The sequence below is a fragment of the Chryseobacterium daeguense DSM 19388 genome (assembly GCF_000430825.1).
GTDB classification, from domain to species: Bacteria; Bacteroidota; Bacteroidia; order Flavobacteriales; family Weeksellaceae; genus Chryseobacterium; species Chryseobacterium daeguense.
On sequence record NZ_AUMT01000018.1, the window covers coordinates 1 to 57,671 of the forward strand.

The 57,671-nt window shown below is 38.2% G+C and carries 57 protein-coding genes and 1 tRNA gene; 47 read left to right on the top strand and 11 right to left on the bottom strand.

Annotation, left to right across the window (positions count from 1 at the left end):
- The 3 genes from H560_RS0117665 to H560_RS0117675 all read left to right on the top strand — a co-directional run.
- The coding region (locus tag H560_RS0117665) for a protein-disulfide reductase DsbD family protein (RefSeq protein ID WP_027381220.1) at positions 1-1,419 on the top strand (1,419 nt) is incomplete at its 5' end.
- A 328-nt stretch (positions 1,420-1,747) separates the two neighbouring features.
- On the top strand, positions 1,748-4,666 hold the full coding sequence (locus tag H560_RS21935; protein WP_051289378.1) for a SusC/RagA family TonB-linked outer membrane protein: 2,919 nt from the start codon (positions 1,748-1,750) through the stop codon (positions 4,664-4,666).
- Between the two features lie 10 nt (positions 4,667-4,676).
- A complete protein-coding gene (locus H560_RS0117675; RefSeq protein ID WP_027381221.1) occupies positions 4,677-6,215 on the top strand; it encodes a RagB/SusD family nutrient uptake outer membrane protein in 1,539 nt (512 codons plus the stop codon).
- An 80-nt stretch (positions 6,216-6,295) separates the two neighbouring features.
- Here H560_RS0117675 and H560_RS0117680 read toward each other — a convergent pair whose 3' ends face one another.
- Positions 6,296-7,711 (bottom strand): aldehyde dehydrogenase family protein, encoded by a 1,416-nt coding sequence (locus tag H560_RS0117680; protein WP_027381222.1) that lies wholly within the window; start codon positions 7,709-7,711, stop codon positions 6,296-6,298.
- A 280-nt stretch (positions 7,712-7,991) separates the two neighbouring features.
- Between H560_RS0117680 and H560_RS0117685 the strand changes: the two genes are divergently transcribed.
- Entirely contained in the window at positions 7,992-8,213 is a 222-nt protein-coding gene (locus H560_RS0117685; RefSeq protein WP_027381223.1) for a hypothetical protein, read from the top strand.
- Between the two features lie 78 nt (positions 8,214-8,291).
- Here H560_RS0117685 and H560_RS22560 read toward each other — a convergent pair whose 3' ends face one another.
- The gene (locus H560_RS22560; protein ID WP_051289379.1) at positions 8,292-8,741 is read right to left on the bottom strand and encodes a PA2169 family four-helix-bundle protein; all 450 of its coding nucleotides are present in this window, start codon (positions 8,739-8,741) and stop codon (positions 8,292-8,294) included.
- Between the two features lie 187 nt (positions 8,742-8,928).
- Between H560_RS22560 and H560_RS0117695 the strand changes: the two genes are divergently transcribed.
- The 8 genes from H560_RS0117695 to H560_RS23465 all read left to right on the top strand — a co-directional run bounded on the left by H560_RS0117695 (position 8,929) and on the right by H560_RS23465 (position 14,699).
- Entirely contained in the window at positions 8,929-9,603 is a 675-nt protein-coding gene (locus H560_RS0117695; RefSeq protein WP_027381224.1) for a MarR family winged helix-turn-helix transcriptional regulator, read from the top strand.
- A 2-nt stretch (positions 9,604-9,605) separates the two neighbouring features.
- Positions 9,606-11,075: a phytoene desaturase family protein gene (locus tag H560_RS0117700; RefSeq protein WP_027381225.1), complete on the top strand. Its 1,470-nt coding sequence runs from the start codon at positions 9,606-9,608 to the stop codon at positions 11,073-11,075.
- 1 nt (position 11,076) lies between these two features.
- Positions 11,077-11,913, top strand: a complete 837-nt coding sequence (locus tag H560_RS0117705; protein WP_027381226.1) for a phytoene/squalene synthase family protein — start codon at positions 11,077-11,079, stop codon at positions 11,911-11,913.
- A gap of 22 nt (positions 11,914-11,935) precedes the next feature.
- Positions 11,936-12,391 (top strand): sterol desaturase family protein, encoded by a 456-nt coding sequence (locus H560_RS0117710; RefSeq protein ID WP_027381227.1) that lies wholly within the window; start codon positions 11,936-11,938, stop codon positions 12,389-12,391.
- 3 nt (positions 12,392-12,394) lie between these two features.
- Positions 12,395-13,108 (top strand): lycopene cyclase domain-containing protein, encoded by a 714-nt coding sequence (locus H560_RS0117715; RefSeq protein ID WP_027381228.1) that lies wholly within the window; start codon positions 12,395-12,397, stop codon positions 13,106-13,108.
- A 230-nt stretch (positions 13,109-13,338) separates the two neighbouring features.
- Complete coding sequence (locus tag H560_RS0117720; RefSeq protein WP_027381229.1) at positions 13,339-13,566, top strand: hypothetical protein; 228 nt, start codon at positions 13,339-13,341, stop codon at positions 13,564-13,566.
- Positions 13,567-13,707: 141 nt separating this feature from the next.
- A complete protein-coding gene (locus H560_RS21945; RefSeq protein WP_228372501.1) occupies positions 13,708-14,508 on the top strand; it encodes an SDR family NAD(P)-dependent oxidoreductase in 801 nt (266 codons plus the stop codon).
- Between the two features lie 5 nt (positions 14,509-14,513).
- Positions 14,514-14,699: a hypothetical protein gene (locus tag H560_RS23465; RefSeq protein WP_228372502.1), complete on the top strand. Its 186-nt coding sequence runs from the start codon at positions 14,514-14,516 to the stop codon at positions 14,697-14,699.
- 64 nt (positions 14,700-14,763) lie between these two features.
- Here H560_RS23465 and H560_RS0117730 read toward each other — a convergent pair whose 3' ends face one another.
- A complete protein-coding gene (locus tag H560_RS0117730; protein WP_027381230.1) occupies positions 14,764-15,822 on the bottom strand; it encodes a 3-oxoacyl-ACP synthase III family protein in 1,059 nt (352 codons plus the stop codon).
- A gap of 314 nt (positions 15,823-16,136) precedes the next feature.
- On the opposite strand from H560_RS0117730, the gene H560_RS0117735 reads away from it, so the two are divergent.
- From H560_RS0117735 to H560_RS23040, 8 genes are all read left to right on the top strand, one after another.
- A tRNA-Ser gene (locus tag H560_RS0117735) sits at positions 16,137-16,221 on the top strand.
- 273 nt (positions 16,222-16,494) lie between these two features.
- Positions 16,495-16,704, top strand: coding sequence for a hypothetical protein (locus H560_RS23470; protein WP_034753162.1), 210 nt, complete (start codon positions 16,495-16,497; stop codon positions 16,702-16,704).
- 32 nt (positions 16,705-16,736) lie between these two features.
- On the top strand, positions 16,737-17,765 hold the full coding sequence (locus H560_RS21955) for a site-specific integrase (protein ID WP_228372503.1): 1,029 nt from the start codon (positions 16,737-16,739) through the stop codon (positions 17,763-17,765).
- Positions 17,766-18,471: 706 nt separating this feature from the next.
- Positions 18,472-18,900 carry a MarR family winged helix-turn-helix transcriptional regulator gene (locus H560_RS0117745; RefSeq protein WP_027381231.1) on the top strand — a complete coding sequence of 143 codons (429 nt, stop codon included), beginning with the start codon at positions 18,472-18,474 and terminating at the stop codon, positions 18,898-18,900.
- A gap of 2 nt (positions 18,901-18,902) precedes the next feature.
- Complete coding sequence (locus H560_RS0117750; protein WP_027381232.1) at positions 18,903-20,867, top strand: S9 family peptidase; 1,965 nt, start codon at positions 18,903-18,905, stop codon at positions 20,865-20,867.
- Positions 20,868-21,450: 583 nt separating this feature from the next.
- A complete protein-coding gene (locus H560_RS0117755; protein WP_027381233.1) occupies positions 21,451-23,070 on the top strand; it encodes a hypothetical protein in 1,620 nt (539 codons plus the stop codon).
- 7 nt (positions 23,071-23,077) lie between these two features.
- Positions 23,078-23,518 carry a hypothetical protein gene (locus H560_RS0117760; RefSeq protein WP_027381234.1) on the top strand — a complete coding sequence of 147 codons (441 nt, stop codon included), beginning with the start codon at positions 23,078-23,080 and terminating at the stop codon, positions 23,516-23,518.
- Between the two features lie 111 nt (positions 23,519-23,629).
- Complete coding sequence (locus H560_RS23040; protein ID WP_155845040.1) at positions 23,630-24,199, top strand: hypothetical protein; 570 nt, start codon at positions 23,630-23,632, stop codon at positions 24,197-24,199.
- Here the strand turns inward: H560_RS23040 and H560_RS0117770 are convergent.
- On the bottom strand, positions 24,080-24,616 hold the full coding sequence (locus tag H560_RS0117770) for a hypothetical protein (RefSeq protein ID WP_027381235.1): 537 nt from the start codon (positions 24,614-24,616) through the stop codon (positions 24,080-24,082). The two genes, H560_RS23040 and H560_RS0117770, sit on opposite strands and share 120 nt — an antisense overlap.
- Before the next feature lie 39 nt (positions 24,617-24,655).
- Positions 24,656-25,153 carry a hypothetical protein gene (locus H560_RS0117775; protein WP_155845041.1) on the bottom strand — a complete coding sequence of 166 codons (498 nt, stop codon included), beginning with the start codon at positions 25,151-25,153 and terminating at the stop codon, positions 24,656-24,658.
- Between the two features lie 381 nt (positions 25,154-25,534).
- Between H560_RS0117775 and H560_RS0117780 the strand changes: the two genes are divergently transcribed.
- From H560_RS0117780 to H560_RS0117830, 11 genes are all read left to right on the top strand, one after another.
- On the top strand, positions 25,535-25,750 hold the full coding sequence (locus tag H560_RS0117780) for a RebB family R body protein (protein WP_027381237.1): 216 nt from the start codon (positions 25,535-25,537) through the stop codon (positions 25,748-25,750).
- A gap of 17 nt (positions 25,751-25,767) precedes the next feature.
- Positions 25,768-26,301 carry a hypothetical protein gene (locus H560_RS0117785; RefSeq protein ID WP_027381238.1) on the top strand — a complete coding sequence of 178 codons (534 nt, stop codon included), beginning with the start codon at positions 25,768-25,770 and terminating at the stop codon, positions 26,299-26,301.
- 44 nt (positions 26,302-26,345) lie between these two features.
- Positions 26,346-26,534 carry a hypothetical protein gene (locus H560_RS0117790; RefSeq protein ID WP_027381239.1) on the top strand — a complete coding sequence of 63 codons (189 nt, stop codon included), beginning with the start codon at positions 26,346-26,348 and terminating at the stop codon, positions 26,532-26,534.
- Positions 26,531-27,343 carry a hypothetical protein gene (locus H560_RS0117795; protein WP_027381240.1) on the top strand — a complete coding sequence of 271 codons (813 nt, stop codon included), beginning with the start codon at positions 26,531-26,533 and terminating at the stop codon, positions 27,341-27,343. Before H560_RS0117790 ends, H560_RS0117795 begins: the two co-directional genes overlap by 4 nt.
- Positions 27,344-27,399: 56 nt before the next feature.
- Positions 27,400-27,864 carry a hypothetical protein gene (locus H560_RS0117800; RefSeq protein ID WP_027381241.1) on the top strand — a complete coding sequence of 155 codons (465 nt, stop codon included), beginning with the start codon at positions 27,400-27,402 and terminating at the stop codon, positions 27,862-27,864.
- 25 nt (positions 27,865-27,889) lie between these two features.
- Positions 27,890-28,132 (top strand): RebB family R body protein, encoded by a 243-nt coding sequence (locus H560_RS0117805; protein ID WP_027381242.1) that lies wholly within the window; start codon positions 27,890-27,892, stop codon positions 28,130-28,132.
- 444 nt (positions 28,133-28,576) lie between these two features.
- Entirely contained in the window at positions 28,577-28,846 is a 270-nt protein-coding gene (locus tag H560_RS0117810) for a RebB family R body protein (protein ID WP_027381243.1), read from the top strand.
- 80 nt (positions 28,847-28,926) lie between these two features.
- Positions 28,927-29,190 (top strand): RebB family R body protein, encoded by a 264-nt coding sequence (locus tag H560_RS0117815; RefSeq protein ID WP_027381244.1) that lies wholly within the window; start codon positions 28,927-28,929, stop codon positions 29,188-29,190.
- Positions 29,191-29,271: 81 nt separating this feature from the next.
- The gene (locus H560_RS0117820; protein WP_027381245.1) at positions 29,272-29,541 is read left to right on the top strand and encodes a RebB family R body protein; all 270 of its coding nucleotides are present in this window, start codon (positions 29,272-29,274) and stop codon (positions 29,539-29,541) included.
- 122 nt (positions 29,542-29,663) lie between these two features.
- Positions 29,664-29,930, top strand: a complete 267-nt coding sequence (locus tag H560_RS0117825) for a RebB family R body protein (protein ID WP_027381246.1) — start codon at positions 29,664-29,666, stop codon at positions 29,928-29,930.
- 90 nt (positions 29,931-30,020) lie between these two features.
- Positions 30,021-30,605 (top strand): hypothetical protein, encoded by a 585-nt coding sequence (locus H560_RS0117830; RefSeq protein ID WP_027381247.1) that lies wholly within the window; start codon positions 30,021-30,023, stop codon positions 30,603-30,605.
- 1 nt (position 30,606) lies between these two features.
- On the opposite strand, the gene H560_RS0117835 is transcribed toward H560_RS0117830, so the two are convergent.
- The 6 genes from H560_RS0117835 to H560_RS0117860 all read right to left on the bottom strand — a co-directional run bounded on the left by H560_RS0117835 (position 30,607) and on the right by H560_RS0117860 (position 34,816).
- On the bottom strand, positions 30,607-31,287 hold the full coding sequence (locus H560_RS0117835) for a response regulator transcription factor (protein ID WP_027381248.1): 681 nt from the start codon (positions 31,285-31,287) through the stop codon (positions 30,607-30,609).
- 5 nt (positions 31,288-31,292) lie between these two features.
- On the bottom strand, positions 31,293-31,907 hold the full coding sequence (locus H560_RS22565; RefSeq protein WP_162143866.1) for a sensor histidine kinase: 615 nt from the start codon (positions 31,905-31,907) through the stop codon (positions 31,293-31,295).
- 110 nt (positions 31,908-32,017) lie between these two features.
- Positions 32,018-32,659, bottom strand: coding sequence for a hypothetical protein (locus H560_RS0117845; protein ID WP_027381250.1), 642 nt, complete (start codon positions 32,657-32,659; stop codon positions 32,018-32,020).
- Positions 32,646-33,350, bottom strand: a complete 705-nt coding sequence (locus H560_RS0117850; protein WP_027381251.1) for a hypothetical protein — start codon at positions 33,348-33,350, stop codon at positions 32,646-32,648. Before H560_RS0117850 ends, H560_RS0117845 begins: the two co-directional genes overlap by 14 nt.
- A gap of 279 nt (positions 33,351-33,629) precedes the next feature.
- Positions 33,630-33,965, bottom strand: a complete 336-nt coding sequence (locus H560_RS0117855; RefSeq protein WP_034753165.1) for a nuclear transport factor 2 family protein — start codon at positions 33,963-33,965, stop codon at positions 33,630-33,632.
- Positions 33,966-34,195: 230 nt separating this feature from the next.
- Entirely contained in the window at positions 34,196-34,816 is a 621-nt protein-coding gene (locus H560_RS0117860; protein WP_027381253.1) for an RNA polymerase sigma factor, read from the bottom strand.
- A gap of 238 nt (positions 34,817-35,054) precedes the next feature.
- Between H560_RS0117860 and H560_RS0117865 the strand changes: the two genes are divergently transcribed.
- The 16 genes from H560_RS0117865 (at position 35,055) to H560_RS0117945 (ending at position 57,581) form a co-directional block, all read left to right on the top strand.
- Entirely contained in the window at positions 35,055-36,002 is a 948-nt protein-coding gene (locus tag H560_RS0117865) for a FecR family protein (RefSeq protein WP_034753189.1), read from the top strand.
- A gap of 54 nt (positions 36,003-36,056) precedes the next feature.
- The gene (locus tag H560_RS0117870; protein WP_027381255.1) at positions 36,057-39,338 is read left to right on the top strand and encodes a TonB-dependent receptor; all 3,282 of its coding nucleotides are present in this window, start codon (positions 36,057-36,059) and stop codon (positions 39,336-39,338) included.
- 59 nt (positions 39,339-39,397) lie between these two features.
- Positions 39,398-39,529, top strand: coding sequence for a hypothetical protein (locus H560_RS23650; protein ID WP_262486298.1), 132 nt, complete (start codon positions 39,398-39,400; stop codon positions 39,527-39,529).
- Positions 39,530-39,637: 108 nt separating this feature from the next.
- Positions 39,638-40,948 carry a hypothetical protein gene (locus tag H560_RS21965; RefSeq protein ID WP_034753167.1) on the top strand — a complete coding sequence of 437 codons (1,311 nt, stop codon included), beginning with the start codon at positions 39,638-39,640 and terminating at the stop codon, positions 40,946-40,948.
- 77 nt (positions 40,949-41,025) lie between these two features.
- On the top strand, positions 41,026-41,943 hold the full coding sequence (locus tag H560_RS0117885) for a T9SS-dependent choice-of-anchor J family protein (protein ID WP_027381257.1): 918 nt from the start codon (positions 41,026-41,028) through the stop codon (positions 41,941-41,943).
- A gap of 160 nt (positions 41,944-42,103) precedes the next feature.
- Positions 42,104-42,844, top strand: a complete 741-nt coding sequence (locus tag H560_RS0117890) for a hypothetical protein (protein ID WP_034753171.1) — start codon at positions 42,104-42,106, stop codon at positions 42,842-42,844.
- An 11-nt stretch (positions 42,845-42,855) separates the two neighbouring features.
- Positions 42,856-44,217, top strand: coding sequence for a S41 family peptidase (locus tag H560_RS0117895; RefSeq protein ID WP_027381259.1), 1,362 nt, complete (start codon positions 42,856-42,858; stop codon positions 44,215-44,217).
- 7 nt (positions 44,218-44,224) lie between these two features.
- Positions 44,225-44,497, top strand: coding sequence for a hypothetical protein (locus tag H560_RS0117900; RefSeq protein ID WP_027381260.1), 273 nt, complete (start codon positions 44,225-44,227; stop codon positions 44,495-44,497).
- A gap of 489 nt (positions 44,498-44,986) precedes the next feature.
- Complete coding sequence (locus H560_RS0117910; RefSeq protein ID WP_027381261.1) at positions 44,987-45,703, top strand: NUDIX hydrolase; 717 nt, start codon at positions 44,987-44,989, stop codon at positions 45,701-45,703.
- A gap of 18 nt (positions 45,704-45,721) precedes the next feature.
- Complete coding sequence (locus H560_RS0117915) at positions 45,722-47,206, top strand: xylulokinase (protein ID WP_027381262.1); 1,485 nt, start codon at positions 45,722-45,724, stop codon at positions 47,204-47,206.
- Positions 47,207-47,315: 109 nt separating this feature from the next.
- The gene (gene xylA, locus H560_RS0117920) at positions 47,316-48,644 is read left to right on the top strand and encodes a xylose isomerase (protein ID WP_027381263.1); all 1,329 of its coding nucleotides are present in this window, start codon (positions 47,316-47,318) and stop codon (positions 48,642-48,644) included.
- A 95-nt stretch (positions 48,645-48,739) separates the two neighbouring features.
- Complete coding sequence (locus H560_RS0117925) at positions 48,740-51,631, top strand: SusC/RagA family TonB-linked outer membrane protein (RefSeq protein WP_027381264.1); 2,892 nt, start codon at positions 48,740-48,742, stop codon at positions 51,629-51,631.
- Between the two features lie 12 nt (positions 51,632-51,643).
- Positions 51,644-53,599 (top strand): RagB/SusD family nutrient uptake outer membrane protein, encoded by a 1,956-nt coding sequence (locus tag H560_RS0117930; protein WP_027381265.1) that lies wholly within the window; start codon positions 51,644-51,646, stop codon positions 53,597-53,599.
- Between the two features lie 84 nt (positions 53,600-53,683).
- Positions 53,684-54,853: a mannonate dehydratase gene (gene uxuA, locus H560_RS0117935; RefSeq protein WP_027381266.1), complete on the top strand. Its 1,170-nt coding sequence runs from the start codon at positions 53,684-53,686 to the stop codon at positions 54,851-54,853.
- A 110-nt stretch (positions 54,854-54,963) separates the two neighbouring features.
- Entirely contained in the window at positions 54,964-55,779 is an 816-nt protein-coding gene (locus H560_RS0117940) for an SDR family oxidoreductase (protein WP_027381267.1), read from the top strand.
- Positions 55,780-55,862: 83 nt separating this feature from the next.
- Complete coding sequence (locus H560_RS0117945) at positions 55,863-57,581, top strand: glycoside hydrolase family 43 protein (protein ID WP_034753175.1); 1,719 nt, start codon at positions 55,863-55,865, stop codon at positions 57,579-57,581.
- Positions 57,582-57,671: the final 90 nt, after the last annotated feature.

A 57,671-nucleotide genomic window follows, 5' to 3' on the forward strand; every position in this document is an offset into this window, starting at 1 on the left:
GCAGCAGCCAAAGTGGATGAAAATTATTGGACTTATTTATTCCTTGGATTCATCGGAGGATTAATTGCATTGCTTACCCCGTGCGTTTTCCCGATGATTCCCCTTACCGTTTCCTTCTTTACAAAAGGGAATAAAAACAAGGCAAAAGGAAAAAGAGATGCGCTCATTTATGGATTTTTTATCCTTTTAATTTTTGTGCTGCTGAGTATTCCTTTCCATATTATTGATGGAATTGCAGGGAATATTTTTAATGAAATTTCCACCAGCGTATGGCTGAATATTGTGTTTTTCATCATATTCATTTTCTTTGCGGGAAGCTTCTTCGGGTATTATGATATCACTTTGCCAAGCTCAATTGCCAACAAATCTTCCAAGGCAGAAGAAGCCGGAGGAATCATCGGGATTTTCTTTATGGCACTGACTTTAGTGATCGTTTCATTCTCCTGTACAGGTCCTATTTTAGGGAGTTTGCTGGGAAGTGCGGTGACAGGTTCGGCAAACGTTCCGATGCTTCTGACATTTGCTCTGGCAGGTTTTGGACTGGCATGGGCGATTATTTTTGGACTTTTGGCCTTATTCCCGCAGGCATTGCAGAGCCTTCCGAAATCCGGAGGCTGGATGAATACGGTGAAAGTGGTATTAGGTTTTGTTGAACTGGCTTTAGCATTGAAATTCTTATCAAAGGCAGATTTGGTTTCTAAAACTTTCTTCTTAAAAAGGGAGCTTTTCATTGCTGTATGGATCATTATAGCCCTTGGGCTGGCCTTATATTTATTTGGATTAATACGATTTCCGCATGATGATAAAAAACCGAAAATTTCCGTTACAAGAAAAATATTGGGAGTTTTAGGATTTGGATTTGTGATTTATTTAATTCAGGGGTTAATTCCTTCCGATCGTCCCAAACTACAGCTATTAAGCGGAATTTTACCTCCGTTGAATATAAGCTATTTCCATGACGAAAAAGACGGAATCCTGGGAATGCACCCTGAACACGATTTCTTTACAGCCATTGAACTGGCCAAAAAAGAAGACAAGCCTATTTTAATTGATTTCACGGGCTACGGCTGTGAAAACTGCAGAAAAATGGAGGAGTTTGTCTGGAGCGAAGGCGATATTTTACCGATTCTTCAGAATGATGTTGTTCTGGCTTCACTTTACGTAGATGACAAGGAAGAGCTTCCTGAAGATCAGCAGACTAAAATTGATCTTGGAGACGGACAGGTAAAGAAAGTAAAAACCATTGGCGACAGATGGAGCTTATTCCAGCAGGTGAATTTTAACAACAATTCCCAGCCGCATTATGTTTTGATTACCCCGGACGGAAAAGTGATCAACACACCGGTGTCAGGCTACATGCCGAAAGAGGATTTTAAAAAGTTCCTGGAATGCGGGGTACAGCATTATAAAAAGAATTGATAATTCCAATAATATTTAAATAGATAGTTAGTTAATCAGCTATAATTACTCTTTATTTTGTGTTTTTGCCTCTCAGATGAGAGGCATTTTTCATTTATTAAACTTATTTACAAATAAAATAATATTTGTTTCTAAACTCTATCAAAAACCATTATCTCTCTCAAATGAGAATAATAACAGGTTACTACAGGATAGCTGAATTTGTCTATAAGTATACTTTTATAAAACCAACAAAAAAAGAAATTTTAACGATATTCTTGATTTTTGTTTATAAAATATAAAAATATTGAAAAGTAATAATAATCTTTTTTAATAATCACTATCGATAATGAAAAATAAAATATTAACTCTCGGTCTTTTAGTCAGCGCCACCGGATTAATCTTTGCACAGGAAGAACCGAAGAATTCTGCATCTAAGGACAGCATACAGCCAAAGACTGGTGCTAAAACCAAAGATATTGAGGAAGTGGTAATTATTGCCTACGGAACACAGAAAAGAGGAGAAGTTACCGGATCTGTCGGCAGGGTAACCGCAGAAAGCTTTAAAAACCGGCCTATTGCAAGGGTAGATCAGGCTTTAACCGGTCAGATTGCAGGGGTGAAAACACGCTCAACAACAGGAAAACCCGGCGAACCGCTGGAAATCAGGGTTCGTGGTACGGCATCCATTTCCGCAAGCAATTCTCCGGTGTATGTAGTGGATGGAATGGTAGTGGATGATATGGCAAATATTTCGCCTGATGATATACAATCTATCGAAGTACTGAAAGATGCGGCATCTACCGCAATGTATGGGTCAAGAGGTTCGAACGGGGTAGTGATTGTAACCACCAAAAAAGGAACTTCAGGTAAACCGTCTTTCACTTTTTCACAGTATTACGGGGTGCAGACCATTGAAAAGAAGCTGGACATTATGAACAGCTCAGAGTGGATAGATTACGCAACAGAAGCGATCAATAAAAAGTGGGTAGCATTGGCTCCGGGCAACTCGGCATCGGATAGCTATGCAGTGCGGGCCAATTATTTCGGATTGGCTAACACCACAGATTACAACCTTGCCAATATTAATTATATGATCGATCCTCGCTGGGGAACCAATCAGGTTGCTAATATCGACTGGCAGGATGCTTTTTACCGTCCCGCGGCTATTCAGAGTTATCAGTTGGCTGTACGCGGCGGAAGCAAGAATGTAAAATATATGATTTCGGGAGCCTATTTTGATCAGGAAGGTCTGGCGATCAATACTGGTTTTAACAGGTTTAATCTAAGCGCTGTAATTGATGTTAATCTTTCGGATAAATGGAAAGCCGGAATTTCATTAAGACCAAGCTATTCGAAAAGTTATGGCGCTACGGTAGACGGAAAAGACAATCTGGCCCATAAAATGCTTTCTATGGTTCCTGTAGCGGAACTAAACGCAGGCCTTTACACCAATTTCTGGAAAAATACAAGATACAGATGGGCAGGATCTACACAAAGCCCGATCGGGCTGCTTGAAAATACCGTCAATGATACCAACGAATTCAGATTACTGTCAAGTTTATATGTTTCTTACGATATTCTTCCTGATTTGAATATAAAGCTTTCCGGAGGAGCAACCAATAATTTTAATATTAATAACGGGTATATTCCTACTTTCGATTTGATCACCAATATCCCGGGGCAGGTAAGCATCGCAAGCCGAAGAACGGTAAACTACAACAGGTACCTGGGTGAAGCTTTGCTAAGCTATAAAAAATCTTTCGGAGAACATGATATTAATGCTATTGCCGGGTACAGTGCAGAAAATTACAGAACAACCACCCAGTACAACAGAAATAAAGGTTTTCCACATGATGATTTGGAAACCTTCAATTTTACACAATCGGCATCAGTGCTTAATTCTGAATATACTGCCTCAGAATGGATGCTTCTTTCATATTTTGGACGTGTAAATTATGATTATAAAGAAAAATATATGTTATCTGCAAGTATTCGTAGAGACGGTTCTTCCAGATTCGGATGGAACAATCTTTGGGGAACTTTTGCAGCATTCGGGGCTGGCTGGAAGATAGACGAGGAAAACTTCCTGAAAGATGTAAATTGGCTGAATAATCTTAAATTAAGATACAGCTGGGGTGAAAACGGTAACAACTCCATCGGCGACTACAGAGCATTCGGGACACTTTCGGGCGGGAATTATTCATTTGGCGGCAGCTTGTCGAACGGTTTGATTCCAAACACAATTCCCAACCCGAATTTAACCTGGGAAAAGACCCAGTCATCTGATTTTGGATTTGAATTAGGATTATTCAACAGGATAGATTTTACAGCAGATTATTATATCAAAAAAACGAATGACCTGCTTCTGGAACAGCCGATTCCTTCCGTAACAGGATATACTACCATGTGGAAAAACGTAGGTTCTGTTCAGAATAAAGGATTGGAATTAGAATTAAATACAAAAAATTTAACGGGAGCATTCCGCTGGAATACTTCGGCCAATATTGCATTTAACAACAATAAAGTATTACAGCTGGGAAAAGATAATGCACCGATTTACACAGGTTTCAGCAACAGTACGAATATTATAAAAGTGGGCGAGGAGCTGAATTCATTTTATCTTTATGAAGCGATAGGCGTACTTTCTTCAGCAGATATCAATAATGCAGGTGTTGCTAAAACTACCGGAGCAATTGCCGGTGATGTGAAATACAGAGACGTGAACGGGGACGGTGTTATCAATGAAAATGACCGACACATCATTGGAGGTCCTACACCTGATTATTATTGGGGATTCACCAATACATTCTCCTATAAGAATTTTGATCTATCTGTATTTTTTCAGGGTCAAAAAGGAGGCTACAGCTATGCTTTATTAGGTCGTGCAATCGATCGCACCGGGATGGGTACTACCGTCAATGTGATGGGAAATTGGGCCAACCGCTGGCGTTCTGATGAAGATCCGGGAGACGGAAAAACGCCGAGACTGGATGGAACCACCGGAAGTCTTCTGGACACGAGATGGCTATATGATGCCACCTATATTCAGCTGAAAAATATTACACTGGGGTATAATTTTGATCCTGAACTTGCCAGCAAGCTGAAAATGTCTAATCTGAGAATCTATGTAAGTTTGGAAAATGTATGGAGAAAGGATCACTATTACGGAGGCTACAATCCTGAATCCGTACAGTCAGACGGAACCGATTACGGAGCTTACCCTAATGCAAAGGTCTATATGATGGGCTTAAACTTTAATTTCTAAATTTTTACAAATGAAAACAATCAATAAAAAATATACATCTATTTTATCATTAAATCGTAAATCTTTTACAAAAGCTTTACTTTGCGGAACATTAATGTTCGGGATGATCAGCTGTGAAGACGACCTGATGCTGGAACCGGAAAATAATATTACGCAGACGTCTTTTTATACTACAGAGCTGCAGATTCAGCAGGCTTTGTCCGGAGTTTATTCTGGGATGATAAATGCATCATCCAGAGGTGGTTTTGATGTTAATTTTTATCTACTGGCTTCGGAAGTACGCTCCAATAATTTCAATGCGATTTCGCAAAACGGAAACAGGGATTATTATGCCATCAACCGTTTTCAGGATAACTCTTCTACCGAAGAAGTGGAAATCCTTTGGGAAGATGCTTATCAGATGATCTCTTATGCCAATAATATTTTAGCAAGAATAGATGCGGTTCCTTTTGCAAATCCTGCAACTAGAGAGCAATACCGTTCGGAAACCCGCTTTTTAAGAGCTTATGCTTACTTCGAGCTGATGCGAGCTTTCGGCAAAGTTCCTCTGATAGATCACCCGGTGAGCCCTGAAGAAGCTGCTACGATACCAAGAAAGGATCTTCCGGCTCTTTATGATTTTATAACTTCAGAGATCGAAGCATCGGTAGCAGGCTTAAAAAACAGTTACGATAATGCTAATAAAGGCAGAATTACAAAATCCGCAGCGCATGCCATGCTGGGAAGAATGTACCTTACAGGATACGGCTATCCTCTCAACAACAGTTCTTATTTAACGAAAGCAAAGGAGCATCTATATGCAGTTATACAGGTTGAAGGACAGTATGTTACCTTCGCATCGAATTATGCCGATTTGTTTAAAAGTGTAAATGATAATAAGTATTATATTTTTGAAATCCAGCATATTAATGGTGGTCTATCGCAGGGTTCTTATTTGCCGAGCTATGTTTCGCCTACCTTTGGAGCAGCCGATCCGTTGTACAATGCTCAGGGAAGTTTGTACAGCTCTTCGGAATTAGGAGTTTCCCAGTCGTTGATTAATTCTTATGAGACGGGTGATTTGAGACGTGCATTAACTCTTAAAACCCAGTTTATTGCACAGAACGGACAGGTGGATTTTGCCAATTATTTTATAAAATTCCGGGAGCCGGGAGTAGCACTCACCAACCGTTACGACTGGCCGATTAATTTCCCAATTATCCGTTATGCAGATGTTCTGCTGATGTATGCAGAAGTTTTGAATAATGAAGGAAATACAGCATTAGCTGTTCCTTACTTAAACAGAATCCGCCAAAGGGCTGGCCTGGCTCCGCTTTCCACATCTATGTCTGCCACAGATTTTACCACAGCGCTGCGTAAGGAAAGAAGAGTGGAGTTTGCAGGGGAAGGGGTTTACTGGCATGATCTTGTACGCTGGAATATAGCCGTGGATGTCATCAATCAGGCGGCTGCAGATCTTAACTATAATTTTACGATTTCAACCAAAGATTATCTGTATCAGATTCCTCTTTCCCAGATCCAGGTGGCGGGATATGAGCAGAATCCATAAGAGTTAATTTAATATTTAAATATAAAACATAAAACAGCAGATATTTTAAGATGAATATCTGCTGTTTTTTTAATGGAATTTTAAATGATTAAAGTCTTCATTTCAAGATATTCTTCCATACCCACAGCACCGTTTTCCCTTCCTATCCCGGAATTTTTATATCCTCCGAAAGGGGCAAGAGGATCATGTTTCAGGGTATTGATCAAAACTCTGCCTGCTTTCAGTTCTTTAGCAATTTCTTTTGCATGATCCGGGTTTCCGGAGCTTACGTAAGCCATAAGCCCGTATTCTGAATCATTGGCCATTTTAATAGCTTCTTTTTCATTTTTATAGGTAATTACCGATAGCACCGGCCCGAAAATTTCCTCTCTTGCGATTCGCATATCATTCGTTACCCCTGTAAAAATGGTTGGTTTTACGTAATATCCTTCATTTAGATTTTCTGGTTTTCCTAATCCTCCTGTTAAAAGTTCGGCTCCTTCGTCAAGGCCGGTCTGGATATATTGCTGTATTCTTTCATACTGTTTTTTATTAGCTAAAGGGCCTAGTTTATAATCTCCTTCCCTGGGATCGCCCACTGTAAAGCTTTCTGTAGATTGAGAAAGTATTTTTTCAGCTTCTGCTATTTTTGATTCGTGAATAAAGAGCCTTGTTCCCGCCACGCAAGCCTGCCCGCTGTTCATAAATGCTGCCTGGAGAGCCATCGGAAGGGCCGTATGTAAATCTGCATCTTCTAATATAATATTTGCAGATTTTCCTCCCAGTTCAAGGGTAACCCTTTTCATTGTGTCTACTGCATTTTTAGCCATTATTTTACCCACCATTGTTGATCCCGTGAAAGAAATCTTTGTCACTTCTTTGCTGGACATTATGGCTTCTGAAATCACATCGCCGCGGCCGTTCACCATATTGACAACCCCGGCCGGAAGTCCGGCTGCATCTATACATTCCATAATAATCTCTGCCTGCCACGGACAAAACTCACTAGGTTTCAGTACAATAGTGCATCCGGCGGCAAGTGCTGCTGCTACCTTTAAAGCGATGGCTCCGGCTGTAGCATTCCACGGGGTGAATAGTGCGGATACTCCTACAGGCTCCATGGTAACGGTAGATTCGTTTACTTTAAATGTAAAATCGTAATTTTCCAATACTTTAATCTCATCCAGGAAAGTGGTCGCAGCGATGAGGTTAGCCCATTTTGCGCGTTCTCTGGAAGCACCATATTCCAAAATGGTAGCATCAATGAGGTCATCAATCCGTTTCAGAATTTCATCATGTATAGATTTCAGATATGCAGAACGCTGCTCTACGGTTGTTTTACTGTAGCTTATAAGCGCGTCTGACGCAGCCTGTATTGCGAGTTCGCTATCTTTCTGGTCTGCATAGATTATTTCGGCTATGGCTTTTTCATGTAAAGGACTGATGACTTCTGCTGTTTCTGTTCCGTGGGGCGTTACAAACTTCCCCGCGATATAAACGCTTTTAATTGTTTTCATTTTTAATCTTTTTAATGATACAAAGTTGAGGCATTTATAAACGGCAGTATTTTGTTGGAAAGCTCATTTTTACTTTGTAAAAAAGCTCATCTTAAATCTATATGTTGTAATTAATATTTTAAAAGCAAATGATATTTTCAAGCTTAAGGTATGTTTAAAAAAGGATTAATTTTTTAAATAAAATAAAAGATACCACATTTTCGGGATTTAACATAAAAAGAAAAATATTGGTAAAGAAATTGTATAATATGATGTATAAACTTCTTTAAAATTAATAACTATGAACATTTCTTATTACGATTTTAAGAACTTGCCGGATGTACAGTCACAATACAACATTGTTATTAATCAGGGACGTATGTTAAACGAAACAACTGTTAATAATCTGAAATATGTATTGTATGAGGTTTCATTTTTTTCTGTGGAAATCATTTATGATACTTTGCAGGAAAGAATAAGTGGAATTAATATTTTTCAGAATAAGTCGGTTTACGCGAATTGACAGTGAAATATTAATCTACTTACATTTTGAAATAAAAAAAGAGAGCATTGCGCTCTCTTTTTTATTTATAATGGCTGTTTAGTTTCTTGCTTCCAGATTTTCAAACCTTTGGTAGGAAGACTTTAAATGATGGAGCTGGTCTGCCACGACACTTGAGCTTTCAGGACAGAGGTTTCCGCTTTCCAGAGCATCTTCATAAGCATTAATAGCTGCTTTTTCTCCGAAGACTACATTCTCAAGTGTAGACTCATCTTTGTCGCCGGAGAAAGAATTCTTAATGTCAATCCATGTTCTGTGAAGAGCTCCCGCCGCACTTGTAGTATTGTCTGCATCGCCGCCACGCTCGTTGATAAGCCTGATAAGGTCATTCTTCATAACCTGGGACTGCGATACCATCTGGTCATAATCACCCTTAAGGGCAGAATGGGTATCCCATACTTTGTCTTCCACTTTTGAGAATCCTTCAATTCTGTCATTTGTAATGTTTAACAAATCATTTAGTACTGATACTGTTTTTTCGTTGTTCATAATATTTTTTATTTGGTGTCCTTCAAAAGTTACAAGATGCATGCCTTTTATGGCTTTGTTTTTAATTTTTTTAGAATTATTTTTTAAAAATAATGAGTTTGGTTTAAAATTTACATTACTATAATTAGAATATTAATATACAATTATTGAAAGTAATTAATATATTTGTATTATAATTAGTATATAAATGAACTATTCAATCATAAATGATGTTATCAAATTAGTTGAACAATTTGAAACTGAAAATCAAAACGCCTTTTACAGCGAAGATATTGAAGGATTTAAATCATGGATGTTCGATAAAAATCATTCTCCTAAAAAGATCGATGAAGAAGAGCCCTACTGGGAAGGAAAGGAAAATGGAAGAAGTCCGGAAAGCGCTATCAGTACCTTGCTTGTACATCTTAACAGGTATGCAAAAACGTATTCCAAATCTGCAATTGCGGATTCCGGTTTTGCTACGCAGGAGGATTTTATTTATTTAATTAACCTTAAAGCTTTCGGTAAGATGAGTAAAATGGAACTTATTAAGAAAAATATTCAGGAAAAGCCTGTTGGGATGCTCATTATTGCACGGTTATTGAAACAAGGATGGATAGAGCAGACAGAATCTGATGAAGATAAGCGAAATAAAATAATAAGTATTTCTCCTGCCGGCCTTGAAGCTCTGGAACGCCAGATGAAAAAGATCAGAAAAGCAACGGATATCGTGGCAGGAAATCTTGATTATAATGAAAAGATGGATCTTATCCGCATTCTCAATAAGCTGGATCGTTTTCATTACCCGATTTTCTCCCGAAATATTGACAGTAAAGACCTGATCAGGACTGTGTTTGAAGAATACCCATTTAGAAAAAATTAACCATGAAAAAGAAAATTGCGATAATAGGATCAGGTTTCTCCGGGCTTTCGGCTGCCGCTTATGCTGCTAAAAAAGGGCATGAAGTACATGTTTTTGAGAAAAACAGTGATGCCGGCGGCAGAGCAAGGAATTTTAAAACAGATAACGGTTACACATTCGATATGGGGCCAAGCTGGTACTGGATGCCGGATATCATTGAATCTTTTTTTAATGATTTTGGTAAAAAGTCGGAAGATTTTTACACCCTTGTTCCATTAAATCCGCAATTTGAAATGGTTTTTTCTGATTCCAATGTGAGTATTCCCCAGAACTACGATGAGATGAAAATCCTGTTCGAAAAAATTGAAAAAGGAGCGGGAGAAAGGCTTGACCGATTTATGGAAGATGCAAAATATAAGTATGAAGTGGGAATGCAGGATTTTGTAAATAAACCGTGTCATTCCTGGCTGGAGTTTGTATCTCTTAAAATTATGAAAAGTGCTTTTAAATTAGATTTATTAACCAATTTTAGTCAGTTTGTAAGAAAATATTTTTCTGATCAGAAACTCATTACCCTCATGGAATTTCCGGTTATTTTTCTTGGCGCTTCCCCGAAAGATATTCCTGCATTGTACAGCCTCATGAATTATGGTGGATATAAGCTGGGAACCTGGTATCCGATGGGTGGCTTTTCAAAGATTATTGATGGCATGAAAGACGTTGCCTCGGAGCAGGGAGCTCATTTTCATTTTAACGCTAATGTTCAGAAAATTAACGTTAAAAATAATAAAGCATCGTCATTAACGGTTAATGATAAAGAAATTGATTTCGATACTGTTATTGCATCATCGGATTACCATCACACGGAAAGCAGGCTGCTCTCTGAGGAGTTCAGGAATTATAAAGATTCTTACTGGGAGAATCTTACGTTTGCGCCTTCCTGCCTTATTTATTATTTAGGATGTAAAGGAAAAATTCCCAACCTTAAGCATCACACCCTGTTTTTTGAAAATGATCTTGACCTTCATACCAAAGAAATTTATGAAGACAAAAAATGGCCTACTAAACCACTTTTCTACGCCTGTTGTCCATCAAAAACAGATCCGTCGGTCGCCCCGGAAAATGCAGAAAATTTATTCCTTCTGATGCCTGTTGCACCCGGAATTGAAGATTCTGAGGAGATAAGGGAAGAATATTTTATTGAAATGATTGAAAGGCTGGAAAAGCATACGGGATCTGATATTCTAAGTAAAATTGACTATAAAAAAAGCTATTGCGTAAAAGATTTCAAGGAAGATTACAATGCCTATCAGGGAAATGCTTACGGACTTGCCAACACTTTGTCCCAGACCGCAGTTCTAAAGCCTTCCTTAAGAAATAAAAAAGTGAAAAACCTTTATTACACGGGCCAGCTTACCGTGCCGGGGCCAGGTGTTCCGCCATCCATTATCTCCGGGAAAATAGCTGCAACCGAAGCCATTAAAAGAATATGATATGAAAAAACTATTTGACGAACTTTCTTATACAGTCAGTAAAGAAACCACGAAAAAATACAGTACCAGCTTTTCCCTCGGTATATTGGCACTGTCTCCTAAAATACGGAATCCCATCTATGCAATTTACGGTTATGTAAGGCTTGCAGACGAAATTGTAGACAGCTTTCATGGATATGATAAGACCAAGCTGCTGTCAAGATTCCGCGAAGAAACATTTCAGGCACTGGAAGAAGGAATCTCTTTAAACCCTATCCTTCAGGCCTTTCAGGAAACCGTGAATCAGTTTAAAATAGATCATGATCTCATCATCCGTTTTCTGAAAAGTATGGAAATGGACCTTAAAAAAATTGATTATAATTCAGATTTGTATAAAGAATATATCCTTGGTTCTGCGGAGGTGGTGGGGCTTATGTGCCTTCAGATTTTTGTAGACGGCAACCGCGAGCTGTTTGAAAAACTTAAACCTTTTGCCATGAAATTGGGATCCGCATTCCAGAAAGTGAATTTTCTGCGGGATATGAAAGATGATTATTATATTCTAGGAAGAAGCTATTTCCCGAGCCTGGACTTTTCAGCCTTTGATAATGAGGTGAAATCGGATATAGAAAAGGACATAGAAAAAGAATTTCTGGAAGCACTGGAAGGCATAAAGAAACTGCCGAACTCCTCAAGATTCGGGGTTTATCTGGCATACCGGTATTACATTTCTCTTTTCAGAAAGATCAAAAAGACTTCTGCAAAAACCATTTTGAATGAAAGGATCAGAATTTCAAACGGCGCGAAATTATCACTGATGATGAGCAGCTATTTTCAGTATAAAACATCTCTTTTATAATGTAATTTAAATTTTTTTTACAATGAATTTTCTGATTGTACTGATAACTTTTTTTGTGATGGAAGGTATTACCTGGATCATTCACAAATACGTTATGCATGGTTTTATGTGGGCTTTGCATAAGGATCATCATGACCACAGCAATGAGAGGCACATGGAAAAGAACGATTATTTTTTCGTGATTTTTGCACTTCCTACTATTATTTTAATGTATTACGGAACCCTTCAGGATTTTAATCATTGGTTTTATATTGCAGTAGGAATAGCTTTATACGGGATGGCATATTTTTTTGTGCATGATATTTTTATTCATCAAAGAATTAAGGTGCTCCGAAACACGGAAAATCCCTATCTTTTAGCGATAAGAAGGGCTCATAAACAGCATCACAAGCACACGGGAAAAGAAGACGGAGAATGTTTTGGATTTCTTTGGGTTCCTGTGAAATATTTTAAGATGTACTTTAATAAAAATAAATAGCTAATGTTTTCATATACCTATCTTCTCATTAATTTTTTTACCATTATTGTTTGTTTTATTTTTTCTTTTCATCAAAAGATTAAATTTAATAAACATTTTAAAGCATTTCTTGCTGCTTCTTTTTTGGTGGCGGTGGTGTTTATTATTTGGGATATTTGGTTTACGAAGATGGGAGTGTGGTGGTTTAATGATCGTTATCTGCTTGGAATCAGGCTTTTTGGGCTTCCTGTAGAAGAGATCATGTTTTTTTTCTGTATTCCGTTTGCCTGCATGTTTACTTATTTTTGTCTGGATAAATTTTTCAATCTGAATTGGAAACTTCTTCCGGAAAAGATTTTTGTTATTGTAAGTATTATAGTTTTAATTACTTTAGGAGTATTTTTTAAAGAGAAAATCTATTCCTGCTTTACATTTTTCACTACAGCTTTTTCTATGTTCATGTTGTACTTTGTCCTAAAGTCAAGGTGGATGGGTAGAGCTTCCTTTATTTATCTGGTACTAATGCCCGGTTTTCTCCTTGTTAATGGTATTTTGACCGGAACCGGCCTGGAATCACCAATTGTTAATTATAATCCTTCCGCTTTCATCGGATTCAGAATCCTGACAATACCTGTTGAAGATACTGTCTACGGCTATGAGTTGATTCTGTGGAATATTTATTTTTTTCAGAAATTTAAAAAGAGGAGGGTATTGAGTCTTACCAGTAGCTTAAGATAATTTTTAAAGTATATAAAAAACAAAATCCTCAGAATTTTTTCCGAGGATAAAAAACTAATAACCATGAAAACTCAAATTAAACATGAGTTACTTTACTACATTAAAATATTGTGCCAAGAATTTCATTGACGTAAATTATTATGGGTATTTAAGATTTTTTAAGAAAATTTTACAAAATTCCATCTTGGCATAGTTTATTCTGCTATCTAATTAACGATAAAATAAATATTATGGCACACAGACTTTTTAGAAAAACTGAATTTGTTCAGGATTCATCCGGGCAATATCAGGTAGAATTTAAAAAAGGAAATGTAGGAGAAGGCTCCGATATGGTTGTTGAAAGATTGACGGAAAACGGAGAGTATGAAGTTATCCTTGCGCAGATTAAGCGTCATGAAGACAGCATTTTTGTTTCTTGGAGCGAACCTTTTGACGGAAGAATATTATTTGATCAATAGAATTTTCCCCATTTTTTAAGTGGGGATTTTTTGACTTAAGTCGAGATTAATATTTTTCTTTGATTTCAAATTAAGATATAAAAATAACCTCCATGGCATAATAATAGGTTGTTTATTAGTAACTAATCAAAACCAATCACAATGAAATCAAATGATCAATTACAAACAAGCCTGAAAGGTAAAACAGTCGTCATTACGGGAGGAAGCAGCGGAGTAGGAAGAGCTGCGGCAGAAGCGTTTGCACTGGAAGGCTGTAATATTGTGGTCGCAGCAAGAGGAAAAGAGGGTCTGGATGAAACTGTGGCTTTGTGCCGCGATCTTGAAGTGGCTGCTATAGGAGTTCCTACAGATGTATCAATTGCGGCTGATGTTCAGAACCTGGCCAATAAAGCCTTACAGTTCAACGGAAGAATTGATGTCTGGATCAATAATGCCGGCGCAATGGCCAGCGGAAAATTTGAAGAAATCCCGATGGAGCTTAATGAGCAGGTGATTAAAACCAATTTATTCGGATATATGCATGGTGCCTACAGTGTTTTACCGATTTTTAAAAAACAAAATGAAGGTATCCTGATTAATAATGTATCGATCGGGGGCTTTATGCCGGCTCCTTACAGTGCGGTTTATTCTGCTACAAAATTCGGAATCAGGGGTATGATGGAATGCCTTCACGGGGAGATTCAGATTTTCCACAAATTCATATCTGTAATCTTTATCCGCAGATTCAGAGGTCAACCGGAAATATGCATTCCGCTAAATTTTCAGGGCTGGATTTTAAGATTCCGCCGTTTGCAGCGGATCCAAGAGATACTGCAGCCAAACTTGTGGAGCTTGCAAAAAATCCACAAAAAGACCTTTTCCCGGATATTACCTCAAAAATCCTTACAACTGCTTACCGATTATTCCCGAAAGCAATTATCAATACCGCATCAGCAGGAATGAGGATAATGATGAAAGTAAAAAATGCTCCGGCTAATTCCGGGAATTTATTAAAACCATCCTCAGAACCGCACCGTATTTATGGTGAAACGATACTTCCTGTTCCTTCCAGAAAAACTAAAATGGCGATTATTGCGGGTATTGGCCTGGGATTGAGCTATATGCTTTTTAAAGCTAATTCTTATAAGAAATAATTTGGAAAAATAGTAAAAAAGTCCCTCCAGTCGGTTGATAGGAGGGATTTATATTTTAGTTAAATTAAAATTTATATACAATGGCATTGATATTCATTCCGGCACCTACTGATGCGAAGAGTACAATATCATTTTTTTCGATGCTGTGGGTTTGCAATTCACCTTTTAAAATCATTGCCAGTAAAGAAGGAATCGTTGCAACGCTGCTGTTACCCAGCTTATCAATAACCATCGGCATTATGTTGGCTGGAGTAGGAGTGTTGTAGAGTTGGTAAAACCTGTTTACAATAGCTTCATCCATCTTTTCATTGGCCTGGTGGATAATAATTTTATTTAAATCATTGATAGAATACCCGCTGTTATCAAGGCATTGTTTCATGGCTTCAGGAACGTGAACAAGGGCAAATTCATAGATTTTTCTGCCGTCCATTTTAATGTATTTCGTATCAGGACAGCTTTCATTGTTGTAGGATTTTCCAAAATACAGAAAGTCTTTTTCTTTCAACGTATAGGATGCTGATAAGTGAGACTGTATTCCGGATTCATCTTCCGCAGCTTCCAAAATCACCGCTCCGGCTCCGTCTGCATAAATCATACTATCCCTGTCATGGATATCAACCACGCGGGAAAGTGTCTCAGCACCTATAACGAGGCATTTTTTTGCAATACCCGACCTGATGAAGGCGTTGGCTTGTATCACACCTTCGATCCATCCGGGACATCCAAAAAGGACATCATAAGCAACACAAAAATTATTTTTTATCTGTAATAAGTGCTTAACCCTCGCAGCAAGACTCGGAACTGTATCAGACTGTACTGTACCGTGTTTTACATCACCAAAATTATGTGCAAATATAATATAGTCCAACGTCTCAGGATCTATCCCTGCATTTTCAATGGCGGCCTTTGCTGCTATCAATCCAAGATCAGAAGTTACCTGATCACTGCTTGCATATCTTCTTTCTACTATCCCTGTGATTTTCTGCAGCTTGCTTGTAATGGCTGCATTATCCTCTTTCAGTACAATTCCCTCTTCATTAAGAAAAATGTGCTTATCAAAAAATAAGTTGGTGATTGTTTCTGATGGTATATAATTCCCTACACCTGTGATTTTACTTGTCATTAAACTTAATTTCGTTTTTTTTAATGGTTGGTTAAACGAATAATTGGTAAAGATAATAATTAAAAATCGGGAATTATGGTTGTTATGAAAATTTAATGAAAATTAATAGAGTTTTGCATAATATTAAATCCTAAAATATATTTTTTTTACTAAAATTAAACTTTTTTTTGAAAAAAGATAAATCAGATTTTTGGGGGAACTTGTTTAAAGAATGACAATAAAATTATTTTCCAATAACGGTTTAAAATATTTTGCAGGAAATAAAAAAGTTACTATATTTGCACCACTGAAAACGACGGTATTGTCGATCTTCAGGAGAGTTGGCAGAGTGGTCGATTGCGGCAGTCTTGAAAACTGTTGACTGTAACAGGTCCGGGGGTTCGAATCCCTCACTCTCCGCAAAAGCGTAAAGAATTTATCTTGTAAGCGCATTAAAAGCTGATAAAGCCTGCAAATTTTAAAATTTGCTGGCTTTTTTGTTTTTGGAATTATTTCAAAATTTTCAAAAACACTCCAAAAGTTTATGGCGCGTTCATGACACTTGAGAATTTAGGAAAAAAAGTGTCATAGATAGACTTGTAAACAATTGATTTACAAATTGTAAAGTACATTAACGACTTGATTCCAAAGAGCATTATTTCGACATTTATTAACGCTAAAAATTGTTGAATTATGCTGGAAAAAAGCTATGGGCTAAAGATTTTTTTAAAAAGCCCGAAAAGAAAAGGGGACATAATGAGATATGTCCATGTGAGAGTAACGGTTGATGGCAAGCCGCAAGATGCATCAACGAAAAGAAAATGGGATGTGCGCAGGTGGGATCAAAGCACGGAAAGAGCAACTGGTTTTAAAGAAGATGCGAAGACGCTAATTTCTTTTTAGACTCACTTGTTACAAGCATTAATCAATTCAAAATGGAGATGTTTAATGCTGGAGTTCCTATGACAACACAGCTGATCATTGACTTTATTAACGGTAATCATCAATCCCGAGCAAAGGTGCTTGAAGAGTTTCAGGCGCATAACGATGAAGTTTTTGCACTGATCGGTAAGGAGTATGCACAGGGAACCTATGATCGATATGTTACTGCACGATCTCATGTTCAGGACTTTATTAAGTTCAAGTACAAAAAAGATGATCTGGAGTTTAGGGAACTTAATTATCAATTTATTAAAGACTATGACTTTTATTTAAAAACGGTAAGGAATTGCAGTAATAATACTTCTCTAAAATACATTAGTAATTTCAAGAAGATCGTCCTTTTAGCTGTTGCAAAGAAATATCTTCAGAAAGATCCCTTTAAGCTATTTAAAGGAAAGAAAGATAAGTTAAAAAAGAAGCCTTTAACGCAAGGTGAGCTTTATTCTCTTGAGACTAAAAAGTTATCCTCAGTGCGGCTTTCCCTTGTACGGGACATCTTTGTTTTCCAATGTTATACGGGACTTGCTTATATTGATGTCTATCAGTTGAAAAGAGAGAATATTAAAGTCGGTGTAGATGGTGAGCTGTGGATTATGAGCAGCAGACAAAAATCAAAATCAAAGACAGACATTCCATTACTTCCAAGGGCTTTAGAGATCATGGAAAAATATCATGATCATCCTATCTGTAGAACACGAGGGACGATACTACCTGTTACATCGAATCAAAAAATGAATGAGTACCTGAAGGAAATTGCGACGTTGTGTGGTATTAGCAGTACACTCAGTACCCATAAAGCCAGGAGAACCTTTGCCAGTACTGTTACCTTGAGAAATGGAGTTTCAATAAATGTTGTGAAAGAAATGTTGGGGCACCATTCAGTAAAACAGACAGAAGATTACGCTATTACAGAGGAGCAGGCAGTAAGCGAAGAAATGATAAGTTACGAGCCAAACTATCGGCAGACAAATCCACAGGAAAAAGGCCAGATGATAACATTCATGATCTTATACATAACTTAGAGATGGAGCTTAGTGAATTTAAGAATAGTAAAGTAGAAGCTGGAAAGGATGGTACTTTGAGAAAGCTGGCATTATTGCAGCAAGAATTGAATAAACTGAAGGCTGGTATTTGCTGAATCAATTTCAAAGTATTGATACATTAAATTAGAGTGGCTTTCGCGAGACAGTTAAAGCCACTTTTTTATTATGAGAGAATTATTGCCCCTACAAAGTTAAAAATTCAACAGTGCTTTGATATCCTGGATGATATGATGGCGTATACTTTATGTATCCAAAGGTTTGCAGTTCCTTAAAATACTTATGATACGTTGGTAGCGTATTGATATGGGAATACTGCATAATTTTACTGCGGCTGACATGGATGATTTTAAATTCATCCTGCAGATGCGCAAGCTGAATAAGGGAACAGATTAAAGCAAGATGCCAAACATTTAATCGCTCATCCCTCGACAGATTCGTTAAAAATTTGAGCCAACGTCCTGTCTTACTTTTGCTCATCACCAAAAAGTTTAAGTAAATCCTCTCTGTTGTAGTAATATGATCCCATAACCTTATTAAATGTTCTGCGATAATGAATAAACTACCATAATTTCCTAATACTGAAATTATTAATGAACCGATGTGGTAAAAAGTTGAAAAAAAATGATTTAAATATTATAATTAATATTGATATATCAATTATATTTGTATCAATAAAACTAAATTTATGTTACAGTCAGAACAAACAGTTTTTTACTATATCGAAAATGCGATCAAGTCGTATCGGCAGTTTGCTCAAAAAAAAATAAAGAAAGCAGGTCTTAATGTAACAATAGATCAGGGGTTAATTCTAAACATTATTCAGAACAACCCTACTATCTCTCAGCAGGAAATTGCCCGGAGAGCTTTTAAGGACCATGCTTCAGTTACACGCATTATTGAGAGTATGGTTGAAAAGAATATTCTTAAGAGAGAATTTCATACTGAAGACAGGAGGCGTTTTCAACTTACCATTACAGATTTCGGTATTGAAATTCTTACGAACATTAATCCTATTGTAACTGTAAACCGCAACCAAGCGCTGTATGGAATCACAGAGGAAGAAATAGAAACAGTGAAAAAAGTTCTTCAAAGAATAATGAAAAATTGTAGTTAGTTATGAAAAAAAATATCTCTCAGCTCATTTTTATCTTGTTTGCTATACACTGGCTGGCCGTTGAAAGACTGAGCGCTCAGGAAAAACCTACAAATTTGACTGATGAACAGCGCTATGAAAAATACCTCGGATTTAACGATCGAGTAAAAGATATATATGTAAAGCCAATCTGGCTTCCTGACGGCAACCGGTTTTGGTATGCGGGAGGGAAATCCGACAGTACCATTTTTTATGAGATAAATCCCACGATTAACATTAAAAATGTGGTATTTGATGCCGAGAGATTACGTGATGCTTTTAAGAATCAGATCGGCTATATTTATGAAAATAAAGGCATTCCATTTGGCGATTTAAAACTCATCAACGGAACTGATTCGGTAGCATTCGAGATTAATTCCAAAAAATATATTTTAGATTTAAGAGATTATAAGATTACCCCAAAAATATCTTCTGAAGGCACTTTTGAACAGCTGCAGCTATCGCCGGATAAAAGGAATGCTGTCTTTTTGAAAGATCAAAATGTTTGGGTAAGTAGTAATGGTCTTAAAGAGAAAATTCAACTTACCTCGGATGGCACGGCAGATTATTTCTGGAATATTTCCGGTTCTGTATGGTCTGCTGATGGTAAGAAAATACTTTTGAGAAAACTAGACGATCGAAAAGTACATCACATACCGATAGTAGATTATTCAAAGTCGGCAGAAGAAGTCGATTGGACGGCCTACGCGAGAACCGGTGATCATCTTGAGATTCCTGAATTGTATATTATTGATATTGAAACCAAAGAAAAAATAAAAATAGAGACCGGTACCGAAAAAGAACAATATATTTTTCCTTTAGGCTGGCATCCCAACGGCTCGGAAATTTATTTTATAAGACTCAACAGGCAGTGTAATAAAATGGAGCTTCTTGCTGCCAGTCCCTCCACCGGAGAAAGCAGGGTGATCCTCACCGAAGAAAATAAAACGTTTGTAGCTGGCTTAGACTTCATTGTCGAAAAATGGGTGAGACAATTTACGCTTTTAAAAGATGGCACAAGATTCCTATGGATATCTGAAAGGGACGGATGGAGGCATACTCACTCCAGTCCTGGGCGCAGCCCGATTGTCGAACTAAGAAAATCCGACGGGAAATTACTTCAGATCCTGAAAAAAGCAGATGTAAGTGAGCTAAAAAAAATTGGCTGGAACACGCCTGAAACTTTCATTGTGAAAGCTGCAGATGGTGTTACCGATCTCTATGGAATTCTTTATAAACCATATAATTTTGACCATAACAAAAAGTATCCTGTCATTGATTTTATTTATGGCGGGGCTTTCACAACGATTGTCCCTCGCGGTTTTATACCTACAACATCTCTTTCTCTTCGTGCACAGGCTCTCGCGCAGCTGGGCTACATCACGTTTTTGGTTGACGGACGCGGAACAACAGAGCGCAGCAAAGCATTTCAGGATGTGATATACGGAAATATAGGTAAATATGAGATTCCTGATCATGCGGGGGTTTTACAGCAGCTTGCAGCTAAACATCCCTATATGGATCTCAGGAGGGTAGGCATTTATGGCCATTCGTGGGGTGGATATTTTGCATTACGTGCTTTATTAACTTACCCTAACCTTTATCATGTGGGAATTGCCTCTGCACCAGGCGATACCACCGAAGGCGCTGAGGTAAATGAGCCTTATATGGGCCTGTTGGAAGATAATAAAACAGGATATGAATATTCATCAAATATAAATTTTGCCAAAAACCTGCAGGGCAAATTACTCCTTATTCACGGAACGAGTGATAGTAATGCCCCTTTTTCTGTAACGGTAAGAATGATTAATGCCCTGATTAAAGCTAATAAGCAGTACGATTTGCTGCTATTGCCTCAACGGGGTCATTTTATGGAAGATGAAGAATATGTCAGCGATGCTGTTAAGAATTATTTTGAGAAAAATCTTAAAAAGAAAAATGCAGAGTAAACCTGTTGTAATATCAAACATAAGAAAGCATATAAATCCTTATGGCTGTGAAAAGATTTACTCCGCAGATAGATAATTTCAAAAAGTCTGTCATAGCTAGTAATTCCCGAGATTGAAATTAGATGAACCTTATCCGACAATTTCGAGAATCATTAATTCCAGACTTCAGGAAAGAAGGTTGAAGATCAGTTCGTCATCAATACCCTTTCACTTAATATCTTCACATTACTTAATTGGTGAAGTATTTAGACTTGGGAACAAGACGTTCTGGAGATCTTTTTGACGGGGCAATCCTCTCATTTTCTAACAACAGGACTCTCTAACATGAGAAGTTGCTCATATAATAAATCGGTAAAGACAAAGAGTAGCCTAGCTTTTGCTACGCCTTTCTTTTTCTTCCCTGAACATAAAACCGACGTCGCGTCGGAGTTCGCGTTTAAAATCTTTAAATGCATTATAAATCTTGTTAGTTTGCTCGGTAGAGTAAGTGCCGTTCGACGAGGGGTTTTTAAGTAGTAAATCTCTTAAAACGTAAAAGCTTTTCCTAGCTTCATTAGAAATAATAAGATTTATAATCCCCGTTTTGAAAATACTGACTGAAGAAGATAACACCGGACGGTTCAGCTGGACAAAAGACACGAGCTCCCTCCTTATCAAGGTAATGGGTATGTTCCGAAAATTCCAAGAAGCAGCGGATTATTTTTGGAAAAACCCTAAGATCCTTGCCGAAATATATGATAACCTTGACGGGCATTCCGAAATATTGGGACAACCTATGTCTAACCGGATTTTGTTTGCTTCCGTACTCAATACGTTTGCTGCAAGTGATAAAAATGCTAAAAGTAAGATAAGCAAAAATGCTTTGGTAAGTAGTGGGGATTATTTTATAGAGTCAAATATTCTGGAATTGAATGATACTTTAAATACCATTAAAGGTATTATGAGTTTCGATTGGGATTTTGACTACAAAGATGCCATATTCCTACAGCAGAAAAAGAAATATACCCGAACCATTGAAGTGCGAGAGACAGATGAATTCGGGAAAGGTGGCTCAAATGTGGAACAAACACAAACAGTAACGGAAAACATTGGTGGCGATATTATTGCCATTATTGCAGGATTCATAAGCATTGGTGCAACAGGTGAAGTTTCTGCTTTGGCGATTACAGATTTAGCTTTGGCGAGTATTGACTTATCCTTGATGGATGAAGATATTAAGAAATGGCTTTCTCAATCCTCCGAAGGTAAATGGTTTGTAGAAAACTGGGATTTAATTTATGCTCTCGTAGGAGCAGGCATAATGAGTGTGGTAGTAATGGAAGGAATTCTCACTTATGGGCCTACGCTTTTGGAAAATCTAAAAAACCTTAAAAACGTTAAAGGAAATTACCGTATTTTTACCGAACAGCTGGAGAAACTTATAATACAGATGGAAGCTTACCAGGCAAGAAATGTAGCTAATGTAATAGAGGAAGTAGTTTTGGTGGGCGAGAAGAATGGATTATTGCGAAAACTTGTGAAATTCTTTTCATCTTCAGATGCAAATTTTGAGTATATAATCCAAAACCTTACTCAGAAGAGAATCTCTGTAAGAAAAGCTGGAGATAATCTTTATGAAGTTTATTATAAATGGTATTTAGTAAAAACAGGTACGGAAGCAGAGGTAGGAGCTTTTTTAAGTAGAGTGTATTATGCTTCACCTGCAAAAGCGACAGAGTTTATACAACACGTGCTTATAGAATCACTTACAGATTTTGAGAAAGCTGGTTTGCTTAAAAGTATATATCATTATTACAAAAGATTGAAGTATAGAATTTTGATATATGAAGACGAAATAGTCTGGAAAGTAGCAGATGAAAGATTTATTTGGAAAAACTCTGCACGGGTTTGGGGAGGAGAATTGGAATTTGATTTTAACACTTACGGAGTAAAAGGTTTGGGGCAAAAGTTTACAGATGAAGCCTTTAACCATTTTGGAAGCAAAATAAAAACGGTAAAAGTAGAATGGAAACAGTTGCCCGATTATCCAGGAGGGGAATCTTTAGGATATAAACAGTTTTATGAAGTATTTGATGAGACTTATGATAAATTTGAAGCAGTAAAATCGACTACTTTTTACAAAACTATGAGTAAAAAAGGTTTTACTAAAATTAAAGATACCTATGAAGAAGAAAATTCAATAAAAACAATTTTAACTAAATAATTTTAAAATGAAACCACATTATTTAATATTTAATATTGAAAATAAAGTTAGAAACTTTACCGATAGTTTAGATGATACTTTCGAAAGATTTGCTATTTTGAAATTAAATCCAGCTATTGAAGAAAGTATAAAACAAAGAATTTACGCTGAACAAGATTTTGAAGTTACAGGACAGGAGCTTCAACAGATACTTCCAACTTTAGACAAGAGAATAGAAGAGTTAGTAAAGCATCCAGATTTTAATCCTTTTAAAGAAGAATTAAGAAAAAGGTATCCAGAGCAATATGGAAGTCAGCCTTTTAAATTTAAAGGAACTATATATTATCTTTATCATAAAGGAAGAGAATTTTATGTGGATAATATGATTTATGGTGCTTTAGGATTCAAAAAACTAATTGAAGATCATATTGCAGCGAATAAACCTTTAAGATATGTTTATAAAGAATAATAGAATTGGCCGTTTCATTTATGAAACGGTTTTTGTTTTTAAAGAATACCAAAGAAAAACTTGTAGTTTATCGTAGAAGATATTGCTAAAAAAGGGCTTTCTTTAAGAAAGGTGTCCGAAAATGAATGTTCCGTTATTTATAGAGGACAGATTTTAAGGAAAGGTAAAGACCATGAAGTGGGAGCTTTCCTTAGAAAGTACTTCTGGAAAAGTGCAAGAAATGCTGAAGAATTATTAAGAAAAGAACTTTTCATAGTCCTTAAAAAGTTAGAAACATTTACAATAAATCTAGATTTTAAAGGTATTGTTTATGAGATGACAAAAAAGGGGAGATCTATTATCTGGAAGTTTGCAGACGAATTATCTACATTTCCGAATAGAGCAGAACTTTCAGAATATGGATTTATATCATATAATTTCAAAATCCCTGATAAGCTTCTGAAGAAACCTTATGGTGGATTTGGACAACAGTTTCTAGATGAAAGTTTTGAAATTTTTGGAGAACATATCAATGGCGCAACTACAAGCTGGAATGAAAATTCAATTATCCGGGGGGCTTCTTTAGGATATAAACAGTTTTGGAAAGCCTATGAAGATTCGATAAATAGGGCTTCCTATAAATCTGGCTACACTGGTGAGCCATCCTCTTGTTCGGGTAGCGCCCATGATTGCTGTTTCTAAAGCTATTGCTAAAACCTCATCCGAAACATCTTCTCTTCCTGGTGCTATATTTCGGATATTTCTTGCAATTATTTCATCAATATCCGAATGGCCTTCTCTTAAAAATCTTGAAAGTATCCAGCCCAGAAAAGAAAGATTGGAACGTGTATCATCCTGTCTTTGATTTCTCAATGCACTTGCCTGACGAAGTATATCAAGATTTTGTTCAACATTTTGAGCTGCGTTATTAGGCAATTCAAAAACTCCTGAAGTTCTTAAGAAATCAGCGGTAGCATCCGCCGGCCTGATGTAGTTTTTATATCTTTGGTATAAATCATGAATAAAAGCTCCGCCCATGATTGCTGCTAATGCCGCTGATACATTTGTAATGGTAAATGATGCAGCAGCTGATTCTAAAAGTTGTTTGTAATTTGGCATATGAAAAGTTTTTATATTTGTTTTAAGTATTGAACAACACTAAGATTGGGGACTGCGCTTCCGCATTTCTGCAAGAATGTCCTGTATAATAGCACGTATTGTCGGGTTAATATTGGCTCCCAGCCAGATCACCATATTATCTGGGATAGTAGCGCCCTTTCCTCTATTAAGTATCCAGTACCCTTGATCTATCCTACCGAATAATTTGTTGTTTCCGAAGTTTCTTTGGCTCTTCAAAACATCCACAGCATATTTTTTCCCGAATTCTTCTCCCACTTGTAGCTGACCAATATCCCGGAAGATAAAATAAATAAGAATTGTTGCAGCGTGCACGCCGTAGCCTACCTCATCTTCCTTATAATGGCTTGTTACAGCCAGTGCACCCAGCCTTCCGTAAGGAGGCACCTTATCAGGATTTTTTTTCGCAAAAGTTATCTGTTGGTAGTTCTTACTAAACCAGGGAACCGTTACAAAGCTTCGGGTTTGAAAACCTCTGATCTGAGCACTTCTTGCAAGTAGTAAATAACATTTAATCATAGCAGGATAAATTATTTTGTGATTATTAAAGACTCTTCTGGTATTGATAATAATAGAAGTATCACAAATTTCCATCGAAAGATCCTCATGAACTAGAGGGAAAATCCCTATTTTTTGAAATTGGGGGCTTACACTTAGTTTGAAAATATCACTGTTTATTTAAAAAAAATCACCCTTGGGAGAATTCCCTTGTTTTCTAAAATTCAGTTTTTTCCCTGAATGTTGAATTGTTATTATTTGAGAAATTTGTATCAGACAAAAGAGGTAAACGAATCTATTGCTGGGTCTGAATTTAAGATAAGTCACAAGCTTACAACTTGAAAGATGTTTTCAGCGATACGATACTAAAACTAAAAAATAATAACCAATTAAACAAAATATATGGCAGAAACAGTAAACAATCAGACAACAGATGCAGTTACGCAGACGAATGTTACCGTGCTTGGTGAATCTCCGGCACAGGCCATGAGTATGCTCTATCAGATGGCTACACACGCCAGTGGAATTTCCATTCAGAATTCGGTGACCAATCAGCAAAACCTGAATCAGCTGAACCCGGCGATTGTTGCTGACGCCATTAAAATTTTAAAAGGATAACCTAAAACCCTGTCACAATGGATGAGAATAACAATGAAACAACACAGCCTCAGGCTCCGGCAGCTAATACTCCCGCAGAAACAGCGGTAGAATTTGTAAATGCTGAAGTATTGGCTCCGCCAACAGCCTCTCCAATGGGTGGTGTGGCAAAAGTAATGATAGAGCAGTCTGCGGGAATGATGGTTCAGGATCTGCAGTCCTTTTTAAAAGGGTTTGAACAGGTGGGGCTTATTGCATTGAGCAGATTGGCAAATAATTTACTCACGTACGGCTCACCCAGTGGACCAAAAAGCAAAAGCAGTAATAATAACTCTGGCGGAAATGCAAAAAGTGAGGCAGAAATGCAGGATGATTTTATAGGAAGTGGAAGCAACGATATGATCAAGGACTTATTTAAAATTGTAAGCGACTATGCTGAAGCGAAAACGAAAATCTCCGGCGCAATATATAATCCCGGGATTCTTCACCCAACAGCAAGTGGAATGCAAAATTCTTCCCCTTTTACAAGCATTTCCGCTGAGACCGAGGATCCCGAAAAAAAAAACGGCTAACCGAGTCACCTGCCCAAAAGGTTTCTGAACAGAAGGAGAATGTCATGGGAAAAAATTCCAATTCTGCTGATAATGGAGAAAAACTGGTTCTAAAATCTGTAAAACTTACAGAACCACTGATAAAACCGGAAATAAAGGAAGCCGTAATACCTGCAGAAATACATACAAGCGGATCTTCAAAAAAATCAATATTTAAAAAACTAATTGAACAATTAAAAAAAATTAAAATATGAATTATTCAAACGAAACAAAACAGGCAAAAATTTTAAATCTACGTTCTCTAAAAGAAATAAATGAAAGCCTTTATCTGGCGAGAAATAGTGACAGCGCCTATTTCAGTACAAAAAAGCCGGAAAACAACAGTGACCGTGTAGTCTTTAGCCTCGAAACCTCCAATATCAATATACAGCCCGCTGTACGACAGGTGATCTGCACGAATAAAGGGAAGAGATACAATAATTACCAATCCTTTGTAATAGAGCCGAAAGACAAATCCACAGGCATTGCGGTGATCATGATCAAGCTGGAAGAGCATCAGACTTTTTTCTGCAACGTGAGAATCCTTCCGCTGAATACGCTGAGTGATATTGCAGAGCCGGAAATTGATTCTAAGCTTCTTACCGTTAATCTCGAAAAATCAAAATGTATCCTGAAAACAGATATTACGATTACTGCATCCAATACCGGAGAAGCTTTATACTCAGTTCATGATGTGGATGTAAACGGAATATCAGATCTCGTTACTCAAAGTGAGATCGTAGAATTAAAAAGAGAGCTGGAATTTCAGGGAGCTAAGCTAATTGCCCATTATTTCCAGGAAATCCTTGAGATTATCGTTAATGAAAGTCCTGCCAATACAGGAAAATTACCGGTAATTCCTGATGAATATATACTTAATCTTCCTAATGACCAATTAAAGCAGATGATTTCCGCCAATGCTATCGCAGGATGTATTGCCATTGAGATTATCGGAAGTAATGTAATTCAGGATCTTAACAGAGACTGGACGGCAGCCGGAGCTTTCATAGGCTACCTGATATAGCTATGCTGTTCTGCTTAGGAATGGTCTTCAGTTATTAATCAATTAAAACAAAATCTATGCGCAGACCTATAAATCACAGAGTGAAATCTCATGCTCCCGTTGTTCCTGTTCCGGATCCTGACCCTATAATGAAGAAGCTGCTTGAAACGGAAGCTGCTATTCTGGAAGAAGACGAGAAATTAATAAATGATGAAAATAAAGTACTGGATAAGGAAGATATGATGCCTTTCATTATCAGTAATGAAGATGAGATCATCAATTATATTAAAGAAAAAGCAACCAAGGAGACCCTTAAATCTTTAGCCCCTTTACTAGAAAAACTGGAAGAAGCCGTGAAACAGCAGCAGGCTTATCAACAGGCCGTTCCGGCAGCTTCGCCGGCAAACCCTGTAGCGATGAGCTATGAGGACCAGCTGAAAAAACTTCAGGAAGTTTCCAAAGGAAAAATAAAGGAGAAAGAGCTTAAGATCGCAGAAAGAATGAACAAGCTGCAAGCAAGATTTGCCAACATCCGTAAATAACAGTTAACCTCAAAAATTAATACTTATGATACAAAATCAAAATCAGATCAATACAGAAATTGTAGGAATGTCTACCTCGGTGCCTACCGCGATCTCCATGCATGTAAATGCACACTCCACAGGATTGATGTACGAAAACTCCGTCACGAGCCAGCAGCGGGACTCTCTGATAGGATTGAGCAATTCCGTAATGGGAATAAAAAAAATAGGCTCCGGAAGATTAAGAAGAGAATTAATGATGTTGAAAAAAGGCCGTTTTAATTTTTAATTTCCAGTAAAAGCCAACTACGGATGCGGCGCATTCCCTGTAGAACAAAAGCCGGTGATCTCAGCATATACAATCAGGTCAAAATTTTACACCGCTTTCAGATGCTGTGAATCCTCAAAATTAATTTTTTAGAAATGCGTTCTTCAGCCCACGGTATTATTCTATTTACAGCATATCTACAGCAGGAATTGATTTTTAATTAAATAAAATCCCAGCCGCATCCTTTATTTATATTCTCTAAAACTCCCACAGCTTGCAAAGATAAAATCTTCAGTCATTGTACCGGGAATCACACTTACATCCATCTATTTAACATCAGCCTTACAGCAATGCTTATTTTTTTCATCGTAAGTGTGGGAGGTTTTTAAATTATACTAAAACTAGTTTAACAATCAAATATTTTATTAACCGAGATCAGATCTCACAAAAAAAACAATTACAATTATGGCAACAACAGTGAATCCACAAATCACAGATGCAGTAACACAGTCTAACGTAAAAGTAGTAGGTGAAGCACCTGCAATGGCTTTAGGAAATGTATATCAAACTGCAGCACATTCCACAGGAATTATGTTTGAAAACGCGGTAAATACGCAAAATCAGCAGAATATTTTAGGTCAGGCAGCTACCACGCAGGGAGTAATGCAGATCTACAGCATGGATACAGTAGCAGATGCTATCTCCATTGCTAAAATGCTGAATCCTAATTCTTAAAACCCTTTTCTTGGCATTAAACCGGAAAAGCAGTAACCGGAAAGCCCGGTTATTTAAAATCTAATAATCAATAATCATTTATGGCAACAGTAGTTAATGAACAAATTACAGATGCGGTAACCCAGACCAATGTGAAAGTGGTAGCAGAATCTCCTGCAATGGCTTTGGGAAATGTATATCAGACGGCGGCTCATTCTACGGGTATTATGTTTGAAAATGCAGTCAATATCCAAAATCAGCAAAATATTCTTACCCACGCAGCTACTACACAGGGAGTCATGCAGATCTACAGCGTAGATACCATCTCTGATGCACTTTCTATCGCAAAAATGCTAAACCCTTAGTTTTAATTAAATAATATAAAATAATAATCCATACGATCGGAAAATCCGGTTGTTATTCAAACCCAAATAAACAAAATCATTATGGCAACAGTAGTTAATGAACAAATCACAGATGCAGTAACGCAGTCCAACGTAAAAGTAGTAGCAGAAGCTCCGGCAATTGCTTTAGGTAACGTTTACCAGACCGCAGCGCACTCTACAGGAATTATGTTTGAAAATGCAGTAAATACGCAAAATCAGCAGAATATCTTAGGTCAGGCAGCCACTACACAGGGTGTAATGCAGATCTATAGCCTGGATACGGTAGCAGATGCTATTTCTATCGCAAGAATGCTGAATCCTAATTCATAATCCGGCATTAAAATAATTTCAGCAGCCGGATCCTTTCCGGTTGCTTTACAATCAATCAATCAATTATAATAACCATGACCGGAAAATCCGGTTGTTTTTAAATCTTAATAACAATTTTAATTATGGCAACAGTAGTTAATGAACAAATAACGGACGCAGTAACACAAACCAACGTAAAAGTAGTAGCAGAAGCACCTGCAATTGCTTTGGGCAATGTATATCAAACGGCTGCACACTCCACAGGTATCATGTTTGAAAATGCGGTAAATAACCAAAATCAGCAGAATATCTTAGGTCAGGCAGCCACTACACAGGGTGTAATGCAGATCTACAGCCTGGATACGGTAGCAGATGCTATTTCTATTGCACAAATGCTTAATCCTTCTTAATCTCAGTGTGTTTTAGGTTTTTATTCAGGGAGTGCATTTAATGTGCTCCTTGATTTTATAATCTTAGTACTAACTTAAAAATAAATTGATATGAATAAATTCTATGCTGTTTTATTGCGATCAGCTCAATACGTTACTCGTACTTCATGGAAAAGCAGGCAATATATCAGAGAATACAGAGGAATTCCAATAATGAATGGAGTACGCTCCGCGTGGAAAAAATTAGATCTGGAAGTCAATAAGCGTCCACATTTCTATTATGATGTAAAATTAGTGGGAAAAATTAGACCCGGTGCAGATGGACCAGCATTTTTTAAATTTTTAAAGACCTACAGTGTCACCACAGTTCCCGGATCGTTTAAAGGGGGAGATAATATGATGTTTGGCCCAAGAACTCAGGGTGGCAACGCTGTAGCAATGTTTGGAGGTCCGGTACAAACGACACATGATGATGATAATATGGTATTGATTAACTATGCGATGCCAAGCCATTTTTTCGAAGGAGGATATGTCTTTATAAGGGTTTTTCAGGACGATGTAAATGTATATGCAGAAACCATAGGCTTTGGAAACAATAATTTTGCATGGTTTAATGAATGGTTCGGCAGCATACTGTTTAAAGCAGTCATGAAATTCAATATTGTACGATATAATATATGGCAGCCTAAAGAATAACCTACTTATCCAGCAGCACAATCTCATCGGCATCCACAATATTATTCTGAACGGCATAAATTACGAGCCCTGCCATATTTTTCACACAGGTTTTAATCATCAGGTTGGTTTTATGCGTTTCCACCGTTTTTGGGGAAATAAATAATGTATCGGCAATCTCTTTCGTGCTCAATTGCTGACAAACCAGTTTCAGTACATCAATTTCCCTTTCCGTTAAAGCATCTTTAGAAAATGCATGAAATTCAGGAAGCTTATTAGACAGCTGGCTGCGCATGACCTCCACCTGCTCATCAGAAAAATAATGACCGTTGTGATACACTGCATTGATGACCTTTAAAAGCTCTTCCAGCTCAATTTCTTTTGGTAAAAAAGCATGAGCTCCCATTTTCAACATCTGTCCCATGAAAGACCGCCGATAAAAGCTGGATAATACAATAATCTTGGTTTCGGCGTTTTTTTGGGATAGGGCAGACATCACTTCAAGGCCGTCGCCATTGGTCATTCTGAGATCCAGAATGAGAATTTCGGGTAAATCTGTATCTGTTTCATTCAGAAAATGATGGCCGCCGGTTGAGGTAAGCACCACTTCATATTCACCGTTATTATTGATATAATTTTCCAGAAGCTGCACAAACAGCAGGTCATCATCCACGATTCCTATTTTAATTTTTGAGTTATTCATTGTTATTATAAAATATTTAAGATGAAAATAAATTTTGTTCCTCTCTGAGGGTTGTTTTTAAATTTATAAATCGCTTTAATTTGTTTGGATCTCAATTCAATACTTTTTAAGCCAATCCCTTTCGCATGATGTTCGGGAGTAAAGCCGGTTCCGTTGTCTTCTACAACGAGGAGCAGGTGTTTTTCTGATACTTTCAGACTGATCTTAATTTTTGAGGCCCCGGCGTGTTTCAACGTGTTGGTGATCAGTTCCTGTACTATTCGGAATGTATTCATCTTTATAGGGTTACTGATGTTGTTTTTTGTAAAAATTGATTGATAATAATCAATATCAATGCTGTTTTTAGTCTGTTCCAGGTAATCAGAAATTAAATCTGTAAGCTTGATTTCGTTAAGGTCCGGAGGGGTTAAATTATGGCTGAGTTCCCTTATGAGCTGCATAGAATTTTTTAAATCCGTATTAAGCTCATGAGTGCTTTTATGCGGTGTGCTGAGCCGGATAAGATTCAGCCGGGAGATAATATTATCATGAAGCTCTCCGGCAAGCCTTTCTCTGTCTCTTTCCTGCAAGATAAGGGTATTTTCCCTATATTCTGTTTGTGTATTGCGGTAAAGCTGCATGACTTTTCGTTTATTTTTTTTGACACTTTTTATATAATTGGTAATCAGGATGGTTATGAATAGGGTAGTCAGGAACAGAAGTCCAATACCTATCCATATCCATAAGACAATCACACTTTCATTTTCCCCACGCGGCATCCCAGGTTAATAAAAGCAATATAAAAAAACCATAAAAGTACGCCTCTAAAAAGCCAGACGGGTGCAACCCATTCCAGATGATTGTTAATTAAAAAATTAAAAGTAGTTGAAATGATACTTTCAATTGAGAAGAATAAAAAGATCAGAATATTCAGAATAAAAAGTGTTTTATCAATTTTTGAATTTCTGATAATATTGAGAAAGTAAACCGCCGCAAAACTGCAGATTATAATGTTTGTAATGATGTTCAAGTAAAAAGTGACTGATTCTGTCTTTTGTGCATAAAAGATATTAATGAATAAGGAAAATCCGGCAAATACGTAGACCGGCCATTTTACAGCTTTTGATATTCTGAAGAAATATTTATTGTAAATCTCAGTGATCATTAATAACCCAAAGCTTTGGCTGAGGGGATAAATGTAAATATTAACCGTATTTATTTTCATAAGCCGCAAAATAAGATCATACATTTCAAGAGCCAGTTCACCGGCAATAAAAATCAGCAACAGTTGTTTTGACTGTTTACCGGTCTTCGCAAACAAGCCAAGCCCCGTAAGCAGCGTAAGATTGATCGTAAACTGCAAATAATACGAAAGATCGTTATATGTAGGCATCACTCTTCAGCAATAGTTGATAATTCACGACAGGATCATTGGCTGTAAACGGCGGGCGTGGAGTAGAATAGTTTTCTGCAGTCTGGCTTATACTGTTAACCCCGATATCTTTTACCGTTACAATTTCTAAATGATAATCCTGCATAGATGAATTTTCCGCGGCTTCATTAGTCAGCCCGAAGAATGAGGTACAATGCTGATCATCTGCAAGCTGCATTCTTTCATAATCATCAAAAGGAACAGAAATGATACGGAAAAATTCCGTTTTCTGGGACGGAATCCATGCGCTGCAATACATATTGAACCGGAAATTACGATAAATAGCGGATTCGGAAGTGATCGGGGCTTCTGAAACTACATCGGTTGTTACATTTATAGGTGCTTGCGGAGGGGTGCGGTTGAAATCTTTTACAACAATATAACTGAAATCACCCGCGGCATCGCTTTTTGAATCTATCATGAAAAATTTTAACAGATTATTGTCAATGCCTGTATAGACATGTATCGCTTTATCAGACTCATTCTCAAGACGTTTTTTCCATTCTTTAACTTCGGATCCATCCACTGAGAAATGCGTGCCCTGATTCAGGAACTGGAGGATATCTTTCCCGCTTTGCTCATTTCCGCCTTGATAAGAATCAATAAGAGTTTTCCAATTTTTTATGGACTGATAAATAGTATTGATTTCCATGCTTAGTTTTTGTGATTGTAAAATTTTGTGTTGAAATTTACAAAAAAAAGCCTTTATATCTGCTATTAAATCACTTTTTGGTGGATTGTTGCATTGTTTGTAGAATAAGAGCCTGAATTCTAAGCTGAAGAGAAGATAAACTGTTAAAAGGCAAACGCAGTTAATTTCATTTTTACACAATATAAACGGCTGTCATAAAGCTATCCAGGGCTACAGGACACTATCGCAGTTGTACACTACAATGTGCAAAAATTCTTTTAATTTATCTTAAAATAAAAATTAAACCACGAAAGCTTTCAGCTCTGCTAATTTTCCAGTCTCAAATCTCCAAACATCACAATATTCATAATCGATCCATTGAGAATCTTCATTTAAAAGGCTGATTTTACCTATTGCAGTTAAAGAGTCTCCTTCTTCAATCATACGCTCAACTTCAAATCTGGGAGGTTCCTGATAAGCTTCAGCCATATATTTTCTTACTTCCTCAATTCCTGTCAGCGTCCTGTCACCAACAAAAACCCAATATGTATTTTCTGTGCAGTAAGACAAAAATTTCTCATGATCTCCTGCAGTAATTGCTGCATTGGCTTCCAGTAACGTAGTTTTATGGCTCATGGAAATAAAGATTTAGATAATAATTTATAAGAAACACTTTGCTTACAGCCAAATATATGCCGGATTACATTCAGGTGAATGAATTTTTTCATCATTAAAATATGCTGCCCCAGGATCGATAGTGTATTAAATTTAATTCTAACTATTTTCCGGTCTCAGTTCCATTTGCTGTTTAATTTCTGTTTCCATCATTCCGGACATTTTCGACAGCCCTGAATACAGCTATTCATTTATGTACTTTTCGAAAGAATCTCCACAAAAACAATAAGAGCAACAAATTTTTTAGTCGATTTATACTCGGGGCTCAGCTGTTCGCGGATCTCACCCAGCGCTTTGCTTAGCTTATTGCTGACTGTTTTGTTGCTTAATCCCAGTGCTTCGGCAGTTTCATCTACAGACATATTCTGCCTGATTCTCATGTCATATACTTTCTGCTCCGTAGACGGAAGACTGGAAACAACTTCATCAATCATTGAAAATAAAGAGGAAATATCATTTTCTTCAAGAATTTCAAAATATTCCGTATCCGTGATATCGATTGGGTCTTCGGATTCATCAATACGTACTGCGGAGATTTTTTTAGAGCTGTTAAAATGATCAATAATCCTGTAATGCAGATGCCGCAGCAGGTAGCCTTTTGCGCTCTCATTTTCATCGGTCTGAACGCTGTCTGTCTGTTCCAGAATTTTAATCCAGAGATTCTGCAGCAGCTCTTCGGCAACATCCTTATCTCTTGTTCTTACAAAAACAAAACGGTATAAGCTGTCCCAATACCGCTCATACAGCAGGATAAAAGCAGGCCGGTCGCCTGTTTTTATTTTTTTCAATAAAGTGTGATCTGTCTGATTCATATTGATGAGGCAAAATTACCTAATCAAAAATTAACTTTTTGTGAACTTTAAAGATTTCAAGATTAATTATTTCTGAAAATCTGACGTGAAATATGAATGGAATGTTGATAAATGAAGAAAATTCAACAAAAACTGTCGGAAATATGAGTTAATATGAATACAATGTTAAATGTGGCCCGGGGAACTTTTCCTTTTTCACGGTTTTATAGATGTAACGGTGAACTTACATCAGAAATTTATGAAAAACTTAAACTACAGGAATATTGAATCATTTGTTTTCAGACTTTGGGAAAGGGAAGTTTCAGAAGAAAAAATGTTGGAGAAAGAAACGGAACTTTTAAATCAGTGGAAAGCTGAAACGGAAAAAAGTCTTAATAAAAGCCACAATGCAGAATCTAAGGAAAGAATTCTTTTTTCGCTGGAGCCTTATTTTAACCAGAATTATGAAACAGGTTATAAAACAGTTTTCAGGAGGCATTTAAGCCAAATTGCTGCCGCCATATTGCTTCTTTTTACATTGGGAGGATTCTTTACCTATCAGATTTTCTTTAAGTCGGATGTTTATTTTTCAGAATCAGGAAACCAGAAAGTTCACCTTGCAGACGGTTCTGTAGTAACCTTGTTCCCCGGAGCAAAGCTTACCGTAGAAAAATCTTTCCCGGCTGATACCCGAGTGGTGGAACTAACCGGCGATGCCATTTTTTCGGTAGCAAAATCTAAAGAGCATCCTTTTATCGTTCGTGCAGACGGATTCAGCACCCGGGTACTGGGTACTGTTTTTAAAATCACCCAGTCCGGAAAAGATAAGGCCGTGGATCTTTACGAAGGAAAAGTGGCAGTTACTTATGCGGGCGTTCCCGTAACCTTCCTGAAGCCTCATCAGAAATGGACCAACTTTGGGGTAGAGCGCACAGCTGCAGTTATTTCATTTAAAAAAGAAAACAGATCATACACCGGATTGTCCTCTTTATTGTCTTTAAGTTTTAATGATGTGAGCGTGAAGGAAGTAGCAGAAGTTTTACAGAAAAATTACAATATCAGTATTATTTATCCAAAGGAAGTATCTGAGAAAAAAATCACGGTAGATTTTACAGGAGGCAGCACAGATGAGAATATAGAAGCCTTGGCTTTCATTCTTGGGCTGGAAGGGCAGAAAGAAAAACAGACTTATATACTGAAAAAATAAATCAGATAAAAAACTAAGAAGGATTAAAAATAAACCAGAAGAGAAAAAGTGAAAATGAAAAGTTTGAAATGTGGGGTTACCATCGCGGCATTATTTTTTACCGTAACAGCTGAAGCGCAGGAATTATCGCAGAAAATATCATTCGCTGTTCAAGGAGAAAAACCGCTGATTGAAGTTTTAGAAGAATTTGCAGGAAAGGCAGGGCTCAGACTGGCCTATTCTAAAGCCGATATTAAAGAACTAAAAGTGAAAGGTCTGAAATGTGAAAATATAACCGTTAATGCCTGTCTTAAAGATATTGCGGGGAGTCTTCCCATTGTTTACCGTCTTCGGGGCGATCTTATTTCGATAAAATACCAGGGGAACGGTGCTGCGGTGCCGGGATCCGGGAAAATTTCCGGGAAAATTGTAGATGAGGTGGGAAATCCGGTGGCAGGAGCGGAAATTGTCATAGGCGGAAAAGAAACTTCCACGGATAATAACGGAGATTTCACCATTGAACTGCCTTCAGGAACATACACTCTTACCGTAAAAGCTCCAAAATACAGCTCTTTGCGGGTGGAAAAACTTGCTGTAAACAATAAAGAAACCCATACTGTTTCATTTGCCTTGAGATCTGTCTCTGATAAAGTAGCGAGCATCAAAGAAGTTGTGATTACAGGAACGCGTAAGTCAAATACCCAGGCGGGTTTACTGGCATTGCAGAAAAAAGCAGCCCAGATGAGTGACGGTATTTCTGCCGAGCAGATTGCAAAAACACCGGATAACGATGTAGGAGCAACGCTGAAGAGGGTAACCGGAATCACAACAATTGATAATAAATATGTAGTGGTACGATCCATGGGCGAACGTTGGAATACCGCTGTGATGGACGGGATCAATCTTCCGAGCACGGAAGCTTATAACCAGAATTTCTCATTTGATATTATCCCGACTTCCATGGTGGAAAGTGTAATTGTAAGCAAAACGGCAACTCCCGACATGAATGCAAGTTTCGCCGGCGGCTATGTGGAAGTAAAGACAAAGGATATCCCGAACGAAAATTTTACTACCGTAACATTGGGAACATCTTATAATGACCAGGCCACTTTTAAAGAATTTCTTACACGCAAAAAAGGAAAATATGATTATTTCGGGTATGACGATGGAACAAGGGATTTTCCAATGGGCCTGAAAGCCATGAACTGGGAAAACCCACAGTTTTTTGAACAGTCGAAACAGTTTACAAATGATAATTTTACCAATTACCGTACAACAGCAGATATGGGTTCTAATATCCAGTTGGCGCTGGGAAGGACTTTTAAATTAAACAACAATAATAAATGGGGATTTGCAGGAGCTTTAGTCCTAAGAAACGAGCAGAATAATCTGCAGATAGACCACACCGGAAGAGGAAACTGGCTGGATCAGACTTATCTTGTCTCCGATTGGGAATCAGCGGGAGAGGAGCCCGTAATATTTTATAATTTTAAAAATCAGGGGGCTTCCTACAACTACAATTCTACCATTGCAGGCATGATGAATTTTGGCCTGCAGTTGGGAAAGAGCCGGTTTTCATTCAGAAATTCTTATACGCATATTTATGACAATACGGTAACAAGAATTACGGGTTGGAACGAATATACTTCTGGCAGCGGGCTTCCGGCCAATGCAGAATTAGCCTACAATTATTTTTATAACGGAATTATCCCCAATAATGACCCGGAACAAATTAAAACCCTGGACAGGCCTTATACTTCCAATGCAAATTATCCCGTTTACCAGACTCTTTTGCAAAACAAGCTGGAAGGGAACCATAAGATAGGAAGTACAGATATTGATTGGTTTATCGCAAGAACAGGTGTGGGATCTGATACAAAAGATTACACGCTGCATCAGACATTATACAGATTCGTAGGGTTTGAAACTCTTGCTTATCATGAGGCCAATAACTCTTCAAGTGATTTTGCACGAGGTTATATCAAAAATCGTGAAACTGACTATAATTACGGAGCTTCCTTTAAATGGAACATTGATTTTGGAAATTTTAAAAATGATATTAAAATAGGATATGCGGGAGCTTCTAAAGAAAATACCAACGTTCAGCAGAAATTTTTATTAAGAACGGATGAATCAAATGGTGTTCCCACCAAAACCCTGGAAGGCGCGCTTTCTGATTGGTTTGACGGCTCCCACTACGTGCCGGGTGGAATAGGATGGCAGACAAGGCCGCTTTACAATGACGAAAAATACGAAGGAAAAGTGGATCAGCATGCCGGATTTATCATGTTTGATAACCGATGGAATAATAAATTCAGGCTGGTTTGGGGATTGAGAGCAGAATATTTTAGATATAAAATGATTTCCCAGCAGCTGGATCCGGCAGATCCCCAGAATGTCAATAAAAATGCTGTAGAAGACAAACCGTGGCAATTCATGCCTTCAGCTAATTTCACGTACAGTCCTACAGGAAAAATGAATGTAAGACTGGCTTATAACAGAATGGTGATTCGGCCGCAGTTTAATGAAAGAACCGGGTTGCCGTATTTTGATCCTATTGCCAACGGATTGATTTACAATACTGAAATGGTTTCTTCCATAGTGAATAATTATGATTTTAAATTTGAGTGGTTCCCCGGACTGGGCGAAATATTTTCGGCAGGATTATATTACAAAAATATCGATAAGCCTATTGAAAGGGAAGGATACATTTCCAGCGAGGGAAACCTGTACCTGTATAACGGAAATTCAAAAAATGCAAAGCTGAAAGGGTTTGAAGTTGGGGTAAGAAAGAATTTAAGCTTTATTTCAGAGAATTCAATTCTGGAAAAACTCTTCCTCAGCGGAAATTTCACCTACAATTCCACCAAAGTAATTGCTTTTAAAGACAAGGCCAAAACCACTGATGAAGATGCTACCTATGAAGTAGAAAGACCCCTTTACGGACAGACTCCTTATGCATACAATCTGGGACTTTTGTATGATGGAGAAAGATTGGGAGTAAGCTTTTTGTACAATGCCAAAGGCGATCAGTACATTACAGTGGGGTACGGCTACAACGGGGAAGAAATCCAGAGGCCGTATGCGGTTGCCGATGCACAGATCTCGTATAAATTTCTCAGGGACAAAAACTTAGAAGTAAAATTTAATGCCAGAAATCTTTTCAACAGAGTAAAGGAATATTACAACAATTATAATTCTTACTCAGTAGCAAAAGACGGAAACGTGCAGACAGAGAGAGAAATGCTGGAGCTGCTGCCGGGCGCCACTAACAAATACGACAAAAATATAGACAAGATTCTTTTCCGTGCTTACAGCGGGAGAATATTCGGGGTGAATATCAATTATACCTTTTAAAATAATATAAAAAATAGAAAAGAGCTCAGTAATGCAACGAACAGGTAGGTGTCCTGAGATTGAATCAAAAAACTACTGATGGATGCGCAACACAGTACAGATTCAGCGAAAAAAACGCTGCCGGAAGCTTCCCGGAGCCGGCAGATAAAATGGGAACTCTTCACTACAGCTCCTCATGTAATGCAGAGTAATAACAAGTGTAAACCAAATCGCAGAAATACAGAGGCGGGTATTTCTAAAAGAAACCAAGCCGGCCTTAAAAAAACAAAAACCGGTATCACAATCTAAAATTTATAACTATGAGAAAATTAAGTTTAATCGCCATAGCAGCTTTATCACTTACTGCATGTCAAAACGATTCATTAGCAGAATCTTCAACTCCATTCGAAATGAAGCCTGCTTCTGCAGAATATATTACGGCTTCATCACTTCCTGTTACCACTGTTAGCGGTGCTATCACTTCGAACACTACATGGAGCGGAGTTATAGAAATCAACGGTATCGTAACAGTAAAAGATGGAGCTACACTTACCATCCAGCCGGGTACATTCATCAAAGCTAAGCCAAATGCAGCAGGTGAAGGTTCAGGTATTCTTGTTATCACTAAAACAGGTCGTATCAATGCTACAGGTACAGAATCTCAGCCTATTATCTTTACAAGTTACAGATTATTAGACGGTAATGAAGATACTACAGCTGTTCCGGGAGATTTCGGAGGTGTGGTTTTATTAGGTGATGCACCTTCAAACGTGCCGACTACCACTACAGTGGAAGGTCTTAGCGGAAGTGATTATTATTTTGGTGGTTCTAATTCTGCACACAATGCAGGAATCATGAAATATGTTCGTATTGAGTTTGCAGGGTACGATTTCGTAGGGGCAAATTCAGGAAATGAAGTAAATGCTCTTACTCTTGCGGGAGTGGGAAGCGGTACCAGCTTAAGTAACATCCAGGTTTCTTATGGGCAGGATGATTCTTTTGAATTTTTCGGAGGTACGGTTAATGCTTCAAACTTAGTTTCTTTTGCGGCAGAAGATGATAACTTCGATTTTGACAACGGATATACAGGTACTATTACTTGTGCATTGGCTTTGGCAGATTCTAATTCATCTCACACTACAAGCGGCGGGGTTTCTGATACAAACGGTATCGAGCTTGATAACAACGCAGGCGGTACATCTACACCGCTTCTTACACACCCTGTTATCAATAATCTTACCATCGTAGGACCTAGTACAAACGTACTTTCTCCTACCGCTGGGGTAGGTCCTGCTTATGAAAACGGGATCCACATCAGAAGAAACGGTAGATTAACTTTAAATGATGCCGTAATCACAGGGTATCCTACGGGAATCAAAGTAGAGGGTACAGGATCACAGTTATCTTCTGCATCTACTTACAGCTCTATCAGAGTACACGGATTTACAACTTCTGTTACAGGAACGGGTACATCAGGAATTCCTGCTGCTAACCTTGCTGTTTCAGCATCTGCATCTCTGTTTGGTATGAGCCAGCCGTTCTTCAATAACGGAGGCTGGAACGTATCTCCGAGAAACTGTGGAAACTTCCAGGGTTCTTGGACGAAATATGATTTCTCAATCGTAGACTAATACTTAATGCAGGGAAAGGTATTCATTTGCCGTTCCCTGCTTTTACTTTTTGTTTAAATAATTTAATAATCAGTATTATGAAAAAAATAATTTTATCATCTCTTATCCTTTTATCACAGGCAGCGGCAGCGCAGTTACCAGTGTGGAGCAATTCTTTTGATACTCCTGCCGATCTTCAGGGTTGGACTTTTCATGACCTGAACGGTAACGGAAACGGATGGGTACAGGGGCAGAACATTTATCATAACGGAACGGCTCTTACCTATGGAACTTCAGGAGTTCTCCGTCATTCGATCAATTTGGTTCCTACGGGTAATGCTACAGGATTTGCTTCGGAAAACGACTGGATCATATCTCCCCAGATTGACCTTACCAGTGCAGGAGGAACGCTTACATTGGCAGGATACATCGGAAGACAGAGATCTACGCACGTACTTGTGAGCAGAGATGTTTATATTTTCGTAAGCACTCCCCAGAAACCGGTTCCTGAAATATCAGACTTCCAGCAGATGGCTACTGATGCGCAGAATTCCGGAGGTGCACTTTACAGGTTTAATGCTACTACGGCCAATTTACCTTCAGACCTTACCCAATATGCAGAATGCTTGGTAAATATTTCTGCTTTTGCCGGCAAGAAAATCTATATCGGCCTTTGGTCAAACAGGATTTCATCCGGAGCAGCTTCAAATTCTCAAAATATAAATATTGACGAGATGACCATTTTTGCTTCCGTATTAAATACAAAAGAGGCAAAATCAGGTAAAAATATTACCAAAGTAGTGGAAAATCCGGTTTCCAATGCTTTACAGTTAAAATTAAATCCGGGCTTTAAAGAAAACAATACTGTTGTAAGCATATACAATATGGCGGGTCAGCAGAGCCTTAAGGCAGACTATTCTAAAAACATAAATGTAACAGGTATTCCGGCAGGTCTTTATATAGCTGTAATCTCCGACGGAATTATCACGGAAAGGGTGAAATTCATCAAAAAATAATCCTTGGGTAAAAAAGGATAACCATGAAACTAAAAGTAAGGTTTGCAAGCAAATCTTATTAAATATATCCAACTCATATTTTTATAATTAACAATTGCCCTGAGCTTCGGGCCGGGGCAATTTTTTAAAGTTTAAATTTTTATAATTTAAAACAATTAAAATGAAAAAACTATTAGCATTCGCAATATTTACTATATTATTTTCCTGTTCAGATCAGGATACTCTTGAAGTTTATGATAAGGTTCAGAAGTCTGCTCAAATCAATATAAAAGGGTTTTCCAAGCCTGATGTCATCCAGATGAGGTTAAACGGAATCCCGGTAGTCATTAACGGCAAAGATTCTTATTCTGAAAAGATAGAAACCCAGATCAGCTTCGTTCTGGACAAAGGAGAAACCAATGAATTAGGCATTTATAATTTGCAGACGGGATCCCGGCTTGCAAAGTATAACGTCAATTATGATAACGCCGCAGACTATCAAAACCTTAATTTTTTCAATCTTCCGGACATCTTCCTCAATGCTTACGCCGTAAAACCGCAGGTCAATCTCGGAAAAGTAGGCTTTGAGTTTATATTTCCTAATCTTGGGGAGCTTTCCGGTTCATCGCTGGACGGCGTGAAAGGGGTTCTGAAAAGAGAAAACGGAGTGGTACTGGCAGAATTTGAAAATATCGGAAAAAAAGATTTTACAACAGTGAAGATCTATAATTTTTTCAGCAGCACTGCGCCTGTGTTCTTAGAAATTTACAAACCCGGAACCAACGAACCGTACACGGGGACAAATATCATTAAAGTTACTTTAAAGCAGGATATCGGCGCCAATATGATTGTGCTTCAGGAAAAGCTGGAAAACGGAGCAGTGGTAGTGAAAGGCGATATTGATGTGGCAGATTATTTATAAGTCAGAATGCTATGAAAAGCTATTTGAAAATTCCATTACAGGTATTGCTGGTTTTACTGATTGCAGTTACTTCATGCAACCGCACGGAGGATGATGCTCCTTATTTTCCGGAAGGAAGTACGGAATCTGTCAATCTTTGGGTTCAGGACAGTATGAGGCGTTATTATTACTGGGCAGATCAGATGCCTGCAAAGCCGGATTATCATTTGCCGGTACAGGACTTTTTTAAAAGCCTGCTTTCTCCTGAAGACCGGTTTTCCTTTATGGTCAATACAGCGGATTCTTCTACCTATCCGCGATCCGTAAGGAATATGTATGGTTTTGATTATGCTATTCTTCAATTACCCGGCGGGCAGGTGGTCACAGTGATCAAGTTGGTGCTGAAAAATTCTCCCGCATTCAACGCAGGCCTGGAAAGAGGGATGATTATTACAAAAGTAAACGGTCAGCAGGTTACTGCTTCCAATGCAGAGCAGCTGGCTTCATCTATTCCCAATCAGACAGTTTTGGAGCTTACGGTTGGAGATTGGAGCAACGCTTCTGTTATCAATGAAAAAAATATTACGGTGTATTACGGTTATTCTTTTGAACAACCTTTAGTTTCGAAGATTTTTGAACAGAACGGTAAAAAAACCGGCTATCTTTATATCTATGATTTTCAGGATGGTATGACTTCCTCGCTGAATCAAAAATTTGCTGAATTTAAATCTGCAGGAATACAGGAGCTGATCCTCGACCTGAGATATAATTATGGAGGTTCCGTGTCCTCGGCAGCGGCACTCTGCTCATTGATTCCGGCAGGTATTTCGGCTGATTCTCCGTTCATCATTTACAAAGGAAATAAAAATGGCGGTACCGTAAAAAGGACTTTTGCCCAACAGATCGCTTATATTTCAAACGGGCTTGATTTTAATACCTTACATGGCAATTCTTTAGGTCTGAACAAGGTGTATATTCTTACCTCCCCCAGCACAGCTTCTGCTTCGGAAATTGTTATCAATAATCTTAAGCCTTATCTGCAGGTCATTCAGGCAGGGGACGTCACTTTAGGAAAAGATATGGCGGGATTTGTAATTGAAGATCAGCGGAAACCAAAGAAAATTTCCTGGCAGATGCATCCTGTTATTTATAAAGTATTTAATTCTAATAATGACGGTGGATACAGCAACGGAATCCCGCCGCAGCTGGCTGTAAATGAATACAATGATCTGCCGCTGCATGAACTGGGAGATCCGGATGAGGTTTTGCTTTCTTCGGTTTTGAGTAAAATTTACTCCAAGCCTTCTCATAAAGGCATTTATAAAACTGAAGTAAAAGTTTTGTTTGAAAGTGACAGTCCGGTGGCCGGTTTTTCAGGTTTTACGATTAAATAAATTAAAAATGCAGGGAATTGAACCAAAACTTCATACAAGCCTCACAGAAAGAATGGAATATTACCGTTTTTTATTGAAGGAAATTGCAGAGGATCCGGAATCCGTTTCCTGTGATGCCATTACCCGGGCTTCTGAATTATCTGCTCTGTATGAGGATTATCTAAGCAACAAAAGAAAGCTCGAAAAAAGCATCAAAACCTACAAACAGACTCATGATGATCTGCGGAAGCTTCTTACTTTTAAAATACGAGAATTAAAAAGAAAAGCAAAGCACCGCTGACTAAATAGTTAGCCCAGTTCCGCATCATACAAAGCAGTCTTACATAAAGAGTGGAATAAATGTACATACAAATAAGTCTATTTTATACCAAAATTATCTTTTTAGCATAATTTTACACTTCGGGATACAAAAATGGTAAACAAAAAATCATTTTTTTTACGTATTTCATCGCTAAAAAGTGTAAAATATACACTTTTTAATACTTTTTAAATAAAAAAAATTAAGTTTTTTAATTTTTGTTATCATATAATTTCACCCCAAAATTTCTCTTTTTTTTCCGGCGCTTTTTTAATCCAAACATCTGTAAATTCATATTTTATAAGATTGGTAATTGTAATTTTTATGATAACCTTATCATATTTTTTATACAATTGTTATCATAAAAAATCGATATGTAAACTATTGATATATAAGTGTTAGCACGAAAATTATTTTTTTTATTCAATTGAATTTTTATATTTGTCATGTTACATAAATGTTAACACTTACATGAGCCCGGATTTTATACATACATATGTTTCTGTTGATTGTGTTGTTTTTGGATTTGACCATGAAAACAGATTAAATATTTTATTGGTAGAAAGACATCTTGATTCGGAAAGACAGATAAAGCTTCCGGGAAGTCTTATTTTTAGCAATGAAGATGTAGACGATGCTGCGGAGAGGGTTCTTCACGAGCTTACGGGAATAAAAAAAATGGTGCTTAAGCAGTTCAAATGTTTTGCAGATCCCATGAGAGCAAGCAGCCAGGATGATATCAAATGGATGGGAACGGAGTACAAGCATGATATAGACAGGATCATTACAGTGGCTTACCTTTCTCTTTGTAAGATAGATCACAAAATCAACAGTACGAAATACGCTACGGTAGACTGGTGCCCGATTGAAAAAGTACCCGCGCTGCCTTTTGATCATAATAAAATTATCAGTGAATCTTTAATTGAGATCAGAAAATGGATTGAGTCCGACTTCTCGATTATTTTTGAATTGCTTCCTAAAAGGTTTACCATAAGGCAGCTCTATAAATTATACAGCGCTTTGAGCGAAAAATATATTGATATTAAAAATTTTCATAAGAAAGTTTCGTCATTCAGCTATATTATTCCTTTGGAGGAGATAGAAAAGAATGTATCGCACCGGGCAGCAAGGTTTTATAAATTCGATGCTAAGATTTACAAGAAAAACCATACTAAACTAATAAAATAACACCCCTTTTTTGAAATTATGTACTTACTAGGCTATGATATTGGCAGTTCTTCTGTGAAAGTTTGTCTCATCGAGGCAGCCACCGGAAAGGTGATCGCATCAGCATTTTCTCCTGTAAAAGAGATGAAAATCACAGCGATAAATCCGGGCTGGGCAGAACAAAATCCGGGAGATTGGTGGATCAACCTGAAGCTGGCACATGAGTCTGTTATGCATGAATCAGGAGTACATGCAGAAGATATCAAGGGGATCGGGATTACATGGCAGATGCATGGTCTTATTTTGGTGGATAAGGATCAAAACCTGCTGAGACCATCCATTATCTGGTGCGACAGCCGTGCTGTTCCTTATGGTGAAAAAGCTTTCAAAGAAATAGGTGAAGAAAAATGCCTGTCTCATCTGCTGAACTCACCCGGGAATTTTACAGCTTCAAAACTAGCCTGGGTTAAAGAAAACGAACCTGAAATCTTTGAAAAAATAGATAAAATAATGCTTCCGGGAGATTACATCGCGATGAGGCTTTCAGGAGAAATCGCTATGACAATAGAAGGGTTGTCGGAAGGGATTTTCTGGGATTTTAAAAATAATTGTATTTCGGAAGATATTGTTAATTATTATGGAATTCCGAAGAGCTTTTTCCCGGAAATTGTACCGACTTTCGGTATACAGTCAAGGGTTTCTGCATCCGCTGCAGAGGAACTGGGCTTAAAAGAAGGAACCCCTATTTCCTACAGAGCAGGTGACCAGCCGAATAACGCATTGTCATTAAATGTGTTTAATCCGGGAGAAATTGCCTCCACAGCAGGAACTTCAGGTGTTGTGTACGGAGTTTTGGACCAGCTGGAATATGATAAATTATCAAGAGTAAATACTTTCGCCCACGTAAATTATACACCGGAACTTACAAGATTGGGAGTATTGCTTTGCATTAACGGAACCGGAATTTTAAATTCATGGCTAAAGCACAACTTTGCCACGTCATTATCTTCCTACGGAGACATGAACGATCTGGCATCACTTTCACCCATCGGTTCCAAAGGACTAAGCATCATTCCGTTCGGAAACGGAGCAGAAAGAGTATTGGAAAATAAAGATACGAGCTGTTCCATTCACGGGATTAATTTTAATATCCATTCAAAAGGAGATATTCTGCGTGCGGCGCAGGAAGGAATCGTTTTCTCCTATGAATACGGAATGAACATCATGAGAAATATAGGTATGGATATTCAGGTGATCCGTGCCGGAAATGCCAATATGTTTTTAAGTTCAATTTTTCGCCAGTCGCTTGCGAGTGTCAGCAATGCTGTAATTGAGCTTTATGATACAGACGGGGCGGTAGGAGCTGCAAGAGCAGCAGGAATGGGAATCGGTTTTTATGCAGATTCTAAGGAAGCCTTTTCTTCCCTTGAAAAAATAGCGGTAATAGAACCGGAACACGAGAAACGAGAACAGTATTTAGAAGCCTATTCAAGATGGAAAGATCATCTTAAAGAAATAATATAACCCAGTAACAAAGGAAATTTTCCATACTACTTACCGGCTTTTCAGAGCCTGTGAGCAGGGATTCTACAATAAATTTTACAATAAATTAAAATATAAATCAGATAAAAATATGAACACTTTAACAGGTACAAAAGAGTTTTTTACAGGTATCGGCAAAATTCAGTTTGAAGGAAAAGAAAGCAAAAATCCTTTAGCTTTCAGATATTATGATGCAGAAAGAATGGTGATGGGGAAACCTATGAAAGACTGGACGAAATTTGCAATGGCTTGGTGGCATACTTTGTGCGCCAACGGAAGTGATCCGTTTGGCGGACCTACCATTCATCATCCTTGGGATATCGGAAATGATGCCGTAGCCAGAGCAATGCACAAAATGGATGCCGGTTTTGAATTTATGTCTAAAATGGGCTTCAGCTATTACTGCTTCCACGATATTGATCTGGTAGACCCTGCAGATAACTGGAAGGATTATGAAAAAAACCTGCAGACGGTTGTAGAATATGCAAAACAAAAGCAGCAGGAAACAGGAATCAAGCTTTTGTGGGGAACGGCAAACGTTTTTACCCATGAAAGATACATGAACGGAGCTTCTACTAACCCGAATTTTGATGTGGTGGCATGTGCCGGAACTCAGGTAAAAAATTCTATTGATGCAACTATAGCTTTAGGTGGTGAAAATTACGTTTTCTGGGGCGGAAGAGAAGGATACATGAGCCTTCTGAACACAGATATGAAACGTGAAAAAGACCATCTGGCACGTTTTCTTACCATGTCCAGGGATTATGCGCGTAAGCAGGGCTTCAAAGGAACATTTTTAATTGAGCCAAAACCTATGGAACCTACAAAGCACCAATACGACTATGATTCTGAAACGGTAATCGGTTTCCTTAGACATTACGGATTAGATAAAGATTTTAAATTAAATATTGAAGTAAATCACGCAACACTGGCTGGCCATACTTTCGAGCATGAGCTTCAGGCTGCGGTAGATGCCGGACTTTTAGGAAGCATAGATGCCAACAGGGGAGATTATCAGAATGGTTGGGATACAGACCAGTTCCCGATAGATTATTATGATATGGTTCAGGCATGGCTGGTACTTCTTCCGGCGGGAGGATTAGGAAACGGAGGTATTAATTTCGACGCTAAAATCAGAAGAAACTCTATTGATCCCGAAGATTTATTCATCTCTCACATTTCAGGAATGGATGTTTTTGCAAAAGGACTTCTCGCTGCTGCAGATATTCTTGAAAATTCAGATTACAAAAAACTGAGAACAGACCGGTACGCCTCTTTTGACAGCGGAAACGGTAAAGCTTATGAGGAAGGAAGCCTTACGCTGGAAGATCTTCAGAGAATTGCTCACGAAATAGGAGAGCCTCAGCCGAAAAGCGGTAAGCAGGAGCTGTTTGAAGCCATTGTAAACATGTATATCTAAAAAAATTAAAAGGCTGCTAAACACTAAGGATTTCTCAAGTTATAATAATTATTAATGGCCTTTTTTTCAACCCTAATATTTAAAAAATAATAATTATGAATCGATTTTATTTTGGTAGTAATAGAGCCGCATTGTTTTTTGCGATGGCTTTATTACCGTCAGGCATGGTTTATTCCCAGATTAAAAAAGATACAGCAGTTAAGGAGAAGAAGATTGAAGAGGTCGTTGTAATCGGATATGGGACACAGAGAAAGGAAGCGGTAACAGGATCTGTTGCCACTGTAAAAGGAGATGCTCTTCGTGAGGTACCTTCGGCAAACATTACGCAGGCATTGCAGGGCAGAACTGCAGGTGTGGATATTTCGCAGACTTCTACAAAACCCGGCGCTGCAATGCAGATCAGGATCAGGGGAACAAGATCCTTAACGGGTGATAACAATCCGCTGATTGTTCTGGATGGTATTCCTTTCGTAGGATCATTAGGAGATATCAGCTCAAGTGATATTAAAAGTATTGATATTTTAAAGGATGCTTCAGCTACCGCGATTTATGGATCCAGAGGGGCAAACGGGGTAATTCTTGTAACCACAAACAGGGGAAGTAAAGGGCAGAAGCCAAGATTTACGTACAATACCTTTACCGGAGTTCAGACTTTATTTTCTAAATATCCCATGATGGACGGGCCTAAATTTGCCCAGCTTCGTGCGTATGCAATCCCGGCCGGAAACACAACTCCTCTGTACAGCAACGGAGTCGATGAAAATAATAATGTAAATACAGACTGGCAGGATCTTTATTACAAGCCTGCGATGATGACCAGTCATGACATCGGTGTTTCAGGAGGAACAGAAGGTGGAAATTATAATGTAGGCTTATCTTATTTTAAACAAAATGCACTTATTCCGCTTCAGAGTTATGAAAGATTTGCATTACGTACGGCAATTGATCAGCAGGTAGGCAGAACTTTCAAATTTGGTTTTACAACCAATACCAATTATTCCATATCAGAAGGAAACGGAGTAAATCCGGGAGCGGTTTTGGGTTATTCTCCAATCGCTAATCCTTATAATCAGGATGGCAGCTTTAAAAGAGTGATGAGTACGGCAGGAGGTATCGATCAGACATGGATCTACACCCGAAAAACAGTAGAAGATTTAAATGATAAATACGTTGATGAAACCAAGTCTTTCGCATCATACAATAATCTTTATGGTGAAGCGAATCTGCCTGTAACCGGACTGAAATACAGGCTCAATATAGGTTTGGATTACCGTACATCCAATAGTGGAAACTATACGGGAGTAGGCGTATTCAATACCAATGCGCTAGGTCCTTCATCAGCGGGAAGAGGTAACAACCAGACCTATCACTGGGTATTGGAAAACCTTTTAACGTATGACCGTACTTTCGGGAAGCACAAAATAAATGCAGTAGGATTATATTCAGCAGAAGGTAACAGGTACACAAGCTCTTACATGAGTGCGAAGAATGTTCCTGCAGATTTTTTCCAGTATTATAATTTAGGCCAGTCTCCTCAGGCGGATATTACCGTAAGACCGGAAGACCAGATTTACTGGCAAACCGGATTGCTTTCTGCAATGGGAAGAGTAATGTACACGTATGACAATAAATATATGTTGACAGCCACTCTTCGTGCGGACGGATCTTCAAGGCTTGCGCCGGGAAACAAATGGCATACTTATCCTGCATTATCACTGGGATGGAACGTTACTAATGAATCGTTCATGCAGAATATAAATGCTCTTAATCTCTTAAAACTAAGAGCAGGCTGGGGACAAACTTCCAACCAGGCCGTAAATCCATATTCTACTTTAGGAGCGCTCACCGTTACTCCATATAATTTCGGAACTACAAACAGTACTGGAGTATATGTAAGCCAGGCCCCGAATCCAAATCTGGGCTGGGAATATTCAAAAACACAAAACTACGGGGTGGATTTCGGATTGTTTAATAACCGTCTTACAGGTAGTGCAGAATATTATAACACACATACCTATGATCTTTTAACTCAAAAAAATCTTCCGCCTTCCACAGCTATCGGATCTATTGTTTCCAATGTTGCCGAAACAGAAAATAAAGGATTTGAAGTAAGCCTTAACGGAATTATTTTTGACAATCCTGATGGTTTTACCTGGGAAGCCGGCGTTAACTTTTATACCAACAGAAACAAAATTTTATCTCTTGCTTCAGGAACTCCCCGAGATGTAAATAACCTGTGGTTCGTAGGGCATAATATTAATTCTTTATATGATTATCAGTATATTGGTCTTTGGCAGGCGGGTGATCCTTACCAAAGCATTCTGGAACCGGGAACTGCGGCTGATGTAGTGGGATCTATCAAAGTTTTGTATACCGGCGGCTATAATCCGGACGGAACTCCGGTAAGAGCAATCGGGCCGGATGACAGACAGATTTTCGATACGGCTCCAAAATATCAGGGAGGTTTCAATATGCGTTTTGCATACAAGAATTTTGAGCTGAGTACGGTAGGTGCATTTCAGCACGGAGGAATCCTCATTAGCTCCATATACGGATCTGCAAGTTATCTGAACAGATTAACGGGAAGAGGAAATAACGTAGACGTAGATTACTGGACGGAGGACAATACGGATGCTTATTTTCCGCGCCCGGGCCGCCATCTAAGTGGTGATAACCCGAAATATTCTTCTACTCTTGCCATGTTTGATGCTTCATACCTAAAGCTTCGTACAATAACTTTAGGATACAATGTTGATAAGGACTTTTTAAAAGATTTAAAAATTACGGGTTTCAGAATTTATTTTACAGTTACAAATCCTGTGGTATTATTCTCTCCTTATCATAAGTTTTCAGGAATGGATCCCGAGCCGAATTCATTCGGGAACGAAAATCAGGCGGTAAGCGGATACCAAAGCCGTCAGCTGATTATAGGAACTAATAATCCTTCTACAAGAAATTACTTAATGGGACTTAATTTAACTTTTTAAAACTGTACAGTCATGATAAATTTGAACAAAAAACTGATATTGGGAGCAATCTTTTTATCATTAACATTTACAGGATGTAATGAGATTCTTGACGAGCAGCCAAGATCAACATACACTGTTGACTACTTTAGTACGCCGGATGGGATCAACCAGAGTTTTACTTCCTTATACAGACAGTTAAGAATGTTGTATGGTAACGGTTACTTTATGAGTAATTGCCAGAACGGTACTGATGAATCTACCTGGGCACAAAGTGCTGACGGTAACTTCAAAGAGCTGGATATGTCCGGACAGGGAAATATCAATTCCAATACTTTTCCTACCAGTATGATCTGGGGGTCTGTTTTTCCATATATCAATACAGCCAACGGGATCATAGAAAAAGGACCGGGGTTCGGAATTGCCGAATCAATGATCTCGGAAGCCAGATTCTTCAGGGGATTTGATTATTTTATGCTGGTTCAGACGTACGGAGGAGTTCCTTTGGACTTAGGTGCCGGAGAATTAAAGTTTAATACCATTCCTGCCACTACATCAGTAAGAAATACTGTTCCTGAGGTTTACACAAAAGCTATTTTTCCTGATCTTAAAACAGCCATTGACAACCTGCCCGCTTCACCACGTGTCACGGGAGGAGTTACAAAAAATGTTGCAAGGTTAATTTTAGCCAAAGCTTACCTTACCTACGGCTGGTGGCTGCAGAATCCCAACAATATTCCCACTTATCCGGAAGTGTCAAGAACTGATCCTGATGGCCACAACGCTCAGTGGTACTTCCAGCAGGCTTATGATATAGCGATGGCGGGAATTACAAATCCCGGAACTTATGGTCTTCAACCTACTTTCTACGATGTAAACGTAGGTTCCAACGATAGAAATTTAGAATGTATGCTCTATGCAGACCATACCTCATCAAGTACATATTATAACGAAAGTGATCCTGTAGGATTTGGTTCCGGATGGTCGCCTGATAACTTTGCAGCATGGATGCAGACCTGGAATTATACAGCCATTAAAAGCAGTAAAACAGCAGCATGGGGACCAAATGATGCAGTAAGCTCCATCCAGCGTGAGGCTGCACAATCATTGGGAAGACCTTGGGTTCGTATGTGTCCTACAATAGGTGTAATTAAAAACACGTTTGCAGATAAAACCAATGATTCCCGCTATGACGGTACATTTGTAACTACCTACAGAGGAAACTGGAATAAAGTTGGAACAGGGCTTACAACGGTTCCTACTTTATATAATGCCAACGGTCTGCCTGTACAGCCCGGCGGAGCTATCCTTAGTTTCCTGAATGATGATTCACAGACTCCGGCATATCCTACAGGAGCAGGGCAAAGCGGAGTAGGAGCAGGAACATTGCCTGGAAGAGCAGACTGGGTTATTGCACCAAACGGAATCAGCAGAATAGTATATCCGGGATTATGGAAAATAGGAACTTACCGTACCGATGATCCTAACGGTTTAGGATACCCTAATGCAGGGCTTACAAGACCTTTCAATGTCGCTAAATTTTCAGAATTCTATTTCATCGCAGCGGAAGCAGCGGTAAAAGGAGCTTCAGGAGCAATGACAGCCAGAGATCTTATCAATGTTATCCGTGCAAGAGCCGGAAAATGGAAGTTTAATAATGCTCAAAATGTGGCTTATATAGCAGATAACAGTGCTGCTATGGTTGCCGCAACACCTGCAGTAATCACCATAGATTATATTTTGGCTGAAAGATCCCGTGAATACTATGGAGAATTCTACAGATGGTATGATCTGGTTCGTACTCAGAAATGGGAGCAGTATGCTACAACCTATCAGATCGGAGGTGCTTCTTACGGGGATCATACTCCGCAAACCGTGACCAGAACGATAAAACCTTTTCATTATCTGAGACCAATTCCTCAAAATCAGCTTGATGCAATGGAAGTTTCTGCAGATATTAAGGCTAAATATCAGAATCCTGGTTATTAAAAAAATATTTAGTTTCACATTCATATAGTTAGCAGGGCAGATACCAAATGTCTGCCTTGTTTTTTAATTAAAATTTTAAAGACTATGGAAAGAACATGGCGCTGGTTCGGTAAGAAAGACAAAATACAGTTGAATATGCTTCGCCAGATCGGTGTGGAAGGTATTGTTTCAGCATTGCACGATATTCCGAACGGGGAAGTCTGGTCATTAGAAGCCATTAATGATTATAAAAATTATATCGAAAGTTTCGGCCTTCGCTGGTCTGTCGTAGAAAGTCTCGCAGTAAGTGAAGCCATAAAATATGGAGGGGAAAACAGGGATCAGTTAATAGAAAATTACATTAAAAGTCTTGAAAATCTGGGTAAAGCCGGGGTAACAACGGTTTGTTACAACTTTATGCCGGTCCTCGATTGGGCTCGTACAGATTTGTTTCATCAATGGGAAGATGGTTCGTCGTCTTTATATTTTGATAAAGCAAAATTTGCTTATTTTGAAATTCATATTTTGCAGCGTGAAGGTGCAGAAAACGATTATAATTCAAAGATTCTTCAGAAAGTAGAAGGATTAAAAAATACATTGACGGAAGAAGATAATAATATTCTTATAGATTCTGTCATTGTAAAAACACAGGGTTTTGTCAATGGGAATATCAAGGAAGGAGATTTAAATCCTGTAGAAAAATTCAAAAATTTACTGGCATTATATGACGGAATTGATAAAAACCAGCTTCGTCAGAATATGAAATACTTCCTCGAAAAAATAATGCCTGTCTGCGAAAAGTGGAACATTCAGATGTGTGTGCATCCGGATGATCCGCCGTTTTCATTGCTGGGCTTACCAAGAATTGTCACCAATGAAGAGGATATCGACTGGTTCCTGAATGAGGTCAATAATCCACACAACGGATTGACGTTCTGTGCAGGTTCTTTAAGCGCAAATCTTCAGAATGATGTTCCGAAGCTGGCTCAAAAGTTTGCACACCGCACAAAATTTGTCCATTTAAGAAGCACCAATGTCTTTGAAAACGGAGATTTTATTGAAGCGCATCATTTGGGAGGAAGAGGAAAGCTCATTGATGTCATCCGTGTATTTGAAAAAGAAAATCCGGATTTACCAATGCGTATCGATCATGGAAGACTGCTTACGGATGATGTAGATAAAGGCTACAATCCCGGATATTCATTCCTGGGAAGGATGCTTGCATTAGGACAAATCGAAGGCGTAATGGCCGCCGTCAATTCTGAATTAAAATAAAAAGACAAAACAGAACCCGAAGGGTTCAACATCAATAGCTTCAGGTAAAAACCTCTGGAAATAAATGGTTTAATCATCAATTATAAAATATCATCTATCAATTATAAAAAATGAACGAAATATTCAGTATAAAAGGTAAGGTAGCCATCATTACAGGTGCTTCAGGTGTTTTGGGCGGAAGTTTAGCTAAAAGTTTCACCGAAGCCGGAGCAAAAATTGTTGCGCTCGGCAGGAATCAGGAAACATTAGATGCCAGAGTTAAGGAATTAACAGACCTTGGCGGCGATGCCTTTGCTGTGGAAGCCAATGTAATGAATATCGAAAGTCTTGAAGCCGCTTCGAAAAAAATCCTTGAAAAATACGGCAGGATTGATATTTTGCTCAATATTGCCGGAGGAAACATTCCTTCCGCAACATTATCTCCGGACCAGTCTTTTTTTGATTTAAAAATGGAAGCATGGAACGAAGTCACAGACCTCAATATCAACGGAACCGTTTACCCAAGCTATGTTTTCGGAAAGGTAATGGCAGAGCAGGGAAGCGGAAGCATTGTAAATATTTCGTCAATGGCGGCCTATTCCGCCATTACAAGAGTGGCGGGCTATTCGGCGGCCAAATCGGCGATTACCAATTTTACGCAATGGCTTGCTTCGGATGTAGCCCTAAAATTTGGTGATAAAATCCGTGTCAACGCTGTGGCTCCGGGGTTTTTCATCGGTGATCAGAACCGTGAAATTTTATTGAATCCTGATGGATCTTTAACCGACCGAAGCAAAAAAGTAATTGCGAAAACACCAATGCAGAGATTCGGGGAAGTGGAAGAGCTTAATGGGGCTGTCCAGTTCCTGTGTTCAGATGCAGCAAGTTTTATTACAGGTGCTTTATTGCCTGTTGATGGTGGTTTCAGCGCATTCAGCGGAGTTTAGAAAGAGTAAATTTTCTTCATGTAGTAAGCAGGGTCTTAATATTGTTTAAGGCCTTGTTTTTAAAGATTATAAAATATAAAATAATGAAACAGAACATAGTGAACCGGTCATTTTTTAGGAATAAAACCCAAATAATTGCAGCAGCTGCTTTACTTTCGGTAAACAGCTTTTCAGCGCAGGTTTTTTCTGATTTTTCCTATCGCGGAAATGATAAGATCTACACAAACAATCCCCTGAAAGAGGATGAATTTTATTCGCCGATTCTTCAGGGATGCTATCCCGATCCCAGTATTACAAGAAAAGGAGAGGATTATTATCTGGTGAATTCTTCATTCTCAATGTTTCCGGGTGTTCCTATTTTTACTTCAAAAGATTTAGTGAACTGGAAGCAGATAGGGCACGTTCTCGACCGTCCGTCACAGCTTAAAGTAGAAAAATCAGGCGTTTCACAGGGAATTTATGCACCGGATATTAAATATAATAAATATAACGATACTTTTTATATGATTACCACTCAGATCGCCAGTGGAATCGGTAATATGGTCGTGAAAACCAAGGATCCGGCAAAAGGCTGGAGCGAAGTACAGAAGCTGAATTTCGATGGTATTGATCCTTCAATTTTCTTTGATGATAATGGAAAGGCATACATCGTTCACAATGATGCTCCCCCAAAGGGAACCGAGCAATACAACGGCCACCGCGTCATAAAAATCTGGGATTATGATCTTGAAAAAGATCAGGTAGTCGCAGGATCAGATAAAATTATTGTAAACGGCGGGGTAGATCTTTCCCAAAAACCAATATGGATAGAGGGTCCGCATTTGTATAAAAAGAACGGAAAATATTACCTGATGTGCGCAGAAGGCGGAACAGGAGGCAATCACAGTGAGGTTATCTTTATGGCTGATTCCCCGAAAGGTCCTTTCATTCCGGCACTTAACAATCCGATTTTGACCCAAAGATATTTCCCGAAAGACCGAAAAGATAAGGTAGACTGGGCAGGTCATGCAGACCTTGTGGAAACTCCGGAAGGAAAATATTACGGTGTATTTCTTGCCATTCGTCCAAACGAAAAAAACCGTGTGAATTCAGGAAGGGAAACTTTTATTCTTCCCGTGGACTGGAGCGGAAAATATCCTGTTTTTGAAAATGGGCTGGTTCCGATGAAACCAAAATTAAAACTACCGGAAGGTGTAAAAAACCAGACCGGACAAAACGGATTTTTCCCTAATGGTAATTTTACCTTTACAGATAAGCTTACCGGTAAAAATCTGGATTACCGATGGATTGCGATGAGAGGCCCGCGAGAGAACTTTATCAGCACGGTAAAAAACGGAGTAAAAATAAGCCCTTTTGAAACCAATATTAAAGCATTGGCGCCTGTTTCGGCATTATTCCACAGGTTGCAGCATGAAGATTTTGAAACTTCCGTAACGCTGGATTTTAAGCCTAAATCTGAAAAAGAATTAGCCGGAATTACCTGCTACCAAAGCGAAAGATTCAATTACGTTTTTGGAATTACAAAAAAGGGTAAAGATTTCTATATTGTTTTGGAAAGAACCGAAAAAGGAGAATCAAAGCTGATCGCCAGTGAAAAAATTTCCCCTTCAAAAACGATTAGATTACAGGTAATTGGTGAAAAAGATGACCATCTTTTTAATTATTCTCTGGATGGTAAAAACTTCAGAAATCTTGGCGGCCCTGTTTCCGGTGACATACTTTCTACCGATGTGGCAGGAGGTTTTACGGGAAGCTTAATTGGCCTGTACAGCACTTCGTCTAACGATATTGTGCCTGATTAATGTATAGTTCGAGCAGTTATTTATAATGATAATCACAGGGAAATCATCAATAGGAACGGGCTTTAGCCCGTTCAATAAGCAAAATCAAAA

What these genes read in the sequence shown, in the direction of transcription:
- H560_RS0117870 (WP_027381255.1), top strand. Translation starts at nt 36,057, where the DNA reads ATGAAAAGTTTGAAATGTGGGGTTACCATCGCGGCATTATTTTTTACC.
- H560_RS0117865 (WP_034753189.1), top strand. Translation starts at nt 35,055, where the DNA reads ATGAAAAACTTAAACTACAGGAATATTGAATCATTTGTTTTCAGACTT.
- H560_RS0117760 (WP_027381234.1), top strand. Translation starts at nt 23,078, where the DNA reads ATGAAACCACATTATTTAATATTTAATATTGAAAATAAAGTTAGAAAC.
- H560_RS0117790 (WP_027381239.1), top strand. Translation starts at nt 26,346, where the DNA reads ATGGGAAAAAATTCCAATTCTGCTGATAATGGAGAAAAACTGGTTCTA.
- H560_RS0117685 (WP_027381223.1), top strand. Translation starts at nt 7,992, where the DNA reads ATGAACATTTCTTATTACGATTTTAAGAACTTGCCGGATGTACAGTCA.
- H560_RS0117895 (WP_027381259.1), top strand. Translation starts at nt 42,856, where the DNA reads ATGAAAAGCTATTTGAAAATTCCATTACAGGTATTGCTGGTTTTACTG.
- H560_RS0117825 (WP_027381246.1), top strand. Translation starts at nt 29,664, where the DNA reads ATGGCAACAGTAGTTAATGAACAAATAACGGACGCAGTAACACAAACC.
- H560_RS0117675 (WP_027381221.1), top strand. Translation starts at nt 4,677, where the DNA reads ATGAAAACAATCAATAAAAAATATACATCTATTTTATCATTAAATCGT.
- H560_RS0117785 (WP_027381238.1), top strand. Translation starts at nt 25,768, where the DNA reads ATGGATGAGAATAACAATGAAACAACACAGCCTCAGGCTCCGGCAGCT.
- H560_RS0117720 (WP_027381229.1), top strand. Translation starts at nt 13,339, where the DNA reads ATGGCACACAGACTTTTTAGAAAAACTGAATTTGTTCAGGATTCATCC.
- H560_RS0117770 (WP_027381235.1), bottom strand. Translation starts at nt 24,616, where the DNA reads ATGCCAAATTACAAACAACTTTTAGAATCAGCTGCTGCATCATTTACC.
- H560_RS0117805 (WP_027381242.1), top strand. Translation starts at nt 27,890, where the DNA reads ATGATACAAAATCAAAATCAGATCAATACAGAAATTGTAGGAATGTCT.
- H560_RS0117710 (WP_027381227.1), top strand. Translation starts at nt 11,936, where the DNA reads ATGAATTTTCTGATTGTACTGATAACTTTTTTTGTGATGGAAGGTATT.
- H560_RS0117940 (WP_027381267.1), top strand. Translation starts at nt 54,964, where the DNA reads ATGAACGAAATATTCAGTATAAAAGGTAAGGTAGCCATCATTACAGGT.
- H560_RS0117850 (WP_027381251.1), bottom strand. Translation starts at nt 33,350, where the DNA reads ATGGAAATCAATACTATTTATCAGTCCATAAAAAATTGGAAAACTCTT.
- H560_RS0117900 (WP_027381260.1), top strand. Translation starts at nt 44,225, where the DNA reads ATGCAGGGAATTGAACCAAAACTTCATACAAGCCTCACAGAAAGAATG.
- H560_RS21945 (WP_228372501.1), top strand. Translation starts at nt 13,708, where the DNA reads ATGAAATCAAATGATCAATTACAAACAAGCCTGAAAGGTAAAACAGTC.
- H560_RS0117855 (WP_034753165.1), bottom strand. Translation starts at nt 33,965, where the DNA reads ATGAGCCATAAAACTACGTTACTGGAAGCCAATGCAGCAATTACTGCA.
- H560_RS0117945 (WP_034753175.1), top strand. Translation starts at nt 55,863, where the DNA reads ATGAAACAGAACATAGTGAACCGGTCATTTTTTAGGAATAAAACCCAA.
- H560_RS23465 (WP_228372502.1), top strand. Translation starts at nt 14,514, where the DNA reads ATGATGAAAGTAAAAAATGCTCCGGCTAATTCCGGGAATTTATTAAAA.
- H560_RS0117695 (WP_027381224.1), top strand. Translation starts at nt 8,929, where the DNA reads ATGAACTATTCAATCATAAATGATGTTATCAAATTAGTTGAACAATTT.
- H560_RS21935 (WP_051289378.1), top strand. Translation starts at nt 1,748, where the DNA reads ATGAAAAATAAAATATTAACTCTCGGTCTTTTAGTCAGCGCCACCGGA.
- H560_RS0117890 (WP_034753171.1), top strand. Translation starts at nt 42,104, where the DNA reads ATGAAAAAACTATTAGCATTCGCAATATTTACTATATTATTTTCCTGT.
- H560_RS23470 (WP_034753162.1), top strand. Translation starts at nt 16,495, where the DNA reads ATGCTGGAAAAAAGCTATGGGCTAAAGATTTTTTTAAAAAGCCCGAAA.
- H560_RS0117810 (WP_027381243.1), top strand. Translation starts at nt 28,577, where the DNA reads ATGGCAACAACAGTGAATCCACAAATCACAGATGCAGTAACACAGTCT.
- H560_RS0117730 (WP_027381230.1), bottom strand. Translation starts at nt 15,822, where the DNA reads ATGACAAGTAAAATCACAGGTGTAGGGAATTATATACCATCAGAAACA.
- H560_RS0117830 (WP_027381247.1), top strand. Translation starts at nt 30,021, where the DNA reads ATGAATAAATTCTATGCTGTTTTATTGCGATCAGCTCAATACGTTACT.
- H560_RS21965 (WP_034753167.1), top strand. Translation starts at nt 39,638, where the DNA reads ATGAGAAAATTAAGTTTAATCGCCATAGCAGCTTTATCACTTACTGCA.
- H560_RS0117885 (WP_027381257.1), top strand. Translation starts at nt 41,026, where the DNA reads ATGAAAAAAATAATTTTATCATCTCTTATCCTTTTATCACAGGCAGCG.
- H560_RS0117835 (WP_027381248.1), bottom strand. Translation starts at nt 31,287, where the DNA reads ATGAATAACTCAAAAATTAAAATAGGAATCGTGGATGATGACCTGCTG.
- H560_RS0117860 (WP_027381253.1), bottom strand. Translation starts at nt 34,816, where the DNA reads ATGAATCAGACAGATCACACTTTATTGAAAAAAATAAAAACAGGCGAC.
- uxuA (WP_027381266.1), top strand. Translation starts at nt 53,684, where the DNA reads ATGGAAAGAACATGGCGCTGGTTCGGTAAGAAAGACAAAATACAGTTG.
- H560_RS0117750 (WP_027381232.1), top strand. Translation starts at nt 18,903, where the DNA reads ATGAAAAAAAATATCTCTCAGCTCATTTTTATCTTGTTTGCTATACAC.
- H560_RS0117680 (WP_027381222.1), bottom strand. Translation starts at nt 7,711, where the DNA reads ATGAAAACAATTAAAAGCGTTTATATCGCGGGGAAGTTTGTAACGCCC.
- H560_RS0117930 (WP_027381265.1), top strand. Translation starts at nt 51,644, where the DNA reads ATGATAAATTTGAACAAAAAACTGATATTGGGAGCAATCTTTTTATCA.
- H560_RS22565 (WP_162143866.1), bottom strand. Translation starts at nt 31,907, where the DNA reads ATGCAGCTTTACCGCAATACACAAACAGAATATAGGGAAAATACCCTT.
- H560_RS22560 (WP_051289379.1), bottom strand. Translation starts at nt 8,741, where the DNA reads ATGAACAACGAAAAAACAGTATCAGTACTAAATGATTTGTTAAACATT.
- H560_RS0117705 (WP_027381226.1), top strand. Translation starts at nt 11,077, where the DNA reads ATGAAAAAACTATTTGACGAACTTTCTTATACAGTCAGTAAAGAAACC.
- H560_RS0117925 (WP_027381264.1), top strand. Translation starts at nt 48,740, where the DNA reads ATGAATCGATTTTATTTTGGTAGTAATAGAGCCGCATTGTTTTTTGCG.
- H560_RS0117845 (WP_027381250.1), bottom strand. Translation starts at nt 32,659, where the DNA reads ATGCCTACATATAACGATCTTTCGTATTATTTGCAGTTTACGATCAAT.
- H560_RS0117800 (WP_027381241.1), top strand. Translation starts at nt 27,400, where the DNA reads ATGCGCAGACCTATAAATCACAGAGTGAAATCTCATGCTCCCGTTGTT.
- H560_RS0117780 (WP_027381237.1), top strand. Translation starts at nt 25,535, where the DNA reads ATGGCAGAAACAGTAAACAATCAGACAACAGATGCAGTTACGCAGACG.
- H560_RS0117795 (WP_027381240.1), top strand. Translation starts at nt 26,531, where the DNA reads ATGAATTATTCAAACGAAACAAAACAGGCAAAAATTTTAAATCTACGT.
- xylA (WP_027381263.1), top strand. Translation starts at nt 47,316, where the DNA reads ATGAACACTTTAACAGGTACAAAAGAGTTTTTTACAGGTATCGGCAAA.
- H560_RS0117700 (WP_027381225.1), top strand. Translation starts at nt 9,606, where the DNA reads ATGAAAAAGAAAATTGCGATAATAGGATCAGGTTTCTCCGGGCTTTCG.
- H560_RS0117815 (WP_027381244.1), top strand. Translation starts at nt 28,927, where the DNA reads ATGGCAACAGTAGTTAATGAACAAATTACAGATGCGGTAACCCAGACC.
- H560_RS0117915 (WP_027381262.1), top strand. Translation starts at nt 45,722, where the DNA reads ATGTACTTACTAGGCTATGATATTGGCAGTTCTTCTGTGAAAGTTTGT.
- H560_RS0117775 (WP_155845041.1), bottom strand. Translation starts at nt 25,153, where the DNA reads ATGATTAAATGTTATTTACTACTTGCAAGAAGTGCTCAGATCAGAGGT.
- H560_RS0117820 (WP_027381245.1), top strand. Translation starts at nt 29,272, where the DNA reads ATGGCAACAGTAGTTAATGAACAAATCACAGATGCAGTAACGCAGTCC.
- H560_RS0117910 (WP_027381261.1), top strand. Translation starts at nt 44,987, where the DNA reads ATGAGCCCGGATTTTATACATACATATGTTTCTGTTGATTGTGTTGTT.
- H560_RS21955 (WP_228372503.1), top strand. Translation starts at nt 16,737, where the DNA reads ATGGAGATGTTTAATGCTGGAGTTCCTATGACAACACAGCTGATCATT.
- H560_RS0117745 (WP_027381231.1), top strand. Translation starts at nt 18,472, where the DNA reads ATGTTACAGTCAGAACAAACAGTTTTTTACTATATCGAAAATGCGATC.
- H560_RS0117715 (WP_027381228.1), top strand. Translation starts at nt 12,395, where the DNA reads ATGTTTTCATATACCTATCTTCTCATTAATTTTTTTACCATTATTGTT.